General features: G+C 44.6%; 45 protein-coding genes, 1 other RNA gene and 2 pseudogenes (1 of these 48 running past the window's edge). 18 read left to right on the top strand and 30 right to left on the bottom strand.

Annotated elements, in window-relative coordinates; all coding sequences use genetic code 11:
• From EXN75_RS00245 to EXN75_RS00225, 5 genes are all read right to left on the bottom strand, one after another.
• Nucleotides 1-590, bottom strand: the 5' portion of a protein-coding gene (locus tag EXN75_RS00245) for a TerB family tellurite resistance protein (protein WP_134842334.1). Its footprint begins 202 nt before the window's first position; only the first 590 of its 792 coding nucleotides appear in the window; it begins with the start codon at nucleotides 588-590; the stop codon falls past the left edge of the window.
• 21 nt (nucleotides 591-611) lie between these two features.
• Nucleotides 612-1076, bottom strand: a complete 465-nt coding sequence (locus EXN75_RS00240) for a MaoC family dehydratase (RefSeq protein WP_022111066.1) — start codon at nucleotides 1074-1076, stop codon at nucleotides 612-614.
• Between the two features lie 57 nt (nucleotides 1077-1133).
• Nucleotides 1134-1367, bottom strand: coding sequence for a hypothetical protein (locus EXN75_RS00235; protein WP_134842333.1), 234 nt, complete (start codon nucleotides 1365-1367; stop codon nucleotides 1134-1136).
• Nucleotides 1368-1417: 50 nt separating this feature from the next.
• Nucleotides 1418-2671, bottom strand: coding sequence for a nucleotide sugar dehydrogenase (locus EXN75_RS00230; RefSeq protein ID WP_408005907.1), 1254 nt, complete (start codon nucleotides 2669-2671; stop codon nucleotides 1418-1420).
• Between the two features lie 312 nt (nucleotides 2672-2983).
• Complete coding sequence (locus tag EXN75_RS00225) at nucleotides 2984-3442, bottom strand: type I restriction enzyme HsdR N-terminal domain-containing protein (RefSeq protein WP_118116377.1); 459 nt, start codon at nucleotides 3440-3442, stop codon at nucleotides 2984-2986.
• Nucleotides 3443-3672: 230 nt separating this feature from the next.
• On the opposite strand from EXN75_RS00225, the gene holA reads away from it, so the two are divergent.
• The 5 genes from holA to EXN75_RS00200 all read left to right on the top strand — a co-directional run bounded on the left by holA (nucleotide 3673) and on the right by EXN75_RS00200 (nucleotide 10472).
• A complete protein-coding gene (holA, locus tag EXN75_RS00220; RefSeq protein WP_134842331.1) occupies nucleotides 3673-4701 on the top strand; it encodes a DNA polymerase III subunit delta in 1029 nt (342 codons plus the stop codon).
• 1234 nt (nucleotides 4702-5935) lie between these two features.
• A complete protein-coding gene (locus tag EXN75_RS00215; protein ID WP_134842330.1) occupies nucleotides 5936-6484 on the top strand; it encodes a helix-turn-helix domain-containing protein in 549 nt (182 codons plus the stop codon).
• Between the two features lie 503 nt (nucleotides 6485-6987).
• Nucleotides 6988-7764 carry a dihydroorotate dehydrogenase electron transfer subunit gene (locus EXN75_RS00210; protein ID WP_022111071.1) on the top strand — a complete coding sequence of 259 codons (777 nt, stop codon included), beginning with the start codon at nucleotides 6988-6990 and terminating at the stop codon, nucleotides 7762-7764.
• A gap of 60 nt (nucleotides 7765-7824) precedes the next feature.
• Nucleotides 7825-8733 carry a dihydroorotate dehydrogenase gene (locus EXN75_RS00205; RefSeq protein ID WP_134842329.1) on the top strand — a complete coding sequence of 303 codons (909 nt, stop codon included), beginning with the start codon at nucleotides 7825-7827 and terminating at the stop codon, nucleotides 8731-8733.
• Nucleotides 8734-8807: 74 nt separating this feature from the next.
• Nucleotides 8808-10472 (top strand): formate--tetrahydrofolate ligase, encoded by a 1665-nt coding sequence (locus EXN75_RS00200; protein WP_022111073.1) that lies wholly within the window; start codon nucleotides 8808-8810, stop codon nucleotides 10470-10472.
• Nucleotides 10473-10709: 237 nt separating this feature from the next.
• On the opposite strand, the gene EXN75_RS00195 is transcribed toward EXN75_RS00200, so the two are convergent.
• Complete coding sequence (locus EXN75_RS00195) at nucleotides 10710-11360, bottom strand: epoxyqueuosine reductase QueH (RefSeq protein ID WP_134842328.1); 651 nt, start codon at nucleotides 11358-11360, stop codon at nucleotides 10710-10712.
• Between the two features lie 523 nt (nucleotides 11361-11883).
• Here EXN75_RS00195 and EXN75_RS00190 point away from each other — a divergent pair.
• Nucleotides 11884-12591 carry an SIMPL domain-containing protein gene (locus tag EXN75_RS00190; protein WP_134842327.1) on the top strand — a complete coding sequence of 236 codons (708 nt, stop codon included), beginning with the start codon at nucleotides 11884-11886 and terminating at the stop codon, nucleotides 12589-12591.
• Between the two features lie 116 nt (nucleotides 12592-12707).
• On the opposite strand, the gene ald is transcribed toward EXN75_RS00190, so the two are convergent.
• Nucleotides 12708-13814 (bottom strand): alanine dehydrogenase, encoded by a 1107-nt coding sequence (gene ald, locus EXN75_RS00185; protein WP_134842326.1) that lies wholly within the window; start codon nucleotides 13812-13814, stop codon nucleotides 12708-12710.
• 299 nt (nucleotides 13815-14113) lie between these two features.
• Here ald and trxA point away from each other — a divergent pair, with 299 nt between their 5' ends.
• The 4 genes from trxA (at nucleotide 14114) to EXN75_RS00160 (ending at nucleotide 17466) form a co-directional block, all read left to right on the top strand.
• The gene (gene trxA, locus EXN75_RS00175) at nucleotides 14114-14608 is read left to right on the top strand and encodes a thioredoxin (RefSeq protein ID WP_408005906.1); all 495 of its coding nucleotides are present in this window, start codon (nucleotides 14114-14116) and stop codon (nucleotides 14606-14608) included.
• 152 nt (nucleotides 14609-14760) lie between these two features.
• Nucleotides 14761-16068: a phosphopyruvate hydratase gene (gene eno, locus EXN75_RS00170; protein WP_134842325.1), complete on the top strand. Its 1308-nt coding sequence runs from the start codon at nucleotides 14761-14763 to the stop codon at nucleotides 16066-16068.
• Between the two features lie 205 nt (nucleotides 16069-16273).
• Nucleotides 16274-17020: a ZIP family metal transporter gene (locus EXN75_RS00165; protein ID WP_134842324.1), complete on the top strand. Its 747-nt coding sequence runs from the start codon at nucleotides 16274-16276 to the stop codon at nucleotides 17018-17020.
• A gap of 161 nt (nucleotides 17021-17181) precedes the next feature.
• A complete protein-coding gene (locus EXN75_RS00160) occupies nucleotides 17182-17466 on the top strand; it encodes a DUF2442 domain-containing protein (protein ID WP_228113194.1) in 285 nt (94 codons plus the stop codon).
• A 190-nt stretch (nucleotides 17467-17656) separates the two neighbouring features.
• Here the strand turns inward: EXN75_RS00160 and EXN75_RS00155 are convergent, their stop codons facing one another.
• The gene (locus EXN75_RS00155) at nucleotides 17657-17779 is read right to left on the bottom strand and encodes an AzlD domain-containing protein (RefSeq protein ID WP_223176134.1); all 123 of its coding nucleotides are present in this window, start codon (nucleotides 17777-17779) and stop codon (nucleotides 17657-17659) included.
• Between the two features lie 140 nt (nucleotides 17780-17919).
• Between EXN75_RS00155 and EXN75_RS00150 the strand changes: the two genes are divergently transcribed.
• The 3 genes from EXN75_RS00150 (at nucleotide 17920) to EXN75_RS00140 (ending at nucleotide 20440) form a co-directional block, all read left to right on the top strand.
• Entirely contained in the window at nucleotides 17920-18207 is a 288-nt protein-coding gene (locus EXN75_RS00150) for an HU family DNA-binding protein (protein WP_134842322.1), read from the top strand.
• A 565-nt stretch (nucleotides 18208-18772) separates the two neighbouring features.
• On the top strand, nucleotides 18773-19390 hold the full coding sequence (locus EXN75_RS00145) for a hypothetical protein (protein ID WP_134842321.1): 618 nt from the start codon (nucleotides 18773-18775) through the stop codon (nucleotides 19388-19390).
• A gap of 21 nt (nucleotides 19391-19411) precedes the next feature.
• Nucleotides 19412-20440, top strand: coding sequence for an energy transducer TonB (locus EXN75_RS00140; protein WP_246031240.1), 1029 nt, complete (start codon nucleotides 19412-19414; stop codon nucleotides 20438-20440).
• A 302-nt stretch (nucleotides 20441-20742) separates the two neighbouring features.
• On the opposite strand, the gene EXN75_RS00135 is transcribed toward EXN75_RS00140, so the two are convergent.
• The 16 genes and pseudogenes from EXN75_RS00135 to EXN75_RS00060 form a co-directional block, all read right to left on the bottom strand.
• Nucleotides 20743-22932, bottom strand: a complete 2190-nt coding sequence (locus tag EXN75_RS00135; protein ID WP_118116350.1) for a glutamine synthetase III family protein — start codon at nucleotides 22930-22932, stop codon at nucleotides 20743-20745.
• A gap of 52 nt (nucleotides 22933-22984) precedes the next feature.
• A complete protein-coding gene (locus tag EXN75_RS00130) occupies nucleotides 22985-24217 on the bottom strand; it encodes an LL-diaminopimelate aminotransferase (protein WP_118116348.1) in 1233 nt (410 codons plus the stop codon).
• A 169-nt stretch (nucleotides 24218-24386) separates the two neighbouring features.
• The gene (gene dapF, locus EXN75_RS00125) at nucleotides 24387-25229 is read right to left on the bottom strand and encodes a diaminopimelate epimerase (protein ID WP_118116346.1); all 843 of its coding nucleotides are present in this window, start codon (nucleotides 25227-25229) and stop codon (nucleotides 24387-24389) included.
• 577 nt (nucleotides 25230-25806) lie between these two features.
• Nucleotides 25807-26204, bottom strand: a transfer-messenger RNA (tmRNA) gene (gene ssrA / locus EXN75_RS00120).
• 135 nt (nucleotides 26205-26339) lie between these two features.
• Nucleotides 26340-27308 carry a thioredoxin-like domain-containing protein gene (locus EXN75_RS00115; protein WP_134842320.1) on the bottom strand — a complete coding sequence of 323 codons (969 nt, stop codon included), beginning with the start codon at nucleotides 27306-27308 and terminating at the stop codon, nucleotides 26340-26342.
• A gap of 53 nt (nucleotides 27309-27361) precedes the next feature.
• Nucleotides 27362-29335, bottom strand: coding sequence for an OPT family oligopeptide transporter (locus EXN75_RS00110; RefSeq protein WP_134842319.1), 1974 nt, complete (start codon nucleotides 29333-29335; stop codon nucleotides 27362-27364).
• 41 nt (nucleotides 29336-29376) lie between these two features.
• Complete coding sequence (locus tag EXN75_RS00105; RefSeq protein WP_134842318.1) at nucleotides 29377-30249, bottom strand: aldose 1-epimerase family protein; 873 nt, start codon at nucleotides 30247-30249, stop codon at nucleotides 29377-29379.
• Between the two features lie 241 nt (nucleotides 30250-30490).
• Nucleotides 30491-32221, bottom strand: a complete 1731-nt coding sequence (locus EXN75_RS00100; protein WP_134842317.1) for a lipid A phosphoethanolamine transferase — start codon at nucleotides 32219-32221, stop codon at nucleotides 30491-30493.
• Nucleotides 32222-32232: 11 nt separating this feature from the next.
• Nucleotides 32233-33414 carry a BamA/TamA family outer membrane protein gene (locus EXN75_RS00095; RefSeq protein WP_408005909.1) on the bottom strand — a complete coding sequence of 394 codons (1182 nt, stop codon included), beginning with the start codon at nucleotides 33412-33414 and terminating at the stop codon, nucleotides 32233-32235.
• Nucleotides 33415-33493: 79 nt separating this feature from the next.
• Nucleotides 33494-34456: a PCMD domain-containing protein gene (locus EXN75_RS00090; RefSeq protein WP_134842315.1), complete on the bottom strand. Its 963-nt coding sequence runs from the start codon at nucleotides 34454-34456 to the stop codon at nucleotides 33494-33496.
• A 161-nt stretch (nucleotides 34457-34617) separates the two neighbouring features.
• Nucleotides 34618-35439, bottom strand: a complete 822-nt coding sequence (gene menB, locus EXN75_RS00085; RefSeq protein WP_118116333.1) for a 1,4-dihydroxy-2-naphthoyl-CoA synthase — start codon at nucleotides 35437-35439, stop codon at nucleotides 34618-34620.
• A 53-nt stretch (nucleotides 35440-35492) separates the two neighbouring features.
• Nucleotides 35493-37331 carry a 2-succinyl-5-enolpyruvyl-6-hydroxy-3-cyclohexene-1-carboxylic-acid synthase gene (gene menD / locus EXN75_RS00080; RefSeq protein WP_134842314.1) on the bottom strand — a complete coding sequence of 613 codons (1839 nt, stop codon included), beginning with the start codon at nucleotides 37329-37331 and terminating at the stop codon, nucleotides 35493-35495.
• Between the two features lie 23 nt (nucleotides 37332-37354).
• A complete protein-coding gene (locus EXN75_RS00075; protein ID WP_134842313.1) occupies nucleotides 37355-38377 on the bottom strand; it encodes a chorismate-binding protein in 1023 nt (340 codons plus the stop codon).
• A 111-nt stretch (nucleotides 38378-38488) separates the two neighbouring features.
• Nucleotides 38489-38902 (bottom strand): annotated as a pseudogene (locus EXN75_RS00070) (PaaI family thioesterase); the annotation flags it as partial.
• A 463-nt stretch (nucleotides 38903-39365) separates the two neighbouring features.
• On the bottom strand, nucleotides 39366-40763 hold the full coding sequence (locus EXN75_RS00065) for a threonine/serine exporter family protein (RefSeq protein ID WP_134842407.1): 1398 nt from the start codon (nucleotides 40761-40763) through the stop codon (nucleotides 39366-39368).
• A gap of 147 nt (nucleotides 40764-40910) precedes the next feature.
• Nucleotides 40911-42599: a putative transporter gene (locus tag EXN75_RS00060; protein ID WP_134842312.1), complete on the bottom strand. Its 1689-nt coding sequence runs from the start codon at nucleotides 42597-42599 to the stop codon at nucleotides 40911-40913.
• 115 nt (nucleotides 42600-42714) lie between these two features.
• Here EXN75_RS00060 and mnmA point away from each other — a divergent pair, with 115 nt between their 5' ends.
• The 3 genes from mnmA (at nucleotide 42715) to EXN75_RS00045 (ending at nucleotide 46342) form a co-directional block, all read left to right on the top strand.
• Complete coding sequence (gene mnmA / locus EXN75_RS00055) at nucleotides 42715-43791, top strand: tRNA 2-thiouridine(34) synthase MnmA (protein ID WP_118116325.1); 1077 nt, start codon at nucleotides 42715-42717, stop codon at nucleotides 43789-43791.
• Nucleotides 43792-43877: 86 nt separating this feature from the next.
• Nucleotides 43878-45671 carry a translation elongation factor 4 gene (gene lepA / locus EXN75_RS00050; RefSeq protein WP_118116323.1) on the top strand — a complete coding sequence of 598 codons (1794 nt, stop codon included), beginning with the start codon at nucleotides 43878-43880 and terminating at the stop codon, nucleotides 45669-45671.
• A 71-nt stretch (nucleotides 45672-45742) separates the two neighbouring features.
• Entirely contained in the window at nucleotides 45743-46342 is a 600-nt protein-coding gene (locus EXN75_RS00045) for a Crp/Fnr family transcriptional regulator (RefSeq protein WP_118116321.1), read from the top strand.
• A gap of 91 nt (nucleotides 46343-46433) precedes the next feature.
• Here the strand turns inward: EXN75_RS00045 and EXN75_RS00040 are convergent, their stop codons facing one another.
• The 4 genes from EXN75_RS00040 to EXN75_RS00025 all read right to left on the bottom strand — a co-directional run bounded on the left by EXN75_RS00040 (nucleotide 46434) and on the right by EXN75_RS00025 (nucleotide 52479).
• Nucleotides 46434-48098, bottom strand: a complete 1665-nt coding sequence (locus tag EXN75_RS00040; protein WP_134842311.1) for an AMP-binding protein — start codon at nucleotides 48096-48098, stop codon at nucleotides 46434-46436.
• A gap of 60 nt (nucleotides 48099-48158) precedes the next feature.
• Complete coding sequence (locus tag EXN75_RS00035) at nucleotides 48159-49826, bottom strand: AMP-binding protein (RefSeq protein WP_134842310.1); 1668 nt, start codon at nucleotides 49824-49826, stop codon at nucleotides 48159-48161.
• Between the two features lie 175 nt (nucleotides 49827-50001).
• Nucleotides 50002-51249 carry an ABC transporter permease gene (locus EXN75_RS00030; RefSeq protein ID WP_134842309.1) on the bottom strand — a complete coding sequence of 416 codons (1248 nt, stop codon included), beginning with the start codon at nucleotides 51247-51249 and terminating at the stop codon, nucleotides 50002-50004.
• Between the two features lie 18 nt (nucleotides 51250-51267).
• Entirely contained in the window at nucleotides 51268-52479 is a 1212-nt protein-coding gene (locus tag EXN75_RS00025; protein WP_022110017.1) for a pyridoxal phosphate-dependent aminotransferase, read from the bottom strand.
• A 252-nt stretch (nucleotides 52480-52731) separates the two neighbouring features.
• Here EXN75_RS00025 and EXN75_RS00020 point away from each other — a divergent pair, with 252 nt between their 5' ends.
• Both EXN75_RS00020 and EXN75_RS00015 read left to right on the top strand, forming a co-directional pair.
• A complete protein-coding gene (locus tag EXN75_RS00020; RefSeq protein WP_118116312.1) occupies nucleotides 52732-53235 on the top strand; it encodes a DUF4494 domain-containing protein in 504 nt (167 codons plus the stop codon).
• Nucleotides 53236-53910, top strand: a complete 675-nt coding sequence (locus tag EXN75_RS00015; protein WP_134842308.1) for a YggS family pyridoxal phosphate-dependent enzyme — start codon at nucleotides 53236-53238, stop codon at nucleotides 53908-53910. It abuts the gene before it with no gap.
• Nucleotides 53911-54117: 207 nt separating this feature from the next.
• On the opposite strand, the gene EXN75_RS00010 is transcribed toward EXN75_RS00015, so the two are convergent.
• A complete protein-coding gene (locus EXN75_RS00010; protein WP_134842307.1) occupies nucleotides 54118-57450 on the bottom strand; it encodes a TonB-dependent receptor in 3333 nt (1110 codons plus the stop codon).
• Between the two features lie 13 nt (nucleotides 57451-57463).
• A pseudogene (locus tag EXN75_RS17970) lies at nucleotides 57464-57671 on the bottom strand (transposase); the annotation flags it as partial.

Raw genomic sequence — 57671 nt, 5'->3', positions numbered from 1 at the left:
CTGCTGGTGGCTGAGGAACCGCTGCGGAGATTGAGCATCTGAATGACATCTTCTACGGAGAGTCCCATGTGAATGGCCACTTCCTTGAGGGCTGCAATCTCTTCTGGACTTACTACAGCATCGGCCTGCGCTATCATGACCAGGAAATTGAGCAACTGAAGGCGCTGCTCATAAGCCATGTTGGCACGTATCTGATGACAACTGTCTTGTATCACCGTACGATATTCAGCCATGCCCAGACGCTTCTGCTGCTCGAAAAGCTTGAGCAGGATTTCTTCACCCTGCTGTTTCGCCTGTTCTCCGAAATTCTGTCTCAGAAACTGGCGCACCAACTCCATTTCTGAATGCATCACCCTGCCGTCGGCCTTGATGATGTAGGAGGCAAGTACGAGCAGCGAAAACATAAAACTGTTGCGCTGACCCTCATAGCTCCTGTTGGAGTGGGCGTATGCCTGCTGGTTGCTGCTGTCCTCGTTTACACTGTCAAGACCCTTGTCGAAAAGGGCGCCAAGGGCAAAGCCTGCAAGTGCTCCGAGCGGACCGCCTGTCATGAAGCCGAGAAAGCCGCCAATCCATTTTCCTGCTGCCATATTCTTCTCTTTGGGGAGTGATTACTGGAAGTAGTAGAGGAAGGTTGCAATGCCAGAAAGTGCTGGCTTGCGCTGGCCTTCTATCTCGATGTCAAACTTGATGCTGGTCTTGCAAATGCCACGGAGATTGGCAATCTCATGCAAGGTAGCTACGAGGCGAACACGGGAACCTGTGATGACTGGCTGACCGAAACGCATCTCGTCCATACCGTAGTTTACCATCATTTTCAGGTTGTTCACTTCGATAATCTGCTGCCACATGTAAGGGAGCAATGACAGGGTAAGATAACCGTGAGCGATTGTGCTGTGGTAAGGGCTCTCTACCTTGGCACGCTCTACGTCAACGTGAATCCACTGTGGATCGAGTGTAGCGTCTGCAAACTTGTTGATACGATCCTGATCTACCTGCAACCATTCTGACTCACCCAACTTCTGTCCGAGGTGAGATGCAAATTCCTCATAGGAATTAATTACTAATTTTGCCATTTTTCTTATTTAGTTTATTATTTGTTATTTCTTTATTATTTTATCTTTCGTTATTTTTTAGAAGATTTCCTGCTTTTCAGGAGGTTCTTCCTTGAGCCTTTTTAAAGGCGATTTCCTACTTTCAGGAGTTTTTTCCCCTTTGAGACTTTCAAAGGCGATTCCCTGTTTTTCAGGAGTTTTTTTCCTTGAGACTTTCAAAGGCGATTTCCTACTTTCAGGAGTTTTTTCCCCTTTGAGACTTTCAAAGGCGATTCCCTGCTTTTCAGGAGTTTTTTTCCTTGAGACTTTCAAAGGCGATTTCCTGCTTTCAGGAGGTTTTTCCTTGAGCTTTTCAAAGGATTTTAATCTCTTCTGAAAATGTCTCGAGTGTAAACTTTGTCCTCTACATCGTCCAGGCATTTGTCGTAGCGGTTGGCAATGATGGCCTGGCTCAACTTCTTAAATTTTTCGAGATCATTGACCACCAAACTGCCAAAGAATGTGGATCCGTCCTTGAGCGTAGGTTCGTAGATGATGACCTGTGCGCCCTTTGCCTTGATGCGTTTCATCACACCCTGAATGCTGCTCTGGCGGAAATTGTCGCTATTGCTCTTCATTGTCAGGCGATAGACTCCGATGGTGCAGGCTTTCTCTTCCTCTGCACAATAATTATTTTGGTAGGCATAGTCATAATAACCAGCCTTGTTGAGCACACGGTCGGCAATGAAATCCTTTCGGGTTCTGTTACTTTCCACGATGGCCTGAATCAGGTTCTCCGGAACGTCAGCATAGTTGGCGAGCAACTGCTTGGTGTCTTTCGGGAGGCAATAACCTCCGTATCCGAACGAAGGATTATTATAGAAAGTTCCGATGCGTGGATCGAGTCCTACACCATCGATAATAGCTTTGGAGTCGAGTCCTTTCATTTCTGCATAAGTGTCCAGTTCGTTGAAATAGCTTACACGCAAGGCGAGGTAGGTGTTGGCAAAGAGCTTCACGGCCTCAGCCTCGGTCAGTCCCATAAACAGGGTGTCAATATTCTCCTTGATGGCTCCTTCCTGCAACAGTTCAGCAAAAATATGGGCAGCCTTGTCGAGGCGTTCATCGCTTTCCGGACGGCCTACGATGATTCTGCTGGGGTAGAGATTGTCGTAGAGAGCCTTGCTCTCACGGAGAAATTCCGGTGCAAAAATGATATTGTCACAGCCGTATTTCTGTCTGACATTCTCCGTATAGCCCACAGGAATCGTGCTCTTGATCACCATGATGGCGTTTGGATTCACCTGCATCACCAGTTCGATGACTTCCTCAACATGGGTCGTGTCGAAGTAATTTTTTACAGGGTCGTAATTTGTTGGAGTTGCAATGATGACGAAGTCTGCGTCTTTATAGGCTTCTGCTGCATTGGTCGTGGCCTTTAGCTGGAGTGGTTTTTCTGCCAAATACCTTTCTATATATTCGTCTTGAATTGGCGACTTTCGGTTGTTGATAAGTTCAACTTTCTCAGCCACCACATCCACGGCTGTTACCTGATGGTGCTGGCTGAGCAAAGTGGCAAGGCTAAGTCCAACATAGCCCGTTCCTGCCACAGCTATTTTCATGTTTTGATTTACCATATTAATAAAGATTACGTTTCAATCTCGTTAGGCTGAGATCATATTTCAATCCCTTTTAGTTTGAGATGATATTTCAATCCCTTTAGTCTGAGATAATGTTTTAATCCAAATAAACTCTGCAAAGATAATGTAATTTGTGGAGAGTACAAAAATAAATCGAACTTTTTATAAAAAAATAACCCGCTCATATTTCTCGAATTTCAAATCAGCTGGCCAGTTGCCCGGAAATTCTCAAAAAATGAAGGGGTTAAAAGGGGAGAATTACGGAACGATTTTCTATAAAGTTCTGGGGTTTTTCTCCCTTCTCTCTTTTTATTCTGTCAATAATTCTTCGTAATCCGGAATATCCTCTAAGAATAAATATTTTTTATCGTTATAATCCATTTTGCAAATATAGTGTTGCAGCCCATTACTTACCACTAAGTAATCAACATGGAGGAGCATATTATATATGGAAATCTGGTCGAATACTTTTTGTGTGATGGGAATATGAGGAGCTTTGTATTCTATAATCATTCTTGGTTTCAGGTCTCTGGAGTAGAGTACACTGTCTGCCCGAAGTGTTTTTTCACCCACTTTCAGTTGGATTTCATTTGCCATGAGTGCTGCAGGATAGCCCTTGTGTTCTACCAGAAAGTGGACGAAATGCTGCCGCACCCATTCTTCTGGAGTGAGCGCAATATATTTTTTTCTCAGAATATCGAATATCTGAGGTTGCGCTTTGGTGCCGCGCAACTTGATTTCAAATGGGGGAAGATTCAATCTTGTCATGTCTATCTTTCTTTTTGAGGAAATGCTCCTTATACCTTATTATATATATAGAAAAGAATTCCTATACCTTATTATATATATACCTTATTATATATAAAGGAAAGATTTCCTATACCTAATTATATATAGTTTCAAAATTATTTTGTACCTTTGTATGCAATTAATAATAGCTTATGCTTTGCTCCGCAATCTGCGAAAAAGGCATTGCAAAGATACAAAAAAATATCGGAATGGCAGAAAAAAAACAAGCAAATAGTTACGAGTCGATCATGAAAGATCTTAAGGCTCAAATCTATTTTCCCGTCTATATCCTGATGGGAGATGAGTCTTTTTATATAGATAAGCTATGTGATTATATCACAGAAAATGTGCTTCAGCCGGAAGAAAAAAACTTCAATCAAGTGATTCTTTTTGGAGCGGACACGACAGCTTCGCAAGTTGTTGATCAGTGCAAAGGGTATCCTATGATGGCTGAGCATCGGGTGGTGATTTTGAAAGAAGCTCAAAATTTGAAGAATTTTGATGCAATCGAGAAGTACTTCGAAAATCCTGTAAAATCAACCATCTTTGTGATGAGCTACAAAAACGGAAGTATTGATCGAAGAAAAAAGTTGGTTCCGCGCGCCGAACAGATTGGTGTGGTCTTTGAAGGAAAAAAACTCAAAGACTATCAATTGCCTGGTTTTATAGAAACTTATATGAAACAGCAGAAGGCAACCATCGAACCGAAGGCCACCCAGATGGTGGCTGATCACATCGGTGCTGATTTACATCGACTGACTTCTGAACTCGACAAGCTTCTGATTTCTCTTCCTGAGAATGATAGGAGAGTGACTCCGGAACAGGTGGAAAAGGTGATTGGTGTGAGCAAGGATTTTAATGCCTTCGAATTGAGAAATGCGATTGTAAACCGTGATGTTTTCAAAGCAAATCAAATTATCAACTATTTTGACAGCAATCCGAAGAGTGGTTCGCTTTTTGCTTTACTCCCGATGCTCTTTTCTTATTTCCAAAATCTGATGCTGGCTTATTATGCACCCAATAAACAGGATGAAAAAGCGCTTTCATTATTCCTGGATTTGAAGTCAACTTGGGCTGTGCGTGATTATATCACAGGAATGAGAAACTATAAAGGAGTGAAGGTAATGCAGATTATCGATAAATTTAGAGAGGTGGATGCAAAGAGCAAAGGTATCAGCAATCCGAATACTTCGGCTGGTGAACTCATGAAAGAATTGATTTTCTTCATTCTTCACTAATGATGTGGAAGCTCTCAAATTCTTCATTTTTGAGGAGGTTTTTCTGAGAAATGAGCCTGCTCCTGAACCATGTTTTCTAAGCTGAGTTTTCAGTTTATGAAGGGTGGGGGATTGTTTTTTCCTCGTTTTCTGACAGCATATTGAAGAGGTGATCCGATAAGGAATCACCTCTTTTTTGTTTTTTTCACCCAGATCTGGTAGGGTGGGATGAGGGGTTTTTTACTTGTTTATCTCAAGACCATTGAGGCTGTCTCTTTCCCAATTGTCGAGAGAGAGGGCTTGAAAAATGTAAATTTGGGAAGTTTTAGTCTGTTTATGGGGATTTTATAGGCTTGAAAATGGTTTCAAAGGAGGATTTTTGCCTATATTTTACTTATTTTTGCACTTTTCTGAGCTATATTCTTGCTTTATCTTGAAGGGATATTTCTTGCGTAAATAGCAGAAAATCAGTATGTTACGTATCTTTTCTTAATTTTAGATGGTTCAAAACTCTCGAATTTAAGAGTAGATTCGGACTCGTCTGCGAGAACGAGAAAAACAGAAAAATAGAGCATTTTAGATTTTCTAAAATTTAGCGTTAACATTTAGCAAGGTTTATGATTTAAAAGTTTAGTTATTTAAATATGTAAACAGAAATGGAATTTAAAATTTAAAATCATAAATCTTGAAAACTTAATATGATTTTTATTTATTCATATTTATAAATATAAATATAAATAGAGTGTTTAATATTCTAAAGTGTATAAATATACGTAGATATTATTGTGTTTGTAAGTAACTGAAAACCAATATTTTAACTTTTTTAGTTAGAAATAAAAAGGGTGAAATTCATTGCTTGAATCTTAAACTTTGCATAAACCGCATAAAACTACGATATTATTAGGTTCTAAACATGGATAACCCAGTAGATTATATAGTTTTATTAAACTAATTCTTTGTAAAATAGATAGAATTACAAATGTAGATTTATAAATATAAACCATAAAACCGACTTTTATAGATTACTTTTATAAATATAAATATTGAAATCTAAAGTTTAAAAATGCAAATAATCTTTAGATTTTTCTTTTATTCCCAAAAAAAGTTTTATCTTTGTAAAGTCTAAGAAAAGAGGGCTTTTTTAGCCCTATGAGACCCATTGTTCCGAAATTGCATATTCCACAGATGGCTTTTAGGGGGCTTCTGGTGGGTCTTTAGAAAACTTAATAAATGTAAATTTCTACAAGTTAAAGATATGAAAGATAGAATCAGACTTATCATGGAAGATCAGCATCTCACCCAGAAAAGTTTCTCGCAGCTTACGGGAATTGGTGAGGCTTCGCTGAGCAGTATTTTTAATGATCGTACAAAACCGACGCTCAATCACATAGACGCCATTCACAAAAAGTTTCCTCAGGTAAGACTCGAATGGTTGCTCTATGGAACTCCTCCTATGTATATAGAAAATGAGAATCAGAATGATGCTTCCTCTACTCCAGCTTCAAGTTCGCTAGATTCTTCTCCTGCCATCGGTGGACTGGCTTTTGACTTTGATGACGATGCATCTCTGTCTGCCGCTGAAGCTTCTTCTCGTGCTTCATCTTCCAATGAGTCTTCAGCAGCCTCTTCACAGATGCATCAAGGCTCGCTTTTTGATCAGCCTAATATGCCCGGTGTAAATCATACACCAAAAAATCAGCCTCACGAGAATGTGAAATATATTGACAAGCCTCAGCGAAAAATTACCGAAATTCGTATCTTCTATGATGATCAGACCTGGGAGACATTTGTTCCCAAAAAGTAGTCACAATGTCGTTTTGCATTGAAGGCAAAATAATGTCGAAATCATAGTCTCTATATCGGTTGTATAGACGCCGACAATGGTATGATTAAAATCTGGCTAAGATCAGAAATGATGTTTGAATCATTGTCAGAATTGCACCCTGATGGGGGCTGAATGAAATATCAGATGATGGTCAGAATGACGTCTTGACGATGGCTTGTATTTCCGTGAAGAGGCATTCATGATGTCCTTCATCATTCTTCAGAATTGAATATTTCGTTCTTTTAAAAAAGATGCAGAATCATTCCTCAGGGTGTGATTCTGCATCTTTTTCCTCTATAAAAATAAAATATGTGTATTTTCTTTTGTATTGTCGAAAAATTGCATTACCTTTGCATCATGCTTCTGATTTTTGCCCGGTAACCTCATCCGGGACGATGGAAAATCATGCTGGGCAGTAAGTAAATCATATAGGCTGAATGCAGCCAAAAGTAGTCGAACAAGAAACATATTAAATCGTAGTGATGAAAAAGTACATTATAGATCTTAAAGTGGTTTCAGTGGAATCATTGAGTGACAAGCATGTTTTGATTAAGCTTACCGATGATAAGCCACTTCCTGAAATGTGTCCTGGACAATTTGTAGAAGTCAAGGTGGAGCATGAACCTAATACCATGTTGCGCCGACCTATCTCCATCAATTTTGTAGATCGTGACAGAAATGAACTTTGGTTGCTCGTTGCCATGATTGGTAATGGTACTCGTCAGTTGGGTAATCTCCAGGCTGGCGATTATCTCAACTGTGTGCTTCCATTGGGCAATGGATTTTCCATGCCTGCAGAAGCAGGACAGAAATTCCTTCTTGTGGGTGGTGGTGTTGGTGTGGCTCCTTTGCTCTATTTCGGAAAATGCATCAAGGATATGGGGGCTGAACCTATCTTCCTCCTCGGTGCAAGAAAGGCAACTGATCTGCTCGAACTTGATGAATTTGCTAAAATCGGAAGAGTATGTATTACTACCGAGGATGGCAGTGCTGGCGAACAGGGATTTGTAACCAACCATTCTGTTTTGCAGCATGAGAGCTTCGATATGATTTCTTCCTGTGGTCCTAAGCCGATGATGGTGAGCGTGGCTAAGTATGCGCAGAAGGCCAACGTGGAGTGCGAGGTTTCACTGGAGAACATGATGGCCTGCGGTCTGGGCGCTTGTCTCTGCTGTGTGGAGAAAACTACCAAGGGAAATCTTTGCGTCTGCAAGGAAGGACCGGTTTTCAATACTAAGAAACTTCTTTGGAATTTGTAAATTAAATCAACCGAGCGTTTGAAGAAAATCAGAACGCAAATGTAATATATTATTATTGTTATGGCATCATTAAATGTAAATATACATAATCTGAAGTTGAAGAACCCGGTAATGACAGCTTCCGGCACATTCGGATATGGTCTGGAATTTGCCGATTTCGTACCATTGGAAGAAATCGGTGGTATTATCGTGAAAGGTACTACTTTGGAATCGCGTGAGGGTAATGATTATCCTCGTATGGCTGAAACTCCACAGGGCATGCTCAATTGTGTGGGACTGCAGAACAAAGGTGTGGATTATTTCTGCAAAAACATCTATCCGCAGATTAAGGACATTGACACAAATATGATTGTCAATGTTTCGGGGCATTCTCCTGAGAGTTATGCTGCCTGTGCTGCTCGTATCAATGAACTGGATAAGATTCCTGCTATTGAACTCAACATCTCTTGTCCTAATGTGAAGGATGGGGGAATGGCTTTCGGAGTGACTTGCGAGGGGGCTTCCAGTGTGGTGAAGGCTGTGCGCCAGGTTTATCACAAGCCCCTCATCGTAAAGCTCTCGCCTAATGTTACCAATATTGCTGATATCGCAAGAGCTTGTGAGGCTGAGGGTGCAGATTCTGTTTCTCTCATCAATACACTGATGGGAATGGCGGTAGATATTGAAAAGCGACAGCCACTGTTGAGCATCCGTACGGGTGGACTGAGCGGACCATGTGTCAAGCCTGTGGCTCTGCGTATGGTTTATGATGTGGCTCATGCTGTGAAAATTCCTGTAGTGGGACTGGGAGGAATCTCTACTGCCAAGGATGCTATCGAATTCCTGATGTGTGGAGCTACTGCCATCGAAATCGGTACGGCTAACTTCGTTGACCCAGCTGTGACCAAGAAGGTGAAAGACGGAATCAATGACTGGCTCGACCAGCATGGTTGTACTTCGGTACATGAAATCATTGGCGCCATCAAGTAATCGAATGTTGGCTAAACTCGTGCTATCAGGCAATCAGAACTTTCTAACATATAATATAACTTTTTATAAAGATAATGTTATCGGATATTGAAATTGCAAAATCAGTAAAGTTGCGTCCTATCAACGACGTGGCAGCAGAACTGGGTCTTCATGAGGACCAAATCGAAAATTATGGTAGATATATTGCTAAGGTGACTACCGGGGCTATTGACAAAGAGAAGTTTGCCGGTCATCATCTTATCCTTGTTACTGCTATCAGTCCAACCAAGGCAGGCAATGGTAAGACTACGGTGAGCGTGGGTCTGGCACTTGGTATGCAGAAGATTGGCAAGAATGCTGTGGTGGCTCTCAGAGAACCTTCGCTGGGTCCTTGTTTTGGTATGAAGGGTGGAGCTGCTGGCGGTGGCTATGCTCAGGTGCTTCCTATGGATAAAATCAATCTCCATTTTACAGGCGATTTCCATGCTATTACTGAAGCCAACAATATGATTGCTGCCCTTCTCGACAACTACCGTTATCAGCACGAGGCTGAAGGATTCAAGCTCAAGAAGATTCTCTGGCGCCGCGTGATGGATGTAAATGATCGTGGTTTGCGCCGCATCATCACCGGTCTTGGCGATAAGAATGGCATTGAGACAGAAACAGGCTTTGATATTACTCCTGCTTCTGAGATTATGGCCATCATGTGTTTTGCCACAAGTATCGATGATCTCCGCCGCCGCATCGACAATATCCTGCTTGGTATTACTGAGGACGACAAGCCTTTCACAGTGAAAGATATGGGAGTAGGTGGTAGTATCGTGGCATTGTTGCTGGATGCGTTGAAGCCAAATCTCGTACAGACTACTGAGGGAACGCCTGCTTTCGTACACTGTGGTCCTTTTGCCAATATTGCCCACGGATGTAATTCTGTAATGGCTACAGCCGCTGCTCTTGAATACGGCGACTATGCTATTACTGAGGCTGGATTCGGTGCTGATCTGGGTGCAGAGAAGTTCTATGATATCAAATGCCGTAAAACTGGATTGCAGCCAGACCTGACTGTGCTGGTCGTTACTCTTCAAGCGCTGAAGATGCATGGTGGAGTGGCTTTGGAAGATATCAAGGAACCAAATATCGCTGGTATGGAGAATGGTTATTGGAATCTTGATAAGCATGTCAGAAACTTGCAGAGTTTCGGTCAGACAGTTGTCATTGCCTTCAATAAGTTTGCTACTGATACAGACGAGGAGATTGAGGTGCTTCGTAAGCATTGTGAAGAAATGGGTTGCGGTTTTGCCGTTAACAGTGCCTTTGCTGAAGGTGGAAAGGGAGCTGTGGAATTGGCGGAATTGGTAGTGAAGACTATTGATGAGCGTCCTTCTTCGCCTCTTTATCTGGCTTATGGTGATGATGAATCTGTGGAGAAGAAAATCGAGTCTGTTGCTTTCAATCTTTATGGAGCAGGTAGTGTAACCTTGAGTGATTCTGCCAAGGCTATGATAGATGAAATCAAGAAGTTGGGTGCAGAGAAATTCCCAGTTTGTATCGCTAAGACACAGTATAGCTTCTCTACTGATGCGAAGGCCTATGGTCCTACAGATGGCTTTGAATTGCATGTACGCGATATTACAGTTAATATGGGTGCTGAGATGATCGTTGTCATTGCAGGTCCTATCATGCGTATGCCTGGTTTGCCAAAGAGTCCTCAGGCAGAACGTATTGATGTTGTTAATGGTGAAATTACCGGCTTGTCTTAATCAGCCGGTATTTCTCTTAAGAAATCGTTGTCTCAAGAAGAAACTCAAAAAAGGTCTTTTCTCTCAAGAATAGGCTTCTTGTGAAACAAGTTGAACATGATTTTTTGTGCAGAAGAACTTTACTAAAAAAATCTTGAAAACATAACTATAATAAAAATGCCCAGTTTTTAAAACCGGGCATTTTTATTATAGTTATGTTTTTCCTTTCCTTCGCTTCTTTCCTCCCTTTCTCCTTTTTTATTCTTTCTCTCGATGATCCGTTTCTTTGTTCATTGCGTTGGAGGAAGCAAGACTGAATTCGCAACCGCAATAAAGCTGGTTATAGAAATCGTTGATATGGAGGAGTTCATTGCGTCTCATCTGAAGTCCTCCTTTTCGCCAGTTTTGTTCCCACCATTCCACATCAGGGCAGTCTTCTACGGCAATATGTCCAGCCATATCTATCTGTCTGATATTCTTCCAGCGCGATGAAGCCAGAGTTGTTGTCAGTAGATGTATTCCGTGCGTTTGAGCGTAGGCAGCTGCTCTTTTTAGGCGAAATTGAAAGCATACGGAGCATCTTGAACCGCGTTCTGGTTCATTTTCAAGCCCTGTGACGGCTTTTCTCCATTCGTCATGGTCATATTCGTCTTCAATGTACGGAACTCCCTGTTGGGCAAGAAAACGGATGATTTCCTGCTTGCGGGTTTCATATTCTTGAAATGGGTAGATATTGCTATTAGAAAAAAAAACAGTTGGTTTCATACCATTGCGCAACATACATTCTACAATGGCAGATGAACATGGGGCGCAACAGGCGTGCAGCAAAACTTCATGCCCTTCAGCTTTGCTTCCATCTGGAAGTAAAAGCTTTACATATTTATATTGCTCTTCTGGAAGTATCTTCATTTTGTTTATTCTGTTTTATAAATGGAGTTTATTGATATCCTTGATAGTTTCCTTATCTATCCCTCAATTGATTTCTTTCCTATCCCTCAATTGATTTCCTTTCAAATCGCTCCGTTGTTTCCCTTAGGGGATTAAAATGAAATGTTCATTTTTTTGTTTTCCGTTTTAACATATAGTCTTATAAAAACAAAAAAACAAATGGGGTACAATCTCACGACAACCCCCATTTGCCCAAATATATGCGAAAACTAATGCAAAGATACTGTTTTTTTTCTAACTTTCAATTTTTTAGAGTTATTTTTTTTGTAAGATGCTGATATTTAACTAATTATTAACAGAAGTATTGGTTGAATACTAATGATTGTTAACTGTCTTGCGTTAATCTGTCTTAAATATTATCCCTTTCTATCGAACGTATAGTTTTTTTTATTAAATTCGCAGAAAAACTAACAATAAGACGGAACTGTTGGCAACAAACAACATGAAGAAATGATTCACAACTAAACAATATGGAGGAATGATTATGAATATCAGTACAGGCATCAAGCAAGCGGCAATTTTAGCTATAGGCATCATTGCACTTGGATATTGTATCAAGTCTGGTTTGGAAGGCTTGGCGGGTAAGGATCGGAAGGTTGTGGTAAAGGGCTTATCGGAAAAGGAGGTGGAGGCCGACAAGGTGACATGGCCTATCCTCTCGAAGGAAATAGGTAATGATTTGCCTAATCTTTATCAGACCATCAATCATACGACAAGTACCATCCGACAGTTCTTGCTCGCAAATGGAGTGAAGGAGAGTGAAATCAGCGTGAATGCTCCGGTGGTCATCGATCTTAATGCTGAGCGCTATGGGGATAATCGTCAGCCTTATCGCTATAATATTACTTCCATCATCACAGTCACTTCCAACAATGTGAAACTCATCAGGAGCCTTATTGCCCGGCAGGGAGAATTGCTCCAGAAAGGTATCGCCATTGTGGATGGAGGATACGATAATCCTGTAAAGTATGAATATGTGGCTTTTCGCAAGATGAAACCAAAGATGATGGAGGAGGCGATAGCAAATGCTGAGCAAACCGCAGAGCAGTTTGCTAAAAACAGTAAGAGCAAGATAGACAAGATTATGAATGCGGATCAGGGACAGTTCTCTATTGAAAACCGCGATTCCAATACTCCTTATATTAAAAAGGTAAGAGTAGTAACTACTGTTACTTATTCATTGAAGGATTAATGCTTTGGCGGATTATCTAAAATAAAGACTCATCGCAGGGAATCAATTTTTCCCCAACGATGAGTCTTTTATTTTTAATATGCAAGCAGAAAATGATTTTTTCTGTTGTGGAGGGATTATAGAGCTATTTCTTCGTACTCCAATCCGAAAACATCGGCTATTGCCTTGAAGACAATCTTCCCATTTACGATGTTCAGTCCCCGATACAGAGCCTTGTTGTCTTTGCAAGCCTGTTTCCATCCCTTGTCGGCAAGAGCTATGGCGTACTTCAACGTGGCATTGGTCAAAGCTGTAGTAGAAGTATGAGGTACGGCTCCAGGAATGTTGGCTACGGCGTAATGTACGATTCCATCTATTATGTAGATAGGATCGGAATGGGTGGTAGGATGGGATGTTTCGAAGCAACCACCTTGGTCAATAGCTACATCCACAAGTACGGTGCCAGGTTCCATCAATTTCAACATGTCCTTCGTGATAAGATGAGGGGCTTTATCACCTGGAACAAGTACGCTGCCCACCACAAGATCAACATCAGGCAATGCCTTTCGAATATTGTGCTCATTGGAGTAGAGTGTATGTACATTGATAGGTAGTTCCATCTCCAGTTGGCGAAGACGAGGCAGACTGATATCTGTAATCCATACGTCAGCTCCCAGTCCGGCAGCCATTCTTGCAGCAGCTTCTCCTACGGTTCCACCGCCCAGTATCAGAACTTTGGTACGGTTTACTCCAGGCACTCCGCTCATAAGTTTGCCTTTTCCTCCCTTGTTTTTCTGCAGGTAGTATGCGCCATTGATGGTGGCCATTCTTCCAGCTACTTCGCTCATCGGAATGAGCAGAGGCAGATGATGGTCATCAGTTTCCACGGTTTCATAGGCAAGACATACGGCACCGCTCTTGATCATAGCGTCGGTAAGAGCTCTGTCGCAGGCGAAATGGAAGTAGGTAAATACCAGCTGGTCTTTGTGGATGAGGGGATATTCCTCAGCAATTGGTTCCTTTACCTTGACTATCATTTCTGCTTCTCGGTAAACACTCTGAATGTCGGGAAGGATTTTTGCTCCAACCTTTATATACTCTTCATCAGCAAAACCGCTGTTTTCGCCAGCAGTGTGTTGTACTACTACTTCATGACCATGAAGAATGAACTCAGCTACTCCAGCAGGGGTCATTCCCACGCGGTTCTCATTATTCTTGATTTCTTTTGGAATACCTATTTTCATGACATTCGGTTTTAAAAGGTTAGACATTATTTTAATGGTCTAAAGATACGGAAAAAAACAATTGGTTGTATGATTTGTAAAGAAGATTTAACATATCTTTCTTGTCTGTTTAGGATTAGAATATAAAAATGATTAAAAAGAGAGAATTCTTTCATTTTTTTGCTTATCTTTGCATAAGATAAGCTGCACTCGGCAATTTGAAAACAAGTTTTCATTGCGCTCGTTTGCATTATCTTTGCATAAGAAAAATAGATAGAGTATAATAATAAAGTATAATAGACTTAAACAATAAATTGCTTATGATGAATATTCATACTAGTTTCAAGCAGGCGTTTTTGCTGTTTTTTATAGCTCTTCCTATTTGTTTTGTGGGCTGTACGAAGAAGGCGTCAAATAAGGCGCCGGTGGCACAAAAGGAGAAAACTGTCGTTTTGGGAAAGGTGAATGTGCTCACCGCTTCTGACTTCAAGAAGAAAATCATGGATTACGAGTCTCATCCCGATGAGTGGGTGTTTGCCGGTTCCCGTCCTGCCATCATTGATTTCTACACCACCTGGTGTGGACCTTGTAAGATGATGGCTCCCATGGTAGAATCTCTTGCCGGGAAATATGCCGGCAAGATAGATTTCTATAAGGTGGATATCGATCAGGAACCCGAGTTGGCTTCCGTCTTCGGCATCCGCAGCATTCCTACCTTCCTCTTCATCCCGCTGAAGGGCAATCCCACCATGCAGATGGGTGCCATGCAGAAGGAAGATTTCGAGGAGATTATCGGGAAAATGATGGGGAAGTGATAAATGGTGATTTACTGCATACTTATAAGTAGGTATTTCTTGGCAAATACCAAGTTTTGATGATGCCCGAAATTTGGTGGTTTGCCAGATAATATCTAAATTTGCACTCAGAAATAAGAAATGTTTAATGTAATTAAAAGTATTATAGTATTATGATTATCGAAAATGTTCATGCAAGAGAAATCTTGGATTCTCGTGGCAATCCTACAGTAGAGGTTGAAGTTTCATTGAAGTCAGGTGTCGTAGGTCGTGCATCGGTTCCTTCTGGTGCCTCAACTGGCGAGAACGAGGCTTTGGAACTTCGTGATGGCGACAAGAACCGCTATGGCGGCAAGGGTGTCTTGAAGGCAGTTGAAAACGTGAATCAGGTAATTGCTCCTGCTTTGGTTGGCTTCTCTGCCTTGGAGCAGCGTGCCATCGATTATAAGATGTTGGAACTCGACGGTACCAAGACCAAGTCTAATCTGGGTGCCAATGCCATCCTCGGTGTTTCTCTGGCTGTGGCTCATGCTGCTGCTGAGTATCTTCACATCCCATTGTATCGCTACATTGGCGGTTGCAATACTTACACCCTTCCTGTTCCTATGATGAACATTATCAATGGTGGTGCTCACTCTGATGCGCCTATCGCCTTCCAGGAGTTCATGATCCGTCCTGTGGGTGCTCCTTCCGAGAAGGAGGCCATCCGTATGGGTGCTGAGGTGTTCCATGCTTTGGCTAAGCTCCTGAAGAGCCGCGGTCTTTCTACTGCCGTAGGTGATGAGGGCGGTTTTGCTCCTGCACTTGATGGTATCGAGGATGCGCTCGACAGTATCTGTCAGGCTATCAAGAATGCCGGTTATGAGCCAGGTAAGGACGTGAAGATTGCCATGGACTGTGCTGCCAGCGAGTTTGCCGTTCAGGAGAATGGTGAGTGGTATTACGATTACCGCCAGTTGAAGGATGGCAAGAAGAAGGATCCTAATGGCAAGAAACTGACTGCTGCCGAGCAGATCAAGTTCCTGGAGGAACTGATTACCAAATATCCTATCGATTCTATCGAGGATGGTCTTGATGAGAACGATTGGGATAACTGGGTGAAGTTGACTGCTGCCATTGGTGACCGCTGCCAGTTGGTAGGTGACGACCTCTTTGTTACCAACGTGAAGTTCCTGGAGAAGGGTATCAAGATGGGTGCAGCCAACTCTATCCTCATCAAGGTAAACCAGATTGGTTCTCTCACTGAGACACTGGATGCTATTGAGATGGCTCATCGCCATGGTTACACCACCGTTACTTCCCATCGTTCTGGTGAAACCGAGGATACTACGATTGCTGATATTGCCGTAGCAACTAACTCCGGTCAGATTAAGACGGGTTCTATGAGTCGTACCGACCGTATGGCCAAGTACAACCAGCTTATCCGCATCGAAGAGCAGTTGGGCAATAACGCATCTTACGGTTATAAGAAGTTGAAATAGGTGCGATTATGCGAAATTGGAGAAAACCAATTTCACCATGGCATACACATTTTATAAAAATAGAATAGATCAGATACGAAATAGATGGGCATGGATGACCGTGAGGGTTGTCCATGCTTTTTTATCTTCTATCAAGTATCTGCATCTTCACATACTTTACTGATAACTTCGATATATTTTATAGGTTAAAAACAAAAAGAATGCAATGACAAACGTATTGATTAGTGCCGCCGGACTTTGCGGTGCCACGATTATCGGTGCCATTTTGGGTTTCTTCGTCAAGGAATTGCCCCATAAATGGAATGATGCTGTGTTGGGATATTGTGCCGGAATCATGCTGGCGGCTTCCACGCTGGGACTGATAGTGCCAGCCTTCGAACAGACCAGTCTATGGTGGCTGGTAGTAATCGGCGTGATGGCTGGAGCCTTATTCCTGAACGTGCTCGACCTGGTTACTCCTCATCTTCATCACATCACCGGACTCGATCCCGAGGAGCATCGCAACAATGCCAGGCTCAGCCATGTGATGCTTTTCGTGATGGCGATAGCCTTGCACAAACTGCCCGAAGGTATGGCGGCTGGAGTGAGTGTCTGTTCTACAGAAGGAGCAACGGAGTGGGGCGTTTCCTTCGGTATCGCCCTGCAGAATATCCCCGAGGGAATGGTCATCATCGCTCCTTTGATGATGGCTGGTGTTTCTGCAGCCCGTACCTTCTTTATCTCCATTTTCATCGCCCTGCTCGAAGTGGCAGGCATCCTGTTGGGTTTTGGCTTGGGTTCAGCCTCTTCTACTTTCCTCCCCGTTATGTTGGGTTTTGCCGGTGGTGCCATGCTTTATGTAACGAGCGACGAGATGATTCCCGAAACCCATGCTCACGGCTTTCAGAAGCAAGCCACCTACGCTCTTCTCCTGGGTTTCATCACCTTTGTGTTGATGGAGAAATGTGTGTAGTCAGATTCTAATGAGCAGCATATAGCAGAGGGTGCCTGCCATGTAAAAAGGTTTAAATATCTTAATAAATGATTGTACTATCAGATTATTTATTTATCTTTGCTGACGGAAGTGAGAATATCTTAAAAGAAAGATAATTATGAGTCCAAAGTTTAAAGAATATGGAGACGATTTTAAAATCAAATTCGCAAGACACACAGGTAAGCGTCTTGATGATTAATGATAAGGGCATTATGCTTTCTGTAAAAGGTAATGATTATTTTATATCTTATAATAGGATACCTTGGATGAAACATGCATGCATCTCTGATGCCCTTGAGGTAAGAATGAGTGGTAAAAATGCTATAGAATGGCCCAAACTTGATGTGGATTTGGAAATTGATAGTTTGAAACATCCAGAACGTTATCCCCTCATTATGAAGAGAAATGAATTAGAAGTATTGTAATGTTCCTATAAAATGTTGAGCCTTTCTGCATACTCTTGCAGAGAGGCTTTTCTGATTAATTATATCATCAAAAAGTTGGAAAAGTGTAAGAAATGGCCTGAAAATGGGTTGGAAAAATGTATAAAATTGGCTGTTTTTACCTTGGAAAAATGTATTTAAGTGATATAAGTGTGTGATGGCTTTATCGGGATTAAAAGTGTAGAATTCTGATGAGCAGCATATAGCAAAGGGTGCCTGCTGCTATTGACCACATCATATTCCTTTTCCATACGTGGATGAGGATGGTGAAGGCTACGGCTGCCAACTGTGCCACGGAATTTTTGGTTACACATATTTATATATAGAGAGAAAAGAAAGTGTTAGAATTCATAAGTTAGAACTTTTTACAGGCAAACTTTGGCTGTATCTTGGATTTTTGCTAACTTTACACTCTATTTTTAAATTTTTGCAGAAATGAACAAGACACAGATTGTGTCAGCACTGGCTGAGAAGGCTGGCATTTCCAAGGTGGATGCAGCTAATTATGTAAACACCATCTTTGGTGTGATTGCAGATAACATTGTAGAGGGGGATGGCTTGGTGGCTATTCCTGACTTTGGACGTTTTTCCATTAAGCACGTGGCAGAGCGTCAAGGTGTGAACCCATCTACTGGTGAGAAGATAACCATTGAGGCACGTGATAAGGTTGTGTTCAAGGCATCTGACTCACTTTGCTATTACTCACGCAAGCATTGTAAGTAGTAATAGGGAGAGTTGTCTTCATTTAATAGAATGTACTTTATCTAAATCGGTAGGCCATCAGATTGTTTCTGGTGGCTTTTTTGTTATGTTATCTTTTCTGTGTTATCTGTATTATGCTGATTGGGTAGTTTTTTCTTGCTATGCAGATAGAATGCACACCTTTTTTTTGTAATTTTGCGTTAGATATTTGAGGTTTTTTGGTCTTCGTATGGATATTTTTTGTACCTTTGGTGCAGAAATTGGGCTATTGGAGTCCGTAAACTTTAGTTGGTATGGCGTATGGAACAAGATATTTGTCCTGAGTGTGGTAGCATCGATCTTCTTTTTTATGAGGATGGGAGCGTGGAATGTTTGAGCTGTGGGTTTGTATATCATCCATAGTTCTTGGATTATGTGTAACTTTTAAATGGTGTGAAAATGATGGTTAGATGCTTGAAAGATTAGAATTAGGCAAGTGGGGAGTTACTGATAGCTTCCCCTTGCTTTTTGAGAAGTAAAATTTAAATATCAGAGATTATGAAACATGTAATATGCAAACTGTTAAAAATAAAATTGGGATTGAAGGATGAAGAAATTATTGATATTCTTGGGAGTGGCGTTATGTCTTAGCAGTTGCACCAAGAAGGTGGCTTATCAAATGGTGAAGCCATTGCCTGCTGCTTATGCGGTAAATAAGTTGCAGGATGCTACCGTTCCTGTCTCATTTTCTTCCAAGGACATTTCTTGGGAAAGCGGTAAGTTGAGTATGGAAGTCTTTTCCGAGGACTTATATGATGCAGTGGCGGTTAGTCAGTTAAAGAAAGGGGATACCATTGTTTATGTGGGTAAGCCTATTGTGGTGAAGGACATTGACAGGAAAGATAAGTATGCTACCGTTAATGGTGGCATTGAGGAAGGAGGAGCTGATCTTACTGCCAATGAAGGCGGCACTTATAGAGGCTCCCAGATGGATGGTCATTCCACTTATACCAGTTTGGGGAAGGTTACTCTTCCTTTAGCCAAGGATTTTGTGCTGATAGATTGTGGTGAGAATCCAACCGATCCTTCAGACACCATTATTACTGGTAAAAAGGAGTATTTGGAGAAAGTGCCGGAGTACAGGCGTGACTTCCATGTGCTTGATACAAGAGTAAGAATAGAGAAAGGTACAGTTGTGGAGGTTCATCGTCATTGGATACCTTGATAGATTAAAGAATGACTATATATGGGAAATAAGGTGTTTTTTACAAGGGTTGCTTTCCTATCCCTTTTGTTGGGGATGTCTTTGCTCTGTGCTGATGCTCTGGTTAATGGGCAGATGAAGCGAGCAAGGTCAAGAGCTGCAGTGTCATCTACGGCTCAGGCTATGGATGATATGGCTTCTATTAGGAGGGTAGTCAAGGAAAAATTTGCTTCTTGGTGTAAGAAAGGAGAGTTCGAGAAGGCTGCGGCTGAAAGACTTCGAACTGATTCCAAGGCGGCTTTTGATAAGATATGCTTTGATGCGATTTTGGAGCAGATAAGTAAGAAAGTTAGCCAAGTGAGTAGTGCTGAGAGAATGATTTCTACGTATGATTCAGAGAAGGAGACTTTTGAAGTCACTGTTTCTGTATTGGGTATCATACAGCAGTTTTCATTGAATGTACCTATAGATGTTGCTTCACAGTTCAAGGCCGATTTTCCTTCCTTACCACTATCTTTTGGCAGCCAGTGGGGTGTTCTGAATGGAAAGCTTTATCCAAAATCTATAAAGTTTGATGATTATGACATGGGCTTTAGCTGCGAGGTTCCGATTGCTTCTGATGGGATGAAAGATGTTGAAATCTCGTTTGATGGAATGGGGATTCCAAATTTATATCTGTCTGGTCATGTGTTCTCATTGAGTGAGTATATGCAGCAAGACTCGGAACTATTGAAGGAGTTTAGCTTTCAACAAGATAACTCAAAGCTCTTTGATGTAGTGGAGCAAATGCCAAGTTATCCAGGTGGCAATGGTGCCATGATGGCTTTCATTTCAAGTCATGTAAAGTATCCAGATGGTAATTATTGTGCCCAAGGTAGGGTAATTGTGTCTTTTGTTGTAGAGCGTGATGGCTCGCTTTCGAGTTTTAAAGTGCTAAGAAGCGTAGAAGAGCATTTTGACAAGGAAGCGATTCGAGTAGTAAAATCCATGCCAAAGTGGAAACCTGGTAGGCAAAATGGCAAGGTCGTGAGGTGCAAATATATTGTGCCAGTTGCTTTTAGGCTGCAATGAAAGGATATGAAGGTATAGGTGCTTATCCAACTGTGATGAAGCCTGCTTCGTTAGTCATCGAAACAGGCTTCATTGATAGTTGAAGTAGGCTTCATCGGGCAATGAAGCTTATTACAGTTTTTTTCTGCGTATATAAAAAAGCGGAGCGTGATTTCACAACCACACTCCGCGCAAACTTAAACAACCAATAAAAGAAATAGATTGATCGTTCAATTTTATATCTGATGAAGAGTAGCTCTTGTTAGAGCTTTGTTTTTTTATCTGTCAGAAATATGTCTTATCTATTTTGAAGACATTGCTGATTAGCGGATGAACAGAAGTTCACGATACTTAGGCAATGTCCAGAGCTCATCGGCTACTGCCAACTCCAACTTGTCAATCTGATAACGGATCTCCTCCATCTTTGGAGCTACCGTATCATGATAAGCAATCGCCTTATCGTGCTCATTCTCTATCTTGTTGGCTACCTTGCGGGCATTAACCAACTCCTCAACACCGGTCTCGATGATCTGAGTGCGCTCGGCAATCTTCTTGATGATATTGATGTTGCGGGCAGTCAACTTCTTGCCTTCCTCGTCACCGAAGATGTCAATCATGTTCTCCACATTCTTGGCCAACTGACTCTGATAGTGAGTAGCCACAGGGATGATGTGGTTCATGCTCAAGTCGCCCATCACACGAGCCTCAATCTGAATCTTCTTGGTGTAGGTCTCCCATTTCACCTCGTTGCGGGCTTCCAGCTCGTTCTTCTTCATGACACCCATATCCTCGAACATCTTGATAGATGCAGGGTCGAGATAACGCTCGAAAATCTTTGGACAGCTCTTCTCGCAGTCCAGACCACGCTTGGCAGCTTCCTCTACCCACTCATCTGAGTAACCATTACCGTCGAAACGGATAGGCTTGCAGGTCTTCAAATCCTGACGAACGATATCGATGATGGCAGATGTCTTATCCTCACCCTTGGCAATCAACTCATCCACACGCTTCTTGAAGTCGGTCAAAGCCTCGGCTACGGCGGTGTTCAATACAATCATTGCTGATGCACAGTTAGCCTCAGAACCTACAGCACGGAACTCGAAACGGTTACCGGTGAAGGCGAATGGTGATGTACGGTTACGGTCGGTGTTATCAATCATCAACTCTGGAATCTCAGGGATATCCAACTTCATGCCCTGCTTGCCAGCCACGGTGAAGAGATCCTTCTTGTCGGCTTTCTCAATGTGCTCGAGAAGGTCGGTCAACTGCTTGCCGAGGAATGAAGAGATGATTGCTGGAGGTGCCTCGTTGGCGCCCAGACGATGCGCATTGGTAGCACTCATGATAGAAGCCTTGAGCAAGCCATTGTGCTTATATACACCCATCAAAGTCTCTGTGATGAAGACTACGAAACGGAGGTTGTCCTCTGGTGTCTTGCCTGGACCATGGAGCAGGATGCCGGTATCAGTAGCGAGACTCCAGTTGTTGTGCTTACCAGAACCGTTGATGCCTGCGAATGGCTTCTCATGGAGAAGTACGCGGAAACCGTGATGGCGAGCTACCTTCTTCATCAAACTCATCAAGAGCATGTTGTGGTCAACGGCAAGGTTGGTCTCCTCGAAGATAGGTGCCAACTCAAACTGGTTTGGTGCTACCTCGTTGTGGCGGGTCTTGCAAGGAATACCGAGTTCGAGAGCCTGGATTTCCAAATCCTTCATGAATGCCTGAACACGCTCTGGGATGGCGCCGAAGTAGTGGTCGTCCATCTGCTGGTTCTTGGCAGAATCATGACCCATCAGGGTGCGGCCTGTCAGCATCAGGTCAGGACGTGCAGCATACAAGCTTTCATCTACCAGGAAGTACTCCTGCTCCCAACCGAGATTGGAAATAACTTTCTTGACATCAGGGTTGAAGTAGTGGCAAACCTCTGTGGCTGCTACGTTTACAGCGTGCAATGAACGGAGCAATGGAGCTTTATAGTCGAGTGCCTCACCTGTATAAGAGATGAAGACGGTAGGGATACAGAGTGTATCGTCGATGATGAATACAGGCGATGTAGGATCCCATGCTGAATAACCGCGTGCCTCGAAGGTAGAGCGGATACCGCCAGATGGGAAAGAAGAAGCATCAGGCTCCTGCTGAACGAGCAACTTACCTGAAAATTCCTCGATCATACCACCCTTGCCGTCATGCTCGATGAAGGCATCGTGCTTCTCGGCAGTACCTTCTGTCAATGGCTGGAACCAGTGGGTGTAGTGGGTTACGCCATTCTCGTCAGCCCACTGCTTGATGCCTTTGGCTACGGCGTTGGCGATGTTACGGTCGAGACGAGCTCCGTTGTCGATGACATCTACCAGTTTTTCATAGACATCTGCAGGGAGATACTTGTACATCTTCTGTCGGTTGAATACCTTCTTTCCGAAGAATTCACTTGGTCGCTCACTCGGAGCGGTTACCTCAACAGGCTTTCTCTTGGAAGCCTCTGAAACAGCTTCAAATCTTAAGTTGCTCATACCTTATATAATTTAAAATTTCTGATATTCAATTTTTTATCTGTTGGAATGTTTATTTTCCCAGCCACTTTGCTATTCTCTCCATGGCTTCCTTGCAATCCTCATGCTCGCCGAAGGCAGTAAGTCGGATGTAACCTTCACCTGAAGGACCGAAACCTACACCTGGTGTGCAGACTACGCTGGCACCATAGAGCATTTCCTCGAAGAATTTCCAACTTGGTGTATCGTTAGGAGTCTTTACCCAGAGATAAGGTGCATTTTCACCACCATAAACTTTCAATCCGAGTTCCTGAAGTTTCTCTCTCATATAGTGAGCATTCTCCATATAGTAGTTGATGGTAGCCTTTACCTGCTCTTTGCCCTCTGGGGTGTAGATAGCTTCAGCAGCACGCTGCGAGATATAGCTGGTACCATTGAACTTGGTACATTGGCGACGGTCCCAGATAGGGTTCAATGCCACTTCCTCTCCAGATAGTGTTTTGGCTTTCAGGTCTTTTGGTACGATGGTGTAACCACAACGCACTCCTGTGAAACCTGCAGTCTTCGAATAGCTGTGGAATTCAATAGCTACCTTTCTTGCTCCACGTATTTCGTAGATAGAATGAGGAATCTCCGGATCTGTAATATATGCTTCGTAGGCAGCGTCATAGAGGATGATGCTTTCATTCTTAATGGCGTAATTTACCCACTTGCGGAGTTCATCTTTCGTGATGACGGTTCCTGTAGGGTTGTTCGGATAACAGAGATAAATCATATCTACACGATGATCCGGTATTTGTGGAGTGAAATCATTTCCGTCGTTGCAAGGCATGTAAGTTACGTTACTCCATCTGCCATTCTCGAATACTCCTGCTCTGCCTATCATCACATTAGAGTCGATATATACAGGATAAATCGGGTCTGTCACACCGATGTTGTTATCCCATCTCAAAATTTCCTGAATATTTCCTGTATCGCTTTTGGCTCCATCATTTACGAAAACCTCATTTACGTCGAGATGAATGCCACGAGGTAAGAAATCGTTCTTGATAATGGCCTCACGGAGGAAATCATAACCTCTTTCCGGTCCATAACCTCTGAAAGAAGCCTGTACTGCCATCTCATCCACCGCCTTGTGCATTGCCTTGATGACGGCAGGGCAGAGAGGTTGGGTTACGTCACCGATACCTAAGCTGATAACTTGCTGCTTAGGGTGAGCAATCTTGTAGGCTTTCACCTTCTTTGCGATGTCGGCAAAAAGATAATTGCTTGCCAACTTCAGGAAATGTTCATTTACTAATGCCATATTGTTGTTCTCCTTTTATTGCGATCTTTAAGAATTGTCTTTTCAGATATTTCTCTTAGACCATTATTATTTAAGTTTGCGTTCTTTTTATTTTAATGTTAAATGCTAAATGTTTAATGTTAACTTCGTGAATGCAGCTAAATTTCTCATTTCTCATTTTTAACATTTCTCATTCCACCTGAATCTCACCCTCGAATACGAAGGCTGCAGGACCAGTCATATATACGTGTTCGTCTTCCTCGTTATATTCGATTTGCAAAGTTCCTCCATCCATCACGATACTGCTTTTTCGTCCAGCACGCTTGGTAAGGAATGCGGCTACAGCTGTGGCACAAGCCCCTGTTCCACAAGCCATTGTTATTCCGCTTCCTCTTTCCCAAACTCGTGTTCTAATGATGTCTGTATCTGTCAATTGTGCAAATTCGATGTTACAGCGTTGAGGAAAGGCTTGGTCTCTTTCGAGGATTTTTCCATAGTGGGCGATGTCGATAGTATCAATATCATCCACGAAGGTTACGAAATGTGGATTTCCCATACAAACGTAAGTGCCTTCAAAGATTCTTTCGTCTGCAGCAAGTACAGAAGGACCTATGAATTGCTCAGGATTTTCCAATTTGGGTTTCAGCATATCTACTGTTACCGAATCTACAATTTGATGATTATCCTGAATATGCAATTTCAATATCTTGACGCCTGATAGTGTTTCAAGCCGTATGGTGTCTTTTCGGGTCAATCCTTTTTCATAAAGATATTTTCCGATACAGCGACTTGCATTACCACACATCATGGCTTCAGAGCCATCAGCATTGAAGATGCGCATGGAGTAGTCTGCTCTTCTGCTATCCTTTGGTTTGCCGATAAGAACCAGTCCATCGCTTCCAATACCTGTGTGATAAGCACTCCAGGCTATAGCTGCCTTTTCTGGGTCGGGGATGTCGTACAACTGGGTATCTACATAAATGTAATCATTTCCAGCTCCATGCATCTTTGTGAAATGAACTGTTTCTTTCATATTGTGTTGTCCTTTAAGTTTGATACTTCTCGCATGAATCCTGGTTTCTCTTGCATGAGATCAGAACCTATATGCGATTGATAATCTCTTCATTCTCTTGTTTTATCCCTTTAAAGAAGTTAAATTCTTTTGCGGAAATTAACATAGTGATAGTCATTTTATTATTTTGATGACTATTTGCTTGTTTACGACTGCAAAGATACGACGTTTTGTCGAAAAACAAAGAAAAAATAATCTATTTTTATCAACTATTTTATGAGTTCTTTTGATTTGTAAGCAATAGGGTATTTAATTCTTTCAGATTGAAAGTGATTTTGTTTTATATGTGATAAAATATCAATAGAATAATTGCTTGTATTGTCTTTGTGCTCTTTTATATCGAGTTTTGCTTGCAAAATGTTGGCATTTTGGGGCTAATGTAGCTCAAAGTGTAAGGTCAAATCTGTGAAAATCCCGTGAGTAATCATCCGTGGAACAAGAATGTTCCGTAAACTCTGCGTAATCCGATGAATAAAAACTATGAAGAAACCCAAAAGAGGGTGTGCCATAAGTTCATGACACACCCTCTTTTTGGTAGAAGTGGAGCTGGAGGGAATCGAACCCTCGTCCGCACAAGGAAACCATACGCTTTCTACACGCTTATTCCAGCCTTTGATTTTCGAAGTATGACAAGACCTGGACCACCAATCATACCCTTATCCTCTAAAATTTCACCCGAGCATCGAGGCCTACCCGAGCTATTTCCGATTTACCTGCACCGCTTGACCAACAAGATTCGGAACTACATCCGTTGAGCGATGTCCCGTTCCATCACCTAGTGACGGAATAAAGCTAATCTACTGTACTTCGATTAGGCAGCGAGAGCGTAGTTATTTTCGCCAATTAATTTTTTGTTCACTAAGATTTAGGAGGTAGCCAACGAGCCTCCGCGTGCTTACGTACCATCTCATCTCGCCGTCAAATCCAGTCAACCCCGAATCCTTACAACTTTCTCTTGATGAGAAAATACATCCCAAAAACCACGTTTCCGTGATAATTGGGATGCAAAGATAAAACGTTTATTTGAAATCTCCAAATATTTTTGCGATTTTCTGCTCTTTTGAGCCAAAATTACTTCTTCAATGCAGTCTTAGGCAGGTGGAAGCGATAGCTGATGCTGTGGTTGACAACGACAGCCTTGCCTCTTTCCGTGCCAGGTGTCCACTTGATGGCAGACAACTTCTGTAGAGCTTGGAGAGCGGCTTGTGAGAAGGCGGTCTTTACGGCAATCTCTGCATCTTGCTTCTCTTGGTAGGATAGCTTGTCGTAGGCGGCTCCTGAGAGGCGATTGCCCTCGTAGTTCTTCACCTCGATGTTCTGCATGTTGCCTTCCTTGTCTATCTGGAATGAAATCTTGATCTTGGCTTCAGCCTGATACTTGGAGGCTATCTCTGGATAACTGATACTCTCGTCCATCGCCTTGGTCCATGCTTTCATGCCACCAGGAAACTCTGGCTTTTTCATGTATTCTGCAAGTTTGCCTGCGGCATCTAGCTCTGCCAGTTTCTTTACCATGTTCTCGGCAACCACGGTTGTATAGGCTACCTTGCCTTCAGGGTCGATGAGATACATAGTAGGAATCCACTGGATGTTGTAAGCCTTCGAAATGTTGGTTTCCTTCCACTTCTTTCCCTCGCAATACATCGTCCACTTGATCTCGTTGCTATTGCGGAACTCCTTCAACTTGTCCTTATCGGTATCGAAAGACACGCCGATGAGCTTCACCTTGTTTTTATAGTTCTTGTAGATTTCCTTTACTGTAGGTATCTCCTTGCGACAGTCAGGACACCAAGTTGCCCAAAAGTCGAGGAGAACGTAGCAACCCGGACGTTGGAGTGAACCCTCTTGATGGGTGCGATAGTCGGATAGGGAAAGGGCTGGCTGATTTTCCTTGGCTTTCTTGATGACGAAGTCGGGAGCAGTGGCTCCTACTGGCAACAATCCCTTGGTGTATTTGGCATCGAGGTCTTCTGTGCCTTGTGCCTGTGCTCCTAGCAATCCAACGGCTAGGAGCATCAATGACAATATGGTTCTTTTCATCTTTCTATAAAATTAAGTTTTTGTCTTCCCTTATATGTAATAAGGTGTAAATGCTATTTCTTGGTGGCTCTCACGAAGAAACCAATCAAGAGGATATAAGCAATGAGCGAACAAACCTCTGACATAGGGTTGACCCACCAGCTTTCAGCGATGCTGGCTTCAATGCCGCCAAATTTGAGCAGCGCACTCACTACACCCATCAGGGCACCACCGGCAATAAAACCACTGGCGATGAGTGTACCCTTCTCGCCACGTTCGCTGTTCACCTTGGCATCCTTGCTGCGAGAGGTGACATACCAGTTGATAGCACCACCTACCAACAGTGGGACATTCAGCTCCAATGGAATGAACATACCGAGCGCAAAAGCCAATGCTGGAATCTTGAAATAGGTGAGTACGATGGCGATGACAGCACCGATGCCGTAGAGTACCCAAGGAGCACCCACACCGTTCATCAATGGGTCGATGACTGCAGCCATGGCATTTGCCTGAGGAGCAGCGAGAGAACCGGATGCAAAACCGTAAGTTTCATTCAGAAGCATCATCACACCGCCTACTGTTGCAGCACTTACCAGAGTACCGAGGAATTTCCAACCTTCCTGTTTTTTAGGAGTGGTACCAAGCCAGTAACCTATCTTGAGGTCGGTGATAAATGAACCTGCCACCGATAATGCGGTACAAACCACACCACCCATAATTAGCGCTGCCAACATACCGCCTGGACCTTTCAATCCTACAGCCACCATCACTACAGAAGCGAAGATGAGTGTCATCAGGGTCATACCTGATACAGGATTAGAACCTACGATGGCAATAGCATTGGCTGCCACGGTAGTAAAGAGGAAAGCGATAACAGCTACCAGCAGGATGGCGATGACGGCGAAGAGGAGATTGCCCTCCATCACGCCAAACCAGAAGAAGAGGAAGGTGATGAGGATGGTTACAATTGAACCGATAGCGATAATCTTGAAAGAAATGTCACGCTGAGTACGCTTCACATTTTCGTCCACATCGCTCTTGCCCTTCAGTTCTTGTGCTGCCAAACCTACAGCGCTCTTGATGATACCCCAACTCTTGATGATACCGATGATACCTGCCATGGCAATGCCACCGATACCGATACTGCGGGCGTATGCTCTGAAGATTTCTTCAGGACTCATAGCCCCTACGGTCTTCACGATACTTGGATCCCAGGCACTCAGCACACTGTCGTGGAAAGCAATGCTCATACCTGGTACGATCAACCACCATACGACGAGTGAACCCAAGCAGGTGTAGAAGGCATATTTCAAACCGATGATGTAACCCAGACCGAGTACGGCAGCTCCTGTATTCACCTTGAATACGAGTTTTGCCTTGTCAGCAAGGTCGCAACCCCAACCGACTACACGGGAAGTAAAGTTTTCGTTCCACCATCCCAAACTGGCAACGATGAAGTCATAGAGACCACCTACCAGACCAGCGATAAGCAAAGGTTTAGCCTGATCGCCGCCCTTGGCACCGCTTACCAGTACCTGTGTGGTAGCAGTCGCTTCAGGGAAAGGATACTTGCCGTGCATATCGCTTACGAAATACTTGCGGAAAGGTATCAGAAACAAGATGCCGAGCACACCACCGAGAGCCGAAGCCATGAAGATCTTCATAAATGAAGTTGTCATGTCTGGATACTTAGCCTGCAGGATATAGATGGCAGGCAAGGTGAAGATAGCACCTGCTACCACAGCTCCCGAACAGGCACCGATACTCTGGATGATGACATTCTCGCCAAGAGCCTTGCTGCGCTTGGTAGCGGTGCTGACACCTACTGCGATGATAGCGATAGGGATGGCTGCCTCAAAAACCTGACCAACCTTCAGACCCAGATAGGCTGCGGCTGCAGAGAAGATGATTGCCATCACGATACCCCAAGTCACTGACCATCCGTTCACCTCAGGATAAACCTTGTCGGGCGACATCAGCGGCTTGTACTCTTCCCCGTCTTTCAGCTCTCTGAAAGCGTTTTCGGGGAGGTTCATTTCTTCTTTCATTTTTTTGTAATGTTTAATGTTGAATATTAAGTTGTTGTATGTTATTTTTCGATTCTAATAATATACTCACTCATGAAACTTGCTCCTGGCTGGAGGCGGTTCATCAGATATTTGTCCTTAAATTCGCCGTCAAACTCTGCCCAGTCGCTCAATCCATACCATGGTTCGATGCAGACGAATGGAGCATGCTTGCCTGTTGGGTTCCAGACACCTACGGCAGGAGTCTTGAATTCTAATGTTACGTGAGGTTCACCCTGTTCGTTGAGAATGCTCACCTGCTTTACCTGGCTCTTGTCGAAGATTACCGCATCCTCTGCAAAGGTCTCCTCGTTTACTTCCCAGATACCCTTCTCAGTTTCCACGGTCTCCTTAGCCTGACGGTCGATGCAGCCGCCCACATTACCATACAGGCGAACAGGTGCTTCGTTGTCGAGTTTCAGAGTAGCCTTCATTTCCTCGCCCTTCTTGCAACCTGGAACCAGGAATGCAGGGTGACCGCCAATCTGGAACATGATTTCCTTGTCATCGGTGTTTTCTACATGCCAGATAACGTGAATCTCGTTGCCTTCCAGACGGTAAGAGATGGCAAGATTGAAATGATATGGATAATTCTTCAGGGTCTCCTCATTATCGATGAGGGCGAAGGTGAGACGGTCAGCAGTTTTGCCAACCAACTTGAACTCTGTATCACGGGCGAAGCCATGACGTGGGAGTGTATATTCCTTGCCGTCAATGCGATAGGTGTCCTTCCACAAACCGCATACGATAGGGAAGAGGATTGGTGAGTGGCGATTCCAGTACTTCTCGTCACCATCCCAAAGATATTCATTACCATTGGCATCCTTGATACTCTGAAGTTCTGCGCCGAGAGATGAAATCTCCAATGTAAGCTGATCGTTTTTAATCTGTTCCATTTTCTTTTGTTTTTTAGTCTTTAATGTATGTTTAAACTTTATTGTTTAATTCTTTGTTGTTTATATTTTAGATTCATCTATATGAATGCATTTGCCCTTGAAAGTATCCTTATGACACTTTCAAGGGCAAAGATACTACTTTTTTTCGTAAAAGAGATAAAAAATGAATTATTTTTCATTTTATCTATCAATCTTCTTTCTATTTGCCATTTATCTTTCTTGTTTTCTTTTATCTGGTTTTTTATTTGTCAAATCCACAGTCGGCTTGCGGAATTGCTTCATCATGGTCGTTGAGATACAGCAGAGGCTCTGGATGATAGCCCGAATTTGCTACGGAATATCTGTCTATACGGTATCGGGTGGCAATACCGCCGAGCTGTAGCATCGTGTGGAAGGCAGAACGGCTGCTTTGTATCTCCTTATGTTTATTCTGGGAGAGAGCCGCATCTACTCCTGGTTCCTGATGCTCATAACTCCTTGATGTCCAAATCAGGAAAGGTACGTCCAGTTCATAATGCGAAGCACGTGGTGCGGCATGTAGGAAGAGTTTCCTGTTGTCATCGAAGATATTCTCTCCGTGGTCGCTTGTATAGAGCATGGCACTCATGCCGCCTTTCTTCTGCAGACGTTCGATGATGCTGTGCAATACGTAGTCGGTATAGCGGATGGTATTGTCGTAAGCGTTCAACAGGTCGCGGCGGTTTTCTGCTTTGGCATCACTCTGGCTGTCTGGCTGGAAATGCGCCATGTTTCTCGGATAGCGTTCCATATAGTTGAAATGTGAACCGTATGTATGGAGCACGATGAAGAGTTTCTGATGTTTTCTGCTCAGTATCTGGTCGAGAATTGGCAGCAGGTCTGCATCATAGACATTGCCTTTTTCGTCCATCTTGGCCAGTTTTCCCTGTCCGTACATTTTGTCGAATGTTTGACCATACGTCTTGTCGAATGCCTCGTTTCTGTCTCCGGTTTTGATGAAAGCCCATTCGTCAGCCTGTTCACCCAGGAAGTCGATGAAGGAATGGTTGGGGAGTTGATTGCTCAGGAAAACGGTATGGAAACCGGCTTCCCTGAAGGCTGCCAGGATTCCCTTTTCGTGGAACAGACGCTCGAAGTCGCTGGCTGAGGCTGCCGAAAGGAGCATCGGCACGCTCTTGTGGGTTGTATTCGACTGGGTTGTCACCTTGTCGAATGCCACGAGTCCTGCTGTCTTGCCGAGCAATGGATTGGTATCACGTTGGTAACCATAGAGACTGAAATTGTGTGCTCTGGCTGTTTCGCCCACTACCATCACATATACTTCACTGGAATCGGCTGGATGGGTAGAAGTGGCATTGAATCGGAAATTCTGGGAGGCTTCCTGATAATTTACTGAGGCGTTGTTGCGCTGCACGGCTAAGCCGAGATTGTAGAACACATTGGCAGGGTAAAGCTGATCCTGTAACTTGTAATCATCTGAAAACCAGTATGTAAAGCCCATGCAGACCAGACCTGTTATCGTTGTTGAGGCTCCCCATTTATGCATTTCTCTCTGCCAGTTGCTCGATAGTGGAGCCCACCGTTTGCTTCTGATGGATATGATTCCTAAGATGAGTAGCGGTAGATATACGATGAATACTCCGGCCACGGCTGGTACCAGATTGTCGAGCAGTTCCATAGCCTCACCAGGATTGGTGGTCACGAGGTTGAGGAACATATCCACGGCTATCACTCCTTTACCGAAGAGGTAGAGGAGTACCAGCTGGAATGCTGCAAAGAAGATCATGATGAAGCATATCCATATCATCTTGCCCGTTTTCTTGCAGAGTGACATCAGTAGCATATAGATGCCCAATGGCAGTATGATATTGGTGGCACTCGCCCAGAGTGACAGGCGCTCCGTGATACAGAGAGCGATGTTGGGCAACAGTAGTGCCAACGTCGCATAGATATAGAGTAGCTTATTGAAATTGTCTTTATTGATAAAGTTCATTATTTTTTTGATTAAAATGCCTCGTTGATACTGAACAGGAATCCTGATTGTCCTGCTTTTCCGAATCCGTAGTCAAGGCGTACATTTACATTCTTCTTGAATTCCCAGCGGTATCCCAATCCGTAGTTAGGCAGGATGTGTCGGGAACGGATGTTGCTGAACTTGCTGAATACGGTTCCGGCACCTACCCAGACGGTCAGACTGTTGCGCTTCCATATATGTTGGCGAAGTTCCACCTGCGCCTCCATCTTATGTTTGTCCCTATATCGTCCTTCGTAGTATCCGCGCATGGAGTTGCTGTTGCCCAAGAGAGCCATCATGCCCCAAGACGGGTTACCGAAATTGAGCATTGTACGGAAATCCTCTGCCAGGATAGCTCCTTTCCATACTTTCTGGTAGGCATCTACTTGCAGTTCGGTGGTACTGAAAGCATAATCGTTGCCCATGAACCGTGGTCGGAAACATTGGGTCAGGTTGATGTAGAGGCCCTGATGTGGATAGGTGAGCACATCTCTTGAATCATAGACGGCAGAGAAACCGGCACCTAAATTCCAGGTATGCCTGTCCATGCCGTTGAGCAGTTCTGGTCGTTCTACGTTTTTACCTATCACATAGTCATAGCTCACCATGGGACCGATGTAGAAGCTGCTTCCCAGGTGGAAGAGAAAACTACCCTTGATGCGGGCTTGCCATCGCTTCATCTCACTCTTGTTACTGTCGTCATTTCCCATGTCGTATCCCATGCCCCAGTAGTCGCAGGGAAAGGAGTAGAAATAGACGGTATAGTCGGCACGGTATTTATCCTGTGGAAAAATGTGGGTACCCCTGATGCCCAACATGTAGAATCCTACAGTGCTCACATCACCGAAGAGTGATACGTTGGAGGGAGGCAGAATCGTATCGTTGGGATTGGTGCGATAGAGTCCTGCAGCCACAAGTCCTAACCCCAGTTTGGTGTCGGTGCTGTAGTGTGGACCGCCGATGATGCTGAAGTCGAATTTCTTATGCTTCTTGTTTTTGTTGGCATCATTGAAATAGTCGAGAAATCTCGTTATGAGAGATTTCTTTTTCGCAGGAGTGTTGAGGGTATCAGACTCCTCGGCAGTCATCACATGGATGCTGTCTACTGGAAGATAATCAGTTCGCGCTTTGGCACAAGAAGGTTCTGACAAAGCAAGCCAGATGAGGCACATGAGTAGATGCTTCATGATACTATTTTTCCTAAATAAGATATTGTTGCTTCTTATATATATAATAAGGTGTGGGACGCGATTAATAAACGAGTCCCACATTGTCTATCCAGAATGTGTTTCCTGGAGTTCCGATATATGCTCCGCCATGAGAGGAAGAGAACTGTAATACGAGATGAGTTGGAGTTTCATTGGCAGCTGCCCATCCTACTTCCTTTACAGGTACGCTCTTGCCCTTGCTGTTGCGTGCATAGTCGGTAGTACGAAGTCCCATAAGAGATGCATTATATCCTGCCATGTGGCGGATATCGCCATAATGTATCTCGTAAGTGGCATTTTCCACCCATCCACTGGTACTCTTGCCATATTTCACCACTACGGTACCTACGCGCTTGGCGGTAATATTGCCTCTGGCATCCTCATGACGTTTCTGAAGATAAAGAAGAGTTACGGCATAGTCATGCCCCGCTACGGTAGAGGCACTGCTGAACCCCGTCTGCTTGATGCGGTTAGGACTGGTGCTGAGGTGAGTCTTGTAGTCGTATCTCAAAGCCTTTGGACGGGCGGTGAAAGGAATACCCCAGTTGATAGCCTTCGGACCATCCTTGGTACCCGTGATAGGTTCACGTACATCGCCCAGAAAGAGAGAACCGGCTGCCAGTACCTTGATGTTGATAAGGCCGAGCACCTTCACCTTCTCGATATGGGTGACGAGTTTGGCACAATGGCCATGACCGGCATGGGTATCACGATATACAGAACAGTTGGTCTTGTAGATACCGGATACATGAGCCAGGACATTGGAGGTTCCCCAAGGAGAGCCGCCTTTGTTGGTATATGGGTTGTTGCCAGAGAGCGACATGTTGGGACCTACTTCATAGAGCGTCTTTTGGTTGCCACCAATAATTCCTGATTCCTTAATACTTCTTGTTACCCATTGATCCATGTTTCCATACTTAAATGGAACAAATTTACCCGCACCCTGTGCTCCCATTGTTATGGTTGAACAGAGTGCCATAGCTAAGATTAATCCTTTAATTTTCATTACTGTAACTTTTATTACTTTTGTATTTCGGCTGCAAAGTTAGAAAAATATTTTGGTATTATGAGTTTTTTTATAGAAAAAAATGCCGAAAAGACTGAATCTGTAGCCAAAAAGGTAAATTTCTGTGGATATATGTTTCCTTGATGGGAAATGATAGGAAATTATGGGAACATCGGATAGTCGTCAAAGTTTGGCTTGCGCTTCTCCAGGAATGCCTTACCACCTTCCTGAGCTTCATCCATCGTGTAATAAAGCATGGTGGCATCTCCAGCCAGTTCCTGAATACCAGCCTGTCCGTCAAGTTCTGCATTCAGACCTGCCTTGATCATGCGGAGGGCGAGAGGAGAGCGTTCCATCATGATTTCTGCCCATTCCACACAGGTATCTTCCAGTTGGTCGAAAGGCACTACCTTGTTCACCATGCCCATTTCTTCTGCTTCCTTGGCAGTATATTGCTTGCAGAGGAACCAGATTTCGCGTGCCTTCTTCTGACCTACCATGCGGGCAAGGTATGAAGCACCGAAACCGGCATCGAAACTGCCTACTTTTGGACCAGTCTGTCCGAAGATGGCATTCTCTGATGCAATAGTCAGGTCGCACATGACATGGAGCACATGACCGCCACCGATGGCATAACCGTTTACCATGGCGATGACTGGTTTGGGCAAGCGGCGTATCTGCATCTGCACGTCGAGTACGTTGAGACGTGGTACTCCATCGGAACCCACATAGCCACCACGGCCTTTCACGTGCATATCGCCTCCCGAACAGAATGCCTTGTCGCCTGCTCCTGTCAGAATCACGACACGGATGCCCTGACACTCACGGCAATAGCTGAAGGCTTGTGACATTTCCCAGGTGGTGAGTGGGGTGAAAGCATTGCGGTAACGCTCACGGTTGATGGTAATCTTTGCGATGTGATTGTATTCTTCGAAGATGATTTCCTTGAAATCAAATCCTTCTATTTTTTTCCAATTTCTCATATGTTATGAATGTTTGTTCTAATTCTCATGGATGGGATTGAATGTATCCCGTTTTATAAACTTTTGAAGTAATCTTCCAGTGCCCGGTTGTCTGCATCGATGTCGGTGAATACTTCGAGAAGCATCGGTCTCTCTGAGTCAGAATGGATGAGTTGGTCAATACCATACTTCATCGTTTTCATATTGTCTGCTCCCAGATAGGTGATATCGTTTGCCTGACAGATGTTGACAGCTGAAGTCTGGTGTTCTGCCATCACGAGGTTTTCTCTGGCTGCACTTTCCTTCAGTCCTTTGAACTTGCCGAAGATGGCGCCACCGCCATTATTGAGTACGATGATGCGGAGACTGCCGTTGAGGTTCTGGTTCCAGAGGGCATTCTGGTCGTAGAAGAAACTCAGATCGCCCAGGATGCAGAATACCTTCTGTTGTTTTTTGGCATCTGGATGATGATATTCCGAGAGATAGATGGATAGTCCTGCTGCTGCGGAGAGTGTTCCCTCGATACCATTCACGCCTCTATTGCAGAATACGTATTGATGCGCATAGATACAACCCAGGCGTATAGCCATACTGTTGCCATAGAATACGCGGCATTCTCTGCTGTCCTTCTTGGAGTTGGCATGAAATTCCTGTTCAAAATACCTGACGGTAGCCATGCTGCTGTATTCCGGTTCATAATCGTAGGCATGCCGTTTGGCATGTCGTAAGGCTGTCGTCCAGAGGTCCCGGTAATCATTCACCTCATCTGGATATTTCTGCTCGTAGGAGGTCATGGCATCTGCCAGCTGATGCACATTTGCCTGGAAAATCCGGTCGGTTCGCATGAAGGTGTCGATATAGTCTCCGTCCTTGCTCACTCGCCATACCTGAGCCTTTTGGGCTGCTTTTCTCAGAAACTGCTTGAGTCGCTTGCTGACGATGTTGCCGCCTGTATAGAGAATGAAGTCTGGCAGGTAGGCTTCTTCATCGAAATCCGGGTCTTCTGCTTTTTTGACTTCTATCTGATAGAGTACTTCTTCAAAGTTAGTCATCAGTTGGGATGTCGAAAATTTCCTGTCAGCAGGGTCCTTACTGTCGAGTCCCAAAGCGGTTGGTTCACAGAGTATGACTGCCCAGTTCTGAATATTCTTGATGCCATAGAGTATGGAGGCAGGATAGTCTTGTCCGATGATTATCATCGGCTTTTTGGCTTCCAGAAAGTCAAGCAGATCGCCATAGTGGAAATCTCCGCTCCACATTCCCGAACGGATGTAATCCACTTTATGGGCTTGTGGCAGTTGACGGCATGTAAACTCATAGAGGGGTTCCGGTATCGGAATATTGATGTGTACCGGTCCTATCTTGCGGTGTTTGCAGTCGATAAGGGCTTCGTTGACCAATCGCTCGCAATGCCATGCTTGTTCATCGTGCATGCTGTTGATAGCTTCGGCATTTGCAGGCAGGCATCCTTCTTCGCTATGAATGCGAGGAGTGATAATAGGCAGGTTCACGCTCTTGTTGACCATTGTTCCGAATACATCCGGTTGTGGAAGGGTCTGCCCATCTTGTTGCCCAATCCATGCACCCGGTCGGTCTGCTGAGATAAAGACAACCGGCAGTTTCTGATAGTATGCTTCTGCTACCGCTGGATATAGGTTGAGTAATGCAGAACCAGAAGTGACGCATACCGCTACTGGGGATGGACAAGGTGAAGGGTCACCCAAGGCCATTCCTAATGCTACGAATCCTGCACTTCTCTCATCCGTTACAGGATAACAGGTGATGCCGTCTATCTCATTGAGGTTATGTACCAGTGGTGCGTTGCGACTGCCCGGACATACCACAACTCTCCTGACTCCATGTCTTTTCAGTACACTGGTCAGTATATTTACATTCTCAATATTGCTAAACACGAATCTGTTTTTTTTATGTATGATTACTTGCTGATAACAGCTCTCATGGTTCCTAATTTTGCCTCAGTTTCTTCCCATTCTTTTTGCATTTCACTTTCTGCAAGCAGTCCTCCGCCTGCATACAGTTGGAAGTTGCCACCCTGGTGTATATTCATGCATCTGAGTGAAACATAGAGTTGGGTTTCTCCCGAAGGCATGAGGGGACCCACGAATCCGCTGTAGTATTTGCGGTTGATACTTTCATGATCCAGGATGTATTGGCGGGTTTCTTCCTTGGGAATACCGCAGATCGCTGGGGTAGGAAAGAGTGCATCCAGTACATCGCCCAAGCAGTCGGTATCTTCCAGTCGGAAGAGAAAATCAGTACGAAGATGGTAGAGGTTGGCTGCCATTGTGGTGAAGGGACCTTCCTTGCTGTATTCATCCGTAAATTCTGAGATGACATCCTCGATATAGTCAGTTACATACTGCTGTTCTTCCTGTTCCTTCTTCGTCCAGACTGTTTCTTCTCCTGTATGTGTTCCAGCCAGGGCCATGGTCTTGAATTCGCATCCGTTTCCACTGAGCAGTATTTCTGGCGTAGCCATGAGCCATGTGCCCGATTGGGTCGTGGAGACGAGCGCGATAAAGAGGCGTGGGTACATCTGGCAGGCCTTCTTGAAGAGTTCTTCAGCCTTCAGTCCTTTTGCTTCAGGTGATTTCTGGTGTGAGCAACGAGCCAATACGATTTTGTCGAATATTCCCTTGGTCAGTTGCTGATGGAAATCTTCGAAATCTTTCTGGTATGCTTCTTTCTCGCTGACAGATTCTGGAAAATGAATCTTTTTATTGTCTGTAGTTACTGCCTGGATAGGGAAGTGTTTGACCACATCGGGGCGCATCAGGAGAATAGGACATTCTTCCGAAGGCATGAAAGGGGCGATGACGAAACCATGTTTCCCATTCAGTTCATTGACGGAATTGAGTTTTTCGGGATCATCATCATGCTGCATCACCAACGTATAGTGATCTTTATAGGGGAGTCGATAAAATGCAAATGCTGACATGCTGTTTTAGTCCTCCTGATTGGTTGATGGGTTTTCTGTTGCTTGCATAGGGGTATCATCTTCCTGTAGCGGTTTATCCTCAGCATCCTGCAGGTTTACCTTCTTTCCGCTGTCTTTTTTAGGAGTGAAGACGTAGTTGGTTACCTGTACAGTACAGATGATGTCTCCAGCTGAGTTCTTGATATCTATTTTCCATGTATGCAGGGTTCTTCCCTTATGGATGAGTTTACCGAATGCAGTAACGGTATCTCCCTCAGAAACTGCCAGAACATGGGTACCGCTCACGTTGATGCCCACGGCTATTTGGCCCGGACAAAGTGCCAACGAACCTACACCTGCCAGATTTTCTGCCAGTGCAAGTGAGGCACCCCCACTGAGGAATCCGAAAGGTTGCTTGTTTCTTTCATCCACTTTCATGGTGGCTTGGAGCGTGTCAGGCTCTGGAGTTGATATAAAATGCATTCCGAGGGTCTGGGAAAGACCATCTGTTTTTTCTATTCTATCAATAAAATGTTCTATATTCATAGTCTTAATTCCTTTTTGGTTCTGTTTAAAGGCAAAGATACAACAAATAATTGAAATAGGGAGAGAAAAAGAAGAAAAAATCATTAATAAAACAAAATATGCCATCAAAAATGAGAAAAGATATTTACATCCTTGTAAAGGACAGGACATTTATCAGAAGCGCTTCTTTTCCGAGAGTCATGACCCACTTTTATTTTTCCCTGCCCAGGGAAAAATTTCTCCTTGCCCAGCCGTAAATTTTTCCTTGCCCAGAGAATCAATTTTCATGATATCATTTTATTCATCTTTCTTTATCAGTTTTCTTTATAGTTTTTCTTCATCGGATTTATTCATTGTTTTTTCATCCGATAACTCCGCGTAATCCGATGAATAAAAATAATGAAGAAAAAAAGGGTGTGTCATAATTCCATGACACACCCTTATTATAATAATTGAGTCTTGTTCTTTTTGATGAAATAAGGCTCTATTTGATTTCTACTTCATGCAAATCCACAAATTCGCCGTTCTTCTTCTTTCTTTCCACGAGCATATTGAAGAGCTTGCGCTTGCGGTTGTCTGCAATAAAGCGGCGGAAGAAGACATTCGGAATGGCTACACCCAGAGCGATACAGATGATAGCAAGCGATGCCTTGATTGCATTGTTCATACCTACCGTAACCTCACCTACCACACCGTGCATATCAATGAAAGCAAAGAGTGCACGATACATCAATACACCCGGTACCATAGGGATTACACTTGGAATCGTGATACACTGGTGAGGAGTGTGGAACCAGTGACGGGCCTTGATGACAATGATACTGATGAGGGCTGAACCTGCCAAGGAACCGATGCTCAAACCCATATCCAGACCGATATTGCCATTGCTTGGACCGAGGTTCACAAAGTTACGGAAACATACGGCGATGATACCTCCTACGGCTACTGCTGGCAACAGTCTTCTCGGAATACTGAAAATGGTAGAGAAACCCATAGCTGATACGGCTGCTGCGATGGCAAATTCCCAATATTCGTGGTGAGGAGTCATGGTGAGATCCGTCACAAAGTTGTCGATGTGACATACCTGGATGGCAAATGCGATACCGAATGCCATAGACAGAACCATCAGCAACGTGTTGAGTGCTCTTACCATACCCACCTCGATATACCCGTCGAGCATATCACTCACAAAGTTGATCAGCGGTACACCCGGTACGATAAAGAGGGCACATGCCATCAGTGGATGCCAAGGAGTAGCAGAATGCATGAAATCTGGCAGGCTGTTGGCAATGCTTGGATTGAGCGAAAGGAAAGAGGTGAGCCATGCGATAAGAGTAGCAACAAATGCTGAGATACCGATAGCCACATAGTTATTGCAACCTTTGGAAGGCAAGAACATACGAAGGCGGAAACCGAGGATGGCTGCCAATGAACAATAGAAGAATGCTGGCCAGTCACAACCGAACTGAATGCAGAATCCACCGCAGGCAAATCCACCGCCGATGGCTACCTGCCAAGGGGTGAAACTGCGTGGAGTTGCCTTTACCTCGTTGAGTGCTGCCTCATATTGGTCGAGCGAATAGTCTTCCTTGATGGCACGCCAGGTCAACTTACTGATCATTGAAATGGATGTCAGGTTGATGCCGTGCTTCTCGCAGCGCTGGAACTTAGAGAACGAGTGCTGCTCGTCACTATAGTTCACCATCAGGACGTTCCAGTTGATGTAGAGATGCAGGTATTTCTCGTCGAGTCCTAAGAAAGCAGCAGCTCGTTTCATTGTGCGCATGATGCGTGAGGTGTCGGCTGCGCTCTCCATGAGGATGCTTCCTGTACGGAGCAGAAGGTCGAGTTTTCTACGAAGTTCGGCCTCGGAAATCTCCATACATTTGCAGTTGTCTTTCTCGTTACCACACTTGCATGTCTTGTTTTCTTCTGAATTGGCTAAGATTGCCCCTAATTCATTCTCCTTTTCCATGAATGTCTTTTTTTATCCTTAATAAAATAATCTTTTTATAAAGTGGGTCCGTTTTTATCCGAACACGAAAATAATAATCTGTATAGTTACAATGCGCAGGAACATGGCAAATGGATATACATTCGCATAGCCTACGGTTGGTGAATCGGCTGAGGTCTGTTCTCTTACGTATGCCAAAGCCGATGGGTTCGTGTTGGCGCCAGCCAATACGCCAAGCAGGGTGAAGTAATTGATGTGGAACAGGTAACGGCCGATGATACCGCCCAACAGGATTGGAATCATGGTGATGCCGATGCCATAGAGAATCCAGATCATACCCTTCTCGGTAGCCACCGTCTCAATGAACTGCTCTCCTGTACCGAGTCCAACACATGCCAGGAAGATACAGATACCTATCTCTCGCAACATGAGGTTGGCGGATATCGTATTGTAAGTCACGAGGTTGTACTTCGGACCGAAATAACCTATCAGGATGGCTACTACCAATGGTCCACCGGTCAGTCCAAGACGCAGGTTCTCGTTGATGCCTGGGATGAAGAAAGGAATATTGGCAACGATACAACCGAGCATGATACCCAAGAAGATAGGAATCAGGTTAGGGTAGTTGAGTCGTTTCATCTGGTTACCCAATACTTTCTCTGTATGACTGATGGCGAGTTCTGTACCTACTACGGTAACACGGTCGCCCAATTGAAGTTTCAAATTTGGTGTGGCTATCAGATCGACGCCTGCACGGTTTACACGAGTGATGTTGGTACCTAAGTTAGAGCGAATCTGCATCTGTGAGATGGTCTTTCCGTTGATGCCTGGCTTGGTAATACGAATACGGCGGGTAATCAGCTCATTACCAAACTCCTCCCATGCCATATCTATTTTTTCACCGCAGAGTGCGATGAGAGGCTCCTGTACAATAGGGTGAGCCACTACATAGATGATGTCGCCCTCGTTGAGTACAGTCTGTCCGTTGACCATTTCCTTGTTGTTGTCGTTGTCAGGACGGTGTATCTGCGAAATCATGAAGTCACGGTCCAAGATATGGCGTACCTCTTTCACGGTTTTACCAAAAATCATTTTATTGGTAATCTTCACAGAGAATGTGTTGAGGGTCATAGCTTCCAGATGTCCGAATCCGCGCTTAGCCTGTGCTTCTTCTTCATTCTTGTCGATGCGGAGCGCAAATCGCAAGATGATGAAAGAGAGGATGACACCCAGTACACCCATCGGATAGGCGATGGCATAGCCGGCAGCGATGGATGGAGCATCGATATGGCGCAAATCGCTGAATGCCTGTTGTGCCGCACCGAGACCTGGCGTATTGGTTACTGCTCCAGAGAGGATACCTGCCATCGAAGTGATAGAGGTGTTGGAAATAGAGTAGATGCCGAGCGTGGTAATGATGCTCAGGGCAATGACGATGATGCTGAGCAAGTTGAGACTCTTGCCACCGTTCTTGAAGGAAGAGAAGAAACTTGGTCCCACTTCCAGACCGATGGAATAAACGAAGAGTATCAGACCGAACTCTTTGAGGAAGTGGAGCAGGTGCTCATCCAGATTGAGCGAGAAATGCCCAAAGATAAGACCGATGAAGAGAATCCACGCCAAGCCAAGGGAAACACCTTTCACCTTAATCTTGCCGAGACTCAAGCCCAGTGTGATAACCAATGCAAGTATCATGACAGAATGGGCTACACCGCCTCCCCAAAGGTCAGGGAAGCCGTAAAATAGATTTCTTAAGATATCCATAACTACTTGTAAAATTGAAAATTCGAGTGCAAAGGTACTAATTTTTATTTATTTATAGTTAGGTATCGCACTTTTTTTGTAATTTTGCACGCAATTAATTCATAAATAAGAAGAAATGACTGAAAATATCATAGACAAGCGTATTGCGGTGCTGCTTTCGGGCGGAGTAGATAGCTCAGTGGTAGTATGGGAACTTGCCCGATTGGGTTTGCATCCCGACTGTTTCTATATCAAGATCGGTCCGGAAGAAAAGGAAGAGTGGGACTGCTCTTCTGAGGAGGACCTGGAAATGGCTACTGCCGTGGCTCGCAAATATGGTTGTAAACTCGAAGTGGTGGATTGTCATCAGGAATACTGGAATGAGGTTACCCGATATACAATGGAGAAGGTGAAGGCTGGATATACGCCTAACCCGGATGTGATGTGCAACAGACTCATCAAGTTCGGTGCGTTTGATCGGAAGATGGGACACAATTATGACCTCATCGCTACGGGACATTATGCCCAGACCGAAATAGATGAGAATGGGGATAAGTGGCTCGTTACCAGTCCTGACCCGGTGAAAGACCAGACCGACTTCCTGGCCCAGATAGAGAGTTGGCAACTCAAGAAGGCTATCTTCCCAATCGGTCATCATATCAAGAATGAGGTGCGTGAAATCGCAGAAAGAGAACATCTCATCAATGCCAAGCGTAAGGACAGTCAAGGCATCTGCTTCCTCGGACAAATCAACTATAATGACTACATTCGCCGTTATTTAGGTGACCTGCCGGGAGATGTCATCGAACTGGAAACGGGTAAGCGTATCGGTGAGCACAAGGGACTGTGGTATCATACCATTGGACAGCGTAAGGGACTGGGCTTCGGCGGCGGCCCTTGGTTTGTCATCAAGAAAGACGTAGAGAAGAATATCCTCTATGTGAGCCATGGCTATGACCCTCAGACGGCCTATAAACAGGAGTTCCCGCTGCACGATTTCCATTTCCTGACTCGCGAAGTGCCGATGTCACGGGTCACATTCAAGATCCGTCATACCCCGGAATATCATCCTGCTACCATCGAAAAACTGGAGGATGGCAGATGGATGATCCACTCGGATGAGGCTATTCATGGAGTGGCTCCAGGACAGTTCTGTGTGGTTTATGATGAGAATCACCATCGCTGTTATGGTTCGGGAGAAATCACGGTTTAGGACGATAAAACAAAAAATGTACGGGAAAAATTTGGTTTTCTCCTAAAAATAAGGTAATTTTGCAAACTAAAGAGAGAAAAATATATATGGAGAATATAAATAAGATAAGAAATTTCTGCATTATTGCACATATTGATCATGGTAAAAGTACCTTGGCAGACCGTTTGTTGGAGAAGACCCAGACGATTAAGATCACAGAGGGTCAGATGCTCGACGATATGGATTTGGAAAGAGAGCGCGGTATCACGATTAAGAGCCACGCCATCCAGATGGAGTATCAGGCAAAAGATGGACAATCATACATCCTCAACCTCATTGATACTCCGGGACACGTCGATTTCTCCTACGAGGTTTCTCGTTCCATTGCTGCTTGCGAGGGAGCGCTCTTGGTCGTAGATGCCACACAGGGTGTGCAGGCACAGACCATTTCCAATCTATATATGGCTATAGATCATGACTTGGAAATTATTCCGGTCATCAACAAGATAGATATGCCTTCGGCTATGCCGGAGGAGGTAGAAGATGAAATCATTGATCTCATTGGTTGCGAGCGTGAAGACATTCTTCGTGCGTCGGGTAAAACGGGCGAGGGTGTAGAAGATGTTCTTGAGGCTGTTGTCAATCGTGTTCCTCATCCAGAGGGTGATGACAAGGCACCGCTTCAGGCTTTGATCTTCGACTCTGTGTTCAATTCCTTCCGTGGTATCATCGCCTACTTCAAGATCGAGAATGGTGTCATCCGCAAGGGTGATAAGGTGAAGTTCTTCAATACGGGCATGGAATATGATGCTGATGAGATTGGAGTACTCAAGATGGACATGATTCCTCGCAAGGAATTGGGTACCGGTGAGGTGGGTTACATCATCTCTGGTATCAAGAATGCGACCGAGGTTAAGGTGGGTGATACCATTACCCATATCGCACGTCCATGCGAAAAGGCTATTGCTGGTTTCCAGGAAGTGAAGCCGATGGTCTTTGCGGGTGTTTATCCGATAGACCCAAGCGATTATGAGAACCTTCGTGCTTCGCTGGAGAAATTGCAGCTCAATGATGCTTCCCTTACCTTCTCGCCAGAGAGTTCGGTGGCATTAGGCTTCGGTTTCCGATGCGGATTCCTCGGTCTGCTCCACATGGAAATTGTGCAGGAACGATTAGACCGCGAGTTTAATATGGATGTCATCACCACGGTGCCTAACGTTTCCTATATGGTATATGACAAACAGGGCGGTGAGAAAGAGGTTCACAATCCTTCGGGATTGCCTGATCCTACGATGATAGACCATATTGAGGAACCCTATATCCGTGCCACTATCATCACGGCATGTGACTATATCGGTCCTATCATGAAATTATGTCTGGATAAGCGAGGCGAACTCATCAATCAGGAATATGTGAGTGGCAACCGTGTGGAACTGCACTTTATGCTGCCTCTCGGTGAGATTGTCATCGACTTCTATGATAAACTGAAGAGTATCTCGAAGGGTTACGCTTCCTTCGACTACCATATCGACTGCTTCCGCCACTCTGATCTGGTGAAGCTCGACATCTTGCTCAATGGTGAACCAGTGGATGCCCTGAGTACGCTGACCCACCGTGACAATGCAGTGGCTTTCGGTCGCAGAATGTGCGAGAAACTGAAAGACCTGATTCCACGCCAGCAGTTTGATATTGCCATTCAGGCAGCTATCGGAGCGAAGATTGTGGCGCGTGAAACCATCAAGCAGGTACGTAAAGACGTTACAGCCAAGTGTTATGGTGGTGACGTGAGCCGTAAGCGCAAATTGTTGGAGAAGCAGAAGAAGGGTAAAAAGCGTATGAAACAGATTGGTAATGTAGAGGTGCCTCAGAAGGCTTTCCTTGCAGTACTTAAGTTAGACTAACCATACAATATTATAAATTTCCCTCATCTGTAGAGCACATATGGGGGACCAAAATAAGGAGGATTGTAGAAATGCAAGAATTTAAGAACATGCCCCTGACGCGAGATATCGCAAGAGAGCTTGCCCGTAAGTACAGTACCATGACTTACGATGAATTAGATGTGCTGGAGAGTCTGCTCGTTCCTATCAAATATGGTAAGGGAGAAAAGATTCTTCAAGAGGGTGAGGTGTGTCGAAACATTTCATATATAGAGAAAGGATTAGTACGCCAGTTTTATTTTAAGAATGGTAAGGAGGTGACCGAGCACTTGGGTGTTGATCACTCCATATTTATGTGTATCGAGAGCTTGTTTAAGGAGGAACCTACCCGTTTGCAGGTGGAGGCACTGGAACCTACATTGGTCTATGCTTTGCCGAAGGCGAAACTGGAGGCTGCTGCCATGCGCAATGTCAATATCCAGATGCTTTATCGTAAGATTCTGGAGGAGAGCTTGATTCAGTCACAGATTCATGCCGATTTGGTTCGCTTCGAGTCTGCGCCTAATCGCTACAAACGACTTTGCGATCTGAGTCCGCAGGTGGTGCTCCGTGCTCCGCTTACCTACATCGCTAATTATCTTCAGATGACACCGGAAACGTTGTCACGTATCCGTTCTGGTGTCCTTTTATAAGATATGTCATATGAATATAAAGAAATGAAAAAGAGGGTGTGTCAATAAGTACATGACACACCCTCTTTTTTGATGTTTATTTCTTGATGTTTTATTCTGCAGTATAGAGGAAGCGCTTGATACTCTTCTTAGGAGTCTTTTCAAACTCTTCATCGTGGATGCGAATCTCGCTGATCTTACTGTAGGCAGGAATCATGGCGTTGAGCTCCTGACGGTTCTGTTCCATAATCTCCTCCAACTCGTTTCTACCCAAGTTCAAAGACTGCGCTTCGTCGAAATCTGGATGAACCAGACCGATGAGTTTATTACCCTTCTGAACCACTACGCTTTCGCTGACGAGTGCCAGGGAGTTGAGCTTATCTTCGATTTCTTCAGGATAGATGTTCTGGCCAGATGCACCCAAGAGCATGTTCTTGCTGCGGCCTTTGATGAATACATTGCCATCTCCGTCCATCGTGCCGAGGTCGCCTGTATGATACCAGCCTTCCTTGTCGAGGGTAGTAGCAGTAGCTTCCTCGTTCTTGTAATAGCCGAGCATCACGTTAGGACCCTTTGCCAAAATCTCGCCAGGTACATTCTCTGGGTCTGGACTGTCTATCTTCACCATCATATTTCTTGCAGCTTTACCGCATGAACCCGGTACGAAGTGCTTGTAGTCCTCATAACAGATGATAGGAGCACACTCTGTAGCGCCATAACCTACGGTATATCTGAAGCCGATGCTATGCAGGAAATTCTCCACTTCCTTGTTGAAAGCTGCACCGCCGATGATAATCTCATAGAAGTTGCCTCCAAATGCCTGAGTCACCTGGTCGCATATCTTTTCGCGTACCTTCTTGTTGATGACAGGCATGTGAAGAAGCATGCGCATGCGGTTGTTCTGTATCTTAGGGAAAACCTTCTTGCGGATGATCTTCTCGATAATCAGAGGCACAGCAATGATAACGGCTGGCTTGATGCGGCTGAATGCCTCGGCGATAATAGCCGGACTTGGGATGCGGGTGAGGAAGAAGACATGGCAACCGGTGATAAACTCAAACAGGAACTCAAATGACATACCATACATGTGAGCCATTGGCAGGATGCTGATGATAGAATCGCCAGCCTTGACCTCCTTCGGCAATACGTGCTGGGCGAAGTCGATGTTGCTCCATAGCGCACGGTAAGGTACCATCACACCCTTGGAGAAACCGGTGGTTCCGCTGGTATAATTGATGAGCGCCATCTCCTCAGGATTCTCATCTATATAATAATGTACGTGTTCCTTACGGAAATACTTAGGGAATTTGATACCGAACATCTCGTTGAGGTGTTCACGGGCATAGGTCAACTTGTCTGTGCGGGATACCACTAGTGAATAGTCTGGAATGTAGATGATGCCCTCCAAACCAGGCATCTTGGTAGCATCTACCTGAGTAGCCACTACATCACCCACAAAGAGCAACTTGGCATCGCTGTGGTTCACGATGTTGTGAATCTGGTCTGGCATGAATTCATGCAGGATAGGTACAGCAGTAGCACCATAGGTGAGGGTAGCAAGAAATGCTACAGCCCAGTTGGCACTATTGCGACCGCAGAGGGCAATCTTGTCACCCTTTACCACGCCTGAGTTTTCAAACATGATGTGTAATTTCTCGATTTTGCGAGCCACATCGTGATACTGCAAGGTTGCTCCCTTGTAGTCTGTTAGTGCATCCATATCCCAATGGTCTATGATGCTTTTCTGGATAAGTGCGTTAAAGCTAGGTATTTCCATACTCTTCTTGCTTTTACTATATCTATTTCAGCATGCTCCGTGGCTCCTTTCGCAAAAGGATTAGATAGCATCCTGGTATAGATATCGTTTAATTGATTTCTTTGCTGTTTTCTCGAATTCCTGGTCGTGCAACTGAATGCGCGACAACTTGGCAAATGTTGGTATTTGTTCGTTCAGTTCCTTGCGGTTCTGTTCCATAATGTTCTCTAAATCTTCCTGGGTGAATCCCAACGTGTTGGCTTCGTCCATGTCTGGATGTACAAGACCTACAAGTTTGTCCCCCTTCTGGAGCACGATACTTTCGTTCACCATTGCCATCGAGTTGAGTTTGTCCTCTATCTCTTCTGGATAAATGTTCTGTCCGTTAGGACCTAAAAGCATGTTCTTGCTGCGGCCCTTGACGTAGAAATGTCCGTCCTCGCTCATCGTGGCAAGGTCGCCGGTATGAAACCATCCGTCCTGGTCGATTACTGCATCTGTTGCCTCCTGGTTCTTGTAGTATCCCTGCATCACACAGATTCCCTTGCATACCAGTTCGCCCGGTACATTTTGCGGATCTTTGCTGAGTACCTTTACATCCAGGTGGTTCACGCTCACACCACAACTGCCCGGCACATATTCTTCTGCATTGGCAAAGGTGATGAATGGAGCGGTCTCGGTGGTTCCGTAAGCCATGGCGATAGGGAAGCCGATGTTGGTGAGGAAACTCTCAATTTCCTTGTTGAGCGGTGCTCCGCCCACGACCACCTGACAAGCTTTGCCGCCAAACTCAGACAATACAAAATCGCGGATTTTCTCCTTGATGCGCTTGTTGATTACTGGCATATTCATCAGCAATCTCACACGGTTGGTCTGTATCAATGGGAATATGTGCTTTCTGATAATCTTGTCAATCACCAATGGTACGGCGAAGATAATCTCCGGCTTCACTTCCTTGAAAGCCTCTGCGATGAGGGTAGGACTTGGCACACGGGTAAGGAAATAAATATGATGACCTTCTACCATGCTGAAGATAACGTCTGCCATCAGTCCGTACATGTGTGCCATTGGCAGTGATACCAGAAAGTTGCAGTTTTTGCTGAGTCTTGGTGCAATGGACTTCAACATATAGTCCAGGTTGCCCCAGAGTGCACGATAAGGAATCATCACACCCTTCGAAAAGCCTGTAGTACCGCTGGTATAGTTGATCATCGCCAATTCCTCTGGCTCATCTACGTGGTATTTCACGTGCTCAGGACGGAAATACTTCGGATATTTATGACCAAAAATGGCATTGAGATTCTCGCGGGCATAGGTCAGTTTCTCTGAACGTGAAAGGACGAGTGAGAAATCGGGTAGGTAAATGACACCTTCAAGAGAAGGCATCTCATCTGTATTGATCTCCGTTGCTACAACATCGCCTACGAAAAGCAACTTACTCTCGCTGTGATTGACGATATTGTGAATCTGCTCTGGTTTAAATTCGTTTTGAATGGGTACGACTACTGCGCCGTAGGTCACAATCGCCAGAAAAGCTGCTGCCCACTGACTGCTGTTTCTACCGCAGACGGCTATTTTGTCGCCTTTCTTCACACCGCTGTTCTCAAACAGGATGTGGAGCTTCTCTATCTTTCTTGCAACATCATGATATTGTAATGTAGTGCCCTTGTAATCAGTCAGTGCGTCCAATTGCCAATTCTTGATGATGCTCTTCTCTATGTACGAGTTAAAACTATGTATTGCATTCATTGCACAATTATCAAAATTTTGTGCAAAGATACCATAATTTCTGCACAGTACAAAAAAAAATGTGCACAAATTTCCAAAACGGATAAAAAAAGTGTAGTTTTATTCCATAATTGCCCTCATTTTAATAAATAATACAAGCAAATGAGAGTAATTATGGAATATCTGATTTTTTTTCTTACTCATATCTCATGCTCTTGGCTGGATGGATATGGGAAATCAAATAGCTTGGAGCTACCAGCATGAAGACACAGATCAGGAGGGTAGCGGCATTGAGTGCTACGATGAACAGCCAGTTGAATTCCACTGGTACTGTACTGACATAGTAGGTCTGGGCATCCAACTTGATGAGTCCGGTATGTTTCTGGATGGCCAAAATAGACAATGCTATTAGGTTTCCGAAAACAAGGCCCTTGCTGATGATAAACACGGCAAACCAGAGGAAGGTATGGCGGATCGTTTTGTTGCGGGCGCCCAATGCCTTCATCACGCCTATCATGGAAGTGCGCTCTAAGATGATAATCAGCAATCCGCTGATCATTGTGACACCTGCTACGGCTAACATCAGACCTAAGATTACCCATACATTCAGGTCCATCAGGTCGAGCCACTGGAATATCTGTGGGTTCAGATTCTTGATGGTTCCGCTACTGTAGGTTTCTCCATAACGGTCCACCGTGCGGTTGACGTTCTTCACATAGTAGTCTTCTGTTGTCTGTAACTGGTTGAAGTCTTTGACGGTAATCTCGGCGCCACTTGCCTGGTCTTCTTCCCATCCGTTGAGTTTCACGGCAGTATAGAGGTCGGTATAGACCATGATTTCGTCAAACTTCTTCAGATTGGTCTGATAAATGCCTGAGATGGTAAACCGTCTGGTTCTCACGCCGTTATTGTCGATGAAATAGGCGAAGATGCGCTGTCCGGTCTTCAGTCCCAACTTATCTGCCATCAGCTGGGAGACGAGAATCTGGTTGTGGCTTGCTTTGTCATCAAACTTAGGAATGCTTCCTTCCACCATGTTCTGGTGGATGAACGTAGAGTCGAATTCCGGTCCTACACCTTTGAATCCAACGCCTAAGAAGTCATTGTCAGTTTTCAGAATACCCTCTTTCATGGCAAATCGCTGTATGTGTTTCACGCCCGGTGCCTTCTTGAGGACTGTCATCATCGAGTCGTCCATCACCACAGGGTATTGGTTCATCTGCTGGAGGGTCATGAAGTCAGCCACCTGGATATGGCTGCCGAAACCGATCACCTTGTCGCGGATGGTATGTTTGAAGCCTAATACCACACATACAGAGACAATCATCACAGCCAACCCGATGGCAACACCAGCTGTGGCAATATGAATAGCAGGGCGAGAAACTTTACGTTTGTCGCCCTGTTCACTATATAATCTCTTTGCTATAAATAGAGGAAAATTCATATTTTTCTTTTGTAATTATCAAAGTCCTTCATCTTCTACTCTTCCTGGATAAGCCTCCAAAGCTTTTGCCAAGACGAGGAGAGCACGCTCCAAGTCGTGCTTCTTCAGCACATAAGCCATACGTACCTGATTGCGACCTGCTCCCGGAGTGGTATAGAAACCAGAGGCTGGGGCCATCATCACGGTCTCGCCCTCGTATTCAAATTCCTCAAGACACCAGCGACAGAACTTGTCAGAATCATCGATAGGCAACTTGGCTACGGTATAGAAGGCTCCCATTGGGATAGGAGAATAGACACCAGGAATGCGGTTGAGTCCATCAATCAGGCACTTACGGCGCTCTACGTACTCATCATAGACATCGCGATAATACTCCTCTGGTGCATCAAGAGATGCTTCTGCCACAATCTGACCAATCAGTGGAGGAGAGAGACGGGCCTGACAGAATTTCATCACGGCCTTGCGAATCTCTGCATTCTTGGTAATCAAGGCACCAACACGGATACCACACTCGCTGTAACGCTTGGATACAGAGTCGATGAGCACGGTATTCTGTTCGATACCCTCCAAGTGCATGGCACTGATGTAAGGACTACCGGTATAGATGTATTCGCGGTAAACCTCATCAGAGAAGAGATAGAGATCATACTTCTTTACGAGGTCGCGAATCTGGTTCATCTCACGTCGGGTATAGAGGTAACCGGTTGGGTTGTTTGGGTTGCAGATCAGAATGGCACGGGTGCGCTCATTGATGAGTTCCTCAAACTTCTCCACCTTAGGCAAGGAGAAACCTTCCTCGATGGTGGTGGCGATGGTGCGAATCTTGGCACCCGCAGAGATGGCAAATGCCATATAGTTGGCGTAAGCTGGTTCTGGCACGATAATCTCGTCGCCAGGGTTCAGGCAGCTCATGAATGAGAAGAGCACAGCCTCAGAACCTCCCGATGTAATGATGATATCATCGGCAGTTACGTTGATATTGAATTTCTTGTAGTAATCCACTAACTTCTCTCTATAGCTCAGGTAACCCTGGCTTGGAGAATATTCCAGGATGGTACGGTCTATGTGCTTCAATGCATCCAGACCGCATTGAGGTGTAGGAAGGTCAGGCTGACCGATGTTGAGGTGATACACCTTAACCCCACGTTTTTTTGCTGCGGCAGCCAAAGGAGCCAACTTTCTGATTGGTGACTCTGGCATTTCGATACCGCGTACTGAAATTTCAGGCATCTTATTTCTTTCTTTTATGAACTTTTGATATGTGAAATTCGCCTTATCTTCCATCGGATGATGTTGGCATTTCTACATTTGGATGCAAAGGTAATCAATTTCGGCGAAAATGGAGAAAGATAGCTAAAGATTTTTAGTTTTTTCATAAAAAACGCTTATGAATCTTGCTTATTTGTTTTCTTTTTTATAACTTTGCATTGTTTTTTCCGTATTAACGGGATTTATAATGTTATATAAATAGTAAGGTATATTATGAGATCAAGAACAGGTACTTGGTTTACTACCAAGGTAAAATATCAGAAGACTCAGGAAGATGGTACCGAGAAAGTGGTATCTGAAACCTATGTAGTGGATGCGTTGAGTTTTACAGAGGCTGAAAGCAGTATCATCGATGAGATGTCTGTCTATGTGAGCGGTGAATTCCACGTTTCCGGCATCACCAAGTCTGCCTTCGGTGAGATTTTCTTCAGCGATGTGGATGATGATGACAAATGGTATAGAGCCAAACTCCAGTTTATCACCATTGATGATAAGAGTGATAAGGAAAAGCGTACCAACGTGGTTTACCTCGTACAGGCTAAGTCGCTTGCTCGTGCCTTGAGATACATCGATGAGGTGATGGGCAAGACGATGATTGATTACGATACAATCGGTATCAACGAGACTCCTATCATGGATGTCTTTGAACATCAGGCTGCTTCTGAGAAAAAAGAGGAGAAGAATGATGTTCCTGAATACGAACAGGAGAATAAGTAAATGGAATATGACGTAAAGGGAAATCTCCGGGAAGTTCTCGGACTCTTGCCAGAAGGCGTTCGCCTCGTTGCCATCAGCAAGTTTCATCCCAACGAATATATCGAGGCTGCTTATGAAGAGGGACAGCGTGTCTTTGGTGAAAGCCATGAACAGGAACTGTCTCGTAAGGTGGAGTCGCTGCCTAAGGATATTGAGTGGCATTTCATCGGTCATCTTCAAACCAATAAGGTGAAGTACATCGCTCCTTACATCGCTATGATTGAGGCTGTGGATAGCCTGAAACTGCTGAAGGAAATCAACAAGCAGGCTGCCAAGCACGATCGGGTGATAAAGGTGTTGCTTGAACTGCATATCGCTGCGGAAGAAACCAAGTATGGCTTAACGCTCGATGCCTGCCGTCAACTCTTGGAGGAAGGTGAGTGGAAAGAGATGAAGAACGTGCAGATTTGTGGTCTGATGATGATGGCATCTCATGTCGATGACCAGCATCAGATTGCCAGCGAGTTTGATACGGCTGCTCGTTTCTTTGATGAGGTGAAGGCTAAGTACTTCGCTGACTGTCCTGCTTTCTGCGAGCGAAGCTGGGGAATGAGCCACGACTACCAGTTGGCTGTCCAGCATGGCTCTACGATGGTTCGCGTCGGAACTACAATCTTTGGCCCGAGAGTATATTAGGCTTATCTCATGGGTTTCCCCTAAAGCTGGAATGCTACGGCATTAGCCAATGGCCGTAAGGCCAAATCCGTGAAAATCCGTGAGTAATCCGTGGAGTAAGAATGTTCCGATAACTCTGCGTTATCCGATGAAAAAAACTGATGAAAAGAATATGAAGAAACGAAAAAGAGGGTGTGTCATAATCCATGACACACCCTCTTTTTTGTATTAGTTGAATATGTATCTTACAGAGAACTGGATAGAATAGGTAGAACTGAAACTTGTCTTATTGGTATAAGTCTTGTCCAAGATGTTCTTTCCATTCTTCTGGAAGTTGAATGCTTTTGTCTTTGAGTCGTACTTCAACAACTGCGTGTTGTTTACGCTCTTGTAGAGACCCCAACTGCTGTGGAGCAGGTTAGCCAGGTTCTTGATATCAACACCAAACTGCAGGGTGTTCTTCTGACCGGCTACCTTGAGGTAGAAGTTCTGGTTGAATTTGAAATCCAACTGATGGTGCCATGGCATGATAGCGCCACCACGCTCTGTATATCTGCCCTTGCGATCCTTCAGGTAAGAATCCTGGTTGATGTAAGCCCAGAAATCATCACGCTGGTCATCTGCACTGTAGGTCACGTTACCATTTTTATCCTTTACATCTGCAAAGTTCCAGTCGTCGAGGTCGCGACGTGAAGCAGGAACGTACAACAGGCCGTTTGAACCATAGTCGTTTACTACGTTTGAAGATAGAACGTAAGAGTAGCGTGCGCTATTATAAATACCAGCATATCCCAAGTTCATACCTTCATAGATAAGACCTACCTCTGTACCGAAGTGCTTAGCGTAGTCTTTCTTGTAAGAAGCAGAAACGATCACACGATGAGGAGCTACGTATGTACCCAAACCAGTTTCCTTATCATTATTGCCGTTGATAGAATAACGGTTGTTGTAGTATGCAGAAGAAACCTGGTCGCCTATACCGTCACCGTAAGAGCGGGCTCTTGAGTGGGTATAGGATGCAGAGATATTAAGACCGAAGTCAAATCTCTTGGCAAGCGATGTGGTGATAGAGTAGTAATATGCCTTATGACCTGCATTGGTAATCATGTAAGGATTGTTACCATTTCCGCTGGCTGTGTAGTAGCGGCGGGTATCACCAGGAGCCAAAGTGATGGTTGATTCACCATCCCAAGAGTAGTTCAGGTTGGTTACAATAGCTGGGTTGAATTCACGGCTGTAAATACCTTCTACAGAGAAATCAATACCGCCAGGCAACTTCGCGTCAATAGCCAAAGAACTCTTCCATGTTGCATTCATCTTCAAATCCTTGTCGATGATGGTAGGAGTAGAAGGAGCTGCTGCGTTCTCACGACTTGCAGGAATCGTGAGGTCCTTCAACTGGTCAGCACGGTTTACATGGAAATTAGGCTGACCGTATGCTGCTTCGTTGGCCTTATTATAATAATAGGTGTATTGACCACAACCGGCATTACCCACTGCAGATACGAGCCATACAAATGGCAGACGACCTACGAAGTAACCTGTACCACCACGGAGCACGAGCTTCTGGTCGCCAAGAATATCCCAATTGAAACCTACACGAGGTGAAACGGTTATATTTGCGTCTGGCAACTGGTCTGTATTGTAGCTATAATACTTGCCGTCGTTGGCTCTGTACTTCAATGCACCGAAAGCTGCATTGTAGTTGTTCTTCAACTCAGGATAGATAGGCAACTCAAATCGCAAACCTGCGGTGAGGCGGAAACGGTCAGAGAAATTGATCTGGTCCTGAACGTAAGCAGAGAACTGGTTGTATTTCATCTTAGCCAAGAACTGGTCGCTGCCATCCATAGGGAAGGTGATACCGTATGCAGCTGGCTTTCCACCTGCCATGAAGTCTTCTGGAGAAGAATATACATAGTAACCTGCTGAAGCGGCACCGAATCCATTGGTAGCCTCGTTGGTCTCATACTGCACACCGGCGATGAAATTCTGGATGCCTACTGCCCATGTTGCTTCATCGGTAGCCACGAATGTCTTCACCTGACGGAGGTTACCCTCTGTGAATGGGTCTGGACCCAAGCCCATGTAGTATGCACCATCCTTCAGAATATCCACTGTTGGGAAAATACCTCCCAGATAGGTACGAGGCTCATCTTGATAAGAGTATGTCAAGCGAAGGGTGTTGTTCCATCCACCCCATTTAGAGTTCCATTCACCTGCTACAGAGGTAAAGTTCTTTTCCTGATAGTAACGGGCACTTTCGAAATAAAGACCTGAGTTGGCTGTACGGCCAGACTGTGACTTTCCGTTTGTCATAGTGATGCCATCAGTTGTTCCACCAGGATAAATCTCTGTATCCTTGAATGGAGTGGTAGAACTGGAAGGACTGTTGGAATCCTTGTCGTGGCTTCTGGAGAAGCGGAGGTTCACCTTGTTAAACTTGTTGATATTCCAGTCTAAACGAGCCAGGAACTTGTAAGAAGGTGTGTCGAGAGAATAACCCTGGTAGCGACCTGGGTTGTAACCATACTTGCTCTGGAGGAACTGGAGCATATTCTCCATGTCGCTCTGCAAAGGACGGTGTACGGTACCTGAGTTTGGCTTCCAAGCGTCGGTAGCACTCATTCGGGCAGTACCTGAAGGACCGGCTGAGATGTTTGCCTGATATTCACCATTCGCAAAGAAGAAGAGTTTGTCCTTAATGATAGGACCTCCAAAACTGGCTCCCCATGTGGTAGAGTGAGACTGGAGACGGTTCAACTGGTAGTCGGAAACCTTGTCGCCACGGAGATGAGAGTTGGTGGTGTACATATAGGCTGTACCCTTAAATTGATTGGTACCTCGCTTGGTAACTGCACTGATGGCACCTCCTGTAAATCCGCTCAGACGTACATCGTATGGAGAGGAAGATACGGATACCTGATCCAATGCATCCAGAGAGATTGGTGAACCGTTACCAGGAAGATTGCCGCCGAGCCCGAAAGCATTGTTGAATGCAGCACCATCGACAGTCACGTAACTCTGGCGGTAATTACCACCACCCACAGCAAAACCATTGCCAATGTGGGCTCCCTGTGGAGTCAACTTCAAGATGTCGTTCATGCTACGGCTCACGGTAGGAATGCTCTCAATCTGTCCGGCGTTGATACTGGTAGTAGCACCAGCGCGGTCTGTACGCATGTTGTTGTTGCGGGAAGCAGATACAACAACTTCTTCGAGCAACTCGGCATTCTCTTTGAGCGTTTCGTCCAATACGGTGTTTTGTCCCAAAGGTAAGTTTACACCCTTCAAAACCTTAGAAGAGTAACCGATGTAGGAAACTTCCACTTTGTAAGGACCACCAGGTTGCAAACCCTGGATAGAGTAACGGCCATTGGCATTGGTGGTTGCTCCATAAACAGTACCGGAAGGTTCATGGGTCACTCTGATGGTAGCACCAATGACGTCCTCATTGTTGGCAGTAATCTTACCACTCAGACTTGATGTGGTAATCTGAGCCATTGCCTGTGATACGAAGAAAATCAGCAAGGCAAAGAGTAAATGCAATTTTTTTTGCATACCTTATAAATAATTAGTGAGCCCACTTTAAAAAGGGGGCATATTTTGAATCCAGCATGACCAGTGTGGTCATTCTGAGTGAAACATAGCAATTGGCTCCGCTGGTGAATATCTTTCGAGAAATTGCCATGAAAGAGCCGAAAGCTTCTCTGATAGGCCCGAAAAGGGCAAATATCGATCTTTGAAATGTTGAAATCTGGAATATTACCATCCTTCGGAGG

The sequence above is a fragment of the Segatella hominis genome (assembly GCF_004535825.1).
Classification (GTDB): Bacteria; Bacteroidota; Bacteroidia; order Bacteroidales; family Bacteroidaceae; genus Prevotella; species Prevotella hominis.
The sequence above is the reverse complement of the archived record's forward strand: the minus strand, read 5'-3'. Positions and strand labels throughout refer to the sequence as shown.

Coding starts and splice junctions, on each gene's coding strand:
- EXN75_RS00240 (WP_022111066.1), bottom strand. CDS start 1,076: ATGGCAAAATTAGTAATTAATTCCTATGAGGAATTTGCATCTCACCTC.
- EXN75_RS00230 (WP_408005907.1), bottom strand. CDS start 2,671: ATGGTAAATCAAAACATGAAAATAGCTGTGGCAGGAACGGGCTATGTT.
- EXN75_RS00225 (WP_118116377.1), bottom strand. CDS start 3,442: ATGACAAGATTGAATCTTCCCCCATTTGAAATCAAGTTGCGCGGCACC.
- holA (WP_134842331.1), top strand. CDS start 3,673: ATGGCAGAAAAAAAACAAGCAAATAGTTACGAGTCGATCATGAAAGAT.
- EXN75_RS00215 (WP_134842330.1), top strand. CDS start 5,936: ATGAAAGATAGAATCAGACTTATCATGGAAGATCAGCATCTCACCCAG.
- EXN75_RS00210 (WP_022111071.1), top strand. CDS start 6,988: ATGAAAAAGTACATTATAGATCTTAAAGTGGTTTCAGTGGAATCATTG.
- EXN75_RS00205 (WP_134842329.1), top strand. CDS start 7,825: ATGGCATCATTAAATGTAAATATACATAATCTGAAGTTGAAGAACCCG.
- EXN75_RS00200 (WP_022111073.1), top strand. CDS start 8,808: ATGTTATCGGATATTGAAATTGCAAAATCAGTAAAGTTGCGTCCTATC.
- EXN75_RS00195 (WP_134842328.1), bottom strand. CDS start 11,360: ATGAAGATACTTCCAGAAGAGCAATATAAATATGTAAAGCTTTTACTT.
- EXN75_RS00190 (WP_134842327.1), top strand. CDS start 11,884: ATGAATATCAGTACAGGCATCAAGCAAGCGGCAATTTTAGCTATAGGC.
- ald (WP_134842326.1), bottom strand. CDS start 13,814: ATGAAAATAGGTATTCCAAAAGAAATCAAGAATAATGAGAACCGCGTG.
- trxA (WP_408005906.1), top strand. CDS start 14,114: ATGATGAATATTCATACTAGTTTCAAGCAGGCGTTTTTGCTGTTTTTT.
- eno (WP_134842325.1), top strand. CDS start 14,761: ATGATTATCGAAAATGTTCATGCAAGAGAAATCTTGGATTCTCGTGGC.
- EXN75_RS00165 (WP_134842324.1), top strand. CDS start 16,274: ATGACAAACGTATTGATTAGTGCCGCCGGACTTTGCGGTGCCACGATT.
- EXN75_RS00160 (WP_228113194.1), top strand. CDS start 17,182: ATGGAGACGATTTTAAAATCAAATTCGCAAGACACACAGGTAAGCGTC.
- EXN75_RS00150 (WP_134842322.1), top strand. CDS start 17,920: ATGAACAAGACACAGATTGTGTCAGCACTGGCTGAGAAGGCTGGCATT.
- EXN75_RS00145 (WP_134842321.1), top strand. CDS start 18,773: ATGAAGAAATTATTGATATTCTTGGGAGTGGCGTTATGTCTTAGCAGT.
- EXN75_RS00140 (WP_246031240.1), top strand. CDS start 19,412: ATGGGAAATAAGGTGTTTTTTACAAGGGTTGCTTTCCTATCCCTTTTG.
- EXN75_RS00135 (WP_118116350.1), bottom strand. CDS start 22,932: ATGAGCAACTTAAGATTTGAAGCTGTTTCAGAGGCTTCCAAGAGAAAG.
- EXN75_RS00130 (WP_118116348.1), bottom strand. CDS start 24,217: ATGGCATTAGTAAATGAACATTTCCTGAAGTTGGCAAGCAATTATCTT.
- dapF (WP_118116346.1), bottom strand. CDS start 25,229: ATGAAAGAAACAGTTCATTTCACAAAGATGCATGGAGCTGGAAATGAT.
- EXN75_RS00115 (WP_134842320.1), bottom strand. CDS start 27,308: ATGAAAAGAACCATATTGTCATTGATGCTCCTAGCCGTTGGATTGCTA.
- EXN75_RS00110 (WP_134842319.1), bottom strand. CDS start 29,335: ATGAAAGAAGAAATGAACCTCCCCGAAAACGCTTTCAGAGAGCTGAAA.
- EXN75_RS00105 (WP_134842318.1), bottom strand. CDS start 30,249: ATGGAACAGATTAAAAACGATCAGCTTACATTGGAGATTTCATCTCTC.
- EXN75_RS00100 (WP_134842317.1), bottom strand. CDS start 32,221: ATGAACTTTATCAATAAAGACAATTTCAATAAGCTACTCTATATCTAT.
- EXN75_RS00095 (WP_408005909.1), bottom strand. CDS start 33,414: ATGTGCCTCATCTGGCTTGCTTTGTCAGAACCTTCTTGTGCCAAAGCG.
- EXN75_RS00090 (WP_134842315.1), bottom strand. CDS start 34,456: ATGAAAATTAAAGGATTAATCTTAGCTATGGCACTCTGTTCAACCATA.
- menB (WP_118116333.1), bottom strand. CDS start 35,439: ATGAGAAATTGGAAAAAAATAGAAGGATTTGATTTCAAGGAAATCATC.
- EXN75_RS00075 (WP_134842313.1), bottom strand. CDS start 38,377: ATGTCAGCATTTGCATTTTATCGACTCCCCTATAAAGATCACTATACG.
- EXN75_RS00065 (WP_134842407.1), bottom strand. CDS start 40,763: ATGGAGATTTCCGAGGCCGAACTTCGTAGAAAACTCGACCTTCTGCTC.
- EXN75_RS00060 (WP_134842312.1), bottom strand. CDS start 42,599: ATGGATATCTTAAGAAATCTATTTTACGGCTTCCCTGACCTTTGGGGA.
- mnmA (WP_118116325.1), top strand. CDS start 42,715: ATGACTGAAAATATCATAGACAAGCGTATTGCGGTGCTGCTTTCGGGC.
- lepA (WP_118116323.1), top strand. CDS start 43,878: ATGGAGAATATAAATAAGATAAGAAATTTCTGCATTATTGCACATATT.
- EXN75_RS00045 (WP_118116321.1), top strand. CDS start 45,743: ATGCAAGAATTTAAGAACATGCCCCTGACGCGAGATATCGCAAGAGAG.
- EXN75_RS00040 (WP_134842311.1), bottom strand. CDS start 48,098: ATGGAAATACCTAGCTTTAACGCACTTATCCAGAAAAGCATCATAGAC.
- EXN75_RS00035 (WP_134842310.1), bottom strand. CDS start 49,826: ATGAATGCAATACATAGTTTTAACTCGTACATAGAGAAGAGCATCATC.
- EXN75_RS00030 (WP_134842309.1), bottom strand. CDS start 51,249: ATGAATTTTCCTCTATTTATAGCAAAGAGATTATATAGTGAACAGGGC.
- EXN75_RS00025 (WP_022110017.1), bottom strand. CDS start 52,479: ATGCCTGAAATTTCAGTACGCGGTATCGAAATGCCAGAGTCACCAATC.
- EXN75_RS00020 (WP_118116312.1), top strand. CDS start 52,732: ATGAGATCAAGAACAGGTACTTGGTTTACTACCAAGGTAAAATATCAG.
- EXN75_RS00015 (WP_134842308.1), top strand. CDS start 53,236: ATGGAATATGACGTAAAGGGAAATCTCCGGGAAGTTCTCGGACTCTTG.
- EXN75_RS00010 (WP_134842307.1), bottom strand. CDS start 57,450: ATGCAAAAAAAATTGCATTTACTCTTTGCCTTGCTGATTTTCTTCGTA.